General features: G+C 75.8%; 30 protein-coding genes. 13 read left to right on the top strand and 17 right to left on the bottom strand.

Annotation, left to right across the window (positions count from 1 at the left end; translation table 11 throughout):
• Positions 1 to 48 precede the first annotated feature (48 nt).
• The gene (locus ACFXPX_RS27610; protein ID WP_380530506.1) at positions 49 to 1,092 is read right to left on the bottom strand and encodes a GDP-mannose 4,6-dehydratase; all 1,044 of its coding nucleotides are present in this window, start codon (positions 1,090 to 1,092) and stop codon (positions 49 to 51) included.
• On the bottom strand, positions 1,089 to 2,297 hold the full coding sequence (gene murG / locus ACFXPX_RS27605; RefSeq protein ID WP_380643864.1) for an undecaprenyldiphospho-muramoylpentapeptide beta-N-acetylglucosaminyltransferase: 1,209 nt from the start codon (positions 2,295 to 2,297) through the stop codon (positions 1,089 to 1,091). Before murG ends, ACFXPX_RS27610 begins: the two co-directional genes overlap by 4 nt.
• Before the next feature lie 72 nt (positions 2,298 to 2,369).
• On the opposite strand from murG, the gene ACFXPX_RS27600 reads away from it, so the two are divergent.
• On the top strand, positions 2,370 to 3,104 hold the full coding sequence (locus ACFXPX_RS27600; RefSeq protein ID WP_380530500.1) for a response regulator transcription factor: 735 nt from the start codon (positions 2,370 to 2,372) through the stop codon (positions 3,102 to 3,104).
• Positions 3,101 to 4,489 carry a sensor histidine kinase gene (locus ACFXPX_RS27595; RefSeq protein WP_380591905.1) on the top strand — a complete coding sequence of 463 codons (1,389 nt, stop codon included), beginning with the start codon at positions 3,101 to 3,103 and terminating at the stop codon, positions 4,487 to 4,489. Before ACFXPX_RS27600 ends, ACFXPX_RS27595 begins: the two co-directional genes overlap by 4 nt.
• Positions 4,490 to 4,504: 15 nt before the next feature.
• On the opposite strand, the gene ACFXPX_RS27590 is transcribed toward ACFXPX_RS27595, so the two are convergent.
• Positions 4,505 to 5,071, bottom strand: a complete 567-nt coding sequence (locus tag ACFXPX_RS27590; RefSeq protein WP_380530494.1) for a Uma2 family endonuclease — start codon at positions 5,069 to 5,071, stop codon at positions 4,505 to 4,507.
• Between the two features lie 201 nt (positions 5,072 to 5,272).
• On the opposite strand from ACFXPX_RS27590, the gene ACFXPX_RS27585 reads away from it, so the two are divergent.
• On the top strand, positions 5,273 to 6,280 hold the full coding sequence (locus ACFXPX_RS27585; RefSeq protein ID WP_380591903.1) for an NADP-dependent oxidoreductase: 1,008 nt from the start codon (positions 5,273 to 5,275) through the stop codon (positions 6,278 to 6,280).
• A gap of 30 nt (positions 6,281 to 6,310) precedes the next feature.
• Here the strand turns inward: ACFXPX_RS27585 and ACFXPX_RS27580 are convergent, their stop codons facing one another.
• Both ACFXPX_RS27580 and ACFXPX_RS27575 read right to left on the bottom strand, forming a co-directional pair.
• A complete protein-coding gene (locus ACFXPX_RS27580; protein WP_380643862.1) occupies positions 6,311 to 7,081 on the bottom strand; it encodes a phosphotransferase in 771 nt (256 codons plus the stop codon).
• Between the two features lie 76 nt (positions 7,082 to 7,157).
• Positions 7,158 to 7,976: a LysR family transcriptional regulator gene (locus ACFXPX_RS27575; RefSeq protein WP_380530485.1), complete on the bottom strand. Its 819-nt coding sequence runs from the start codon at positions 7,974 to 7,976 to the stop codon at positions 7,158 to 7,160.
• 68 nt (positions 7,977 to 8,044) lie between these two features.
• Between ACFXPX_RS27575 and ACFXPX_RS27570 the strand changes: the two genes are divergently transcribed.
• The 3 genes from ACFXPX_RS27570 (at position 8,045) to ACFXPX_RS27560 (ending at position 10,337) form a co-directional block, all read left to right on the top strand.
• The gene (locus ACFXPX_RS27570) at positions 8,045 to 8,941 is read left to right on the top strand and encodes an NAD(P)H-binding protein (protein WP_380643860.1); all 897 of its coding nucleotides are present in this window, start codon (positions 8,045 to 8,047) and stop codon (positions 8,939 to 8,941) included.
• 183 nt (positions 8,942 to 9,124) lie between these two features.
• On the top strand, positions 9,125 to 9,457 hold the full coding sequence (locus tag ACFXPX_RS27565; RefSeq protein ID WP_380530509.1) for a putative quinol monooxygenase: 333 nt from the start codon (positions 9,125 to 9,127) through the stop codon (positions 9,455 to 9,457).
• A 121-nt stretch (positions 9,458 to 9,578) separates the two neighbouring features.
• Positions 9,579 to 10,337 (top strand): IclR family transcriptional regulator, encoded by a 759-nt coding sequence (locus tag ACFXPX_RS27560; RefSeq protein ID WP_380643858.1) that lies wholly within the window; start codon positions 9,579 to 9,581, stop codon positions 10,335 to 10,337.
• A gap of 18 nt (positions 10,338 to 10,355) precedes the next feature.
• Here the strand turns inward: ACFXPX_RS27560 and ACFXPX_RS27555 are convergent, their stop codons facing one another.
• The gene (locus ACFXPX_RS27555) at positions 10,356 to 11,162 is read right to left on the bottom strand and encodes a DUF4389 domain-containing protein (protein ID WP_380530479.1); all 807 of its coding nucleotides are present in this window, start codon (positions 11,160 to 11,162) and stop codon (positions 10,356 to 10,358) included.
• Positions 11,163 to 11,405: 243 nt separating this feature from the next.
• Between ACFXPX_RS27555 and ACFXPX_RS27550 the strand changes: the two genes are divergently transcribed.
• Complete coding sequence (locus ACFXPX_RS27550; RefSeq protein WP_380530476.1) at positions 11,406 to 12,227, top strand: S1 family peptidase; 822 nt, start codon at positions 11,406 to 11,408, stop codon at positions 12,225 to 12,227.
• Positions 12,228 to 12,297: 70 nt separating this feature from the next.
• Here ACFXPX_RS27550 and ACFXPX_RS27545 read toward each other — a convergent pair whose 3' ends face one another.
• From ACFXPX_RS27545 to ACFXPX_RS27520, 6 genes are all read right to left on the bottom strand, one after another.
• The gene (locus ACFXPX_RS27545) at positions 12,298 to 12,702 is read right to left on the bottom strand and encodes a hypothetical protein (protein ID WP_380530473.1); all 405 of its coding nucleotides are present in this window, start codon (positions 12,700 to 12,702) and stop codon (positions 12,298 to 12,300) included.
• Positions 12,703 to 12,814: 112 nt separating this feature from the next.
• A complete protein-coding gene (locus ACFXPX_RS27540) occupies positions 12,815 to 15,853 on the bottom strand; it encodes a BTAD domain-containing putative transcriptional regulator (protein WP_380643856.1) in 3,039 nt (1,012 codons plus the stop codon).
• A complete protein-coding gene (locus tag ACFXPX_RS27535; RefSeq protein ID WP_380643866.1) occupies positions 15,850 to 17,238 on the bottom strand; it encodes a BTAD domain-containing putative transcriptional regulator in 1,389 nt (462 codons plus the stop codon). Before ACFXPX_RS27535 ends, ACFXPX_RS27540 begins: the two co-directional genes overlap by 4 nt.
• A gap of 173 nt (positions 17,239 to 17,411) precedes the next feature.
• On the bottom strand, positions 17,412 to 18,890 hold the full coding sequence (locus ACFXPX_RS27530; protein ID WP_380643854.1) for a condensation domain-containing protein: 1,479 nt from the start codon (positions 18,888 to 18,890) through the stop codon (positions 17,412 to 17,414).
• Positions 18,887 to 32,248 (bottom strand): MupA/Atu3671 family FMN-dependent luciferase-like monooxygenase, encoded by a 13,362-nt coding sequence (locus tag ACFXPX_RS27525; protein WP_380643852.1) that lies wholly within the window; start codon positions 32,246 to 32,248, stop codon positions 18,887 to 18,889. The genes ACFXPX_RS27530 and ACFXPX_RS27525 overlap by 4 nt, the downstream gene beginning before the upstream one ends.
• Positions 32,249 to 32,475: 227 nt before the next feature.
• Positions 32,476 to 33,786, bottom strand: coding sequence for an MFS transporter (locus tag ACFXPX_RS27520; protein ID WP_380527099.1), 1,311 nt, complete (start codon positions 33,784 to 33,786; stop codon positions 32,476 to 32,478).
• A 308-nt stretch (positions 33,787 to 34,094) separates the two neighbouring features.
• On the opposite strand from ACFXPX_RS27520, the gene ACFXPX_RS27515 reads away from it, so the two are divergent.
• Positions 34,095 to 35,471 carry a histidine-type phosphatase gene (locus tag ACFXPX_RS27515; RefSeq protein ID WP_380643850.1) on the top strand — a complete coding sequence of 459 codons (1,377 nt, stop codon included), beginning with the start codon at positions 34,095 to 34,097 and terminating at the stop codon, positions 35,469 to 35,471.
• A 72-nt stretch (positions 35,472 to 35,543) separates the two neighbouring features.
• Here the strand turns inward: ACFXPX_RS27515 and ACFXPX_RS27510 are convergent, their stop codons facing one another.
• Positions 35,544 to 36,986 (bottom strand): DUF4190 domain-containing protein, encoded by a 1,443-nt coding sequence (locus ACFXPX_RS27510; protein ID WP_380643848.1) that lies wholly within the window; start codon positions 36,984 to 36,986, stop codon positions 35,544 to 35,546.
• 431 nt (positions 36,987 to 37,417) lie between these two features.
• Here ACFXPX_RS27510 and ACFXPX_RS27505 point away from each other — a divergent pair, with 431 nt between their 5' ends.
• Positions 37,418 to 38,530 carry an ABC transporter substrate-binding protein gene (locus ACFXPX_RS27505; protein WP_380643846.1) on the top strand — a complete coding sequence of 371 codons (1,113 nt, stop codon included), beginning with the start codon at positions 37,418 to 37,420 and terminating at the stop codon, positions 38,528 to 38,530.
• 78 nt (positions 38,531 to 38,608) lie between these two features.
• On the opposite strand, the gene ACFXPX_RS27500 is transcribed toward ACFXPX_RS27505, so the two are convergent.
• Entirely contained in the window at positions 38,609 to 39,886 is a 1,278-nt protein-coding gene (locus ACFXPX_RS27500) for a lipase (protein WP_380643844.1), read from the bottom strand.
• A 255-nt stretch (positions 39,887 to 40,141) separates the two neighbouring features.
• Between ACFXPX_RS27500 and ACFXPX_RS27495 the strand changes: the two genes are divergently transcribed.
• On the top strand, positions 40,142 to 40,585 hold the full coding sequence (locus ACFXPX_RS27495) for a hypothetical protein (protein WP_380408260.1): 444 nt from the start codon (positions 40,142 to 40,144) through the stop codon (positions 40,583 to 40,585).
• A 94-nt stretch (positions 40,586 to 40,679) separates the two neighbouring features.
• Here ACFXPX_RS27495 and ACFXPX_RS27490 read toward each other — a convergent pair whose 3' ends face one another.
• On the bottom strand, positions 40,680 to 41,120 hold the full coding sequence (locus ACFXPX_RS27490) for a VOC family protein (protein ID WP_380527091.1): 441 nt from the start codon (positions 41,118 to 41,120) through the stop codon (positions 40,680 to 40,682).
• Between the two features lie 161 nt (positions 41,121 to 41,281).
• Here ACFXPX_RS27490 and ACFXPX_RS27485 point away from each other — a divergent pair, with 161 nt between their 5' ends.
• The 3 genes from ACFXPX_RS27485 to ACFXPX_RS27475 all read left to right on the top strand — a co-directional run bounded on the left by ACFXPX_RS27485 (position 41,282) and on the right by ACFXPX_RS27475 (position 44,956).
• Positions 41,282 to 42,859, top strand: coding sequence for an alpha/beta fold hydrolase (locus ACFXPX_RS27485; protein ID WP_380643842.1), 1,578 nt, complete (start codon positions 41,282 to 41,284; stop codon positions 42,857 to 42,859).
• Between the two features lie 82 nt (positions 42,860 to 42,941).
• A complete protein-coding gene (locus ACFXPX_RS27480; RefSeq protein WP_380408237.1) occupies positions 42,942 to 43,643 on the top strand; it encodes a response regulator transcription factor in 702 nt (233 codons plus the stop codon).
• Positions 43,643 to 44,956 carry an ATP-binding protein gene (locus tag ACFXPX_RS27475; protein ID WP_380527087.1) on the top strand — a complete coding sequence of 438 codons (1,314 nt, stop codon included), beginning with the start codon at positions 43,643 to 43,645 and terminating at the stop codon, positions 44,954 to 44,956. The genes ACFXPX_RS27480 and ACFXPX_RS27475 overlap by 1 nt, the downstream gene beginning before the upstream one ends.
• 25 nt (positions 44,957 to 44,981) lie before the next feature.
• On the opposite strand, the gene ACFXPX_RS27470 is transcribed toward ACFXPX_RS27475, so the two are convergent.
• Positions 44,982 to 45,590, bottom strand: a complete 609-nt coding sequence (locus tag ACFXPX_RS27470; RefSeq protein ID WP_380527085.1) for a response regulator — start codon at positions 45,588 to 45,590, stop codon at positions 44,982 to 44,984.
• Positions 45,587 to 46,282 carry a sensor histidine kinase gene (locus ACFXPX_RS27465; protein ID WP_380643840.1) on the bottom strand — a complete coding sequence of 232 codons (696 nt, stop codon included), beginning with the start codon at positions 46,280 to 46,282 and terminating at the stop codon, positions 45,587 to 45,589. The genes ACFXPX_RS27470 and ACFXPX_RS27465 overlap by 4 nt, the downstream gene beginning before the upstream one ends.
• Positions 46,283 to 46,366 lie beyond the last annotated feature (84 nt).

Raw genomic sequence — 46,366 nt, 5'->3', positions numbered from 1 at the left:
GCGCACCCCTCACCGGGGGTGCGCCGCTCGGGCCGTCGGCGTCGGTCCTCAGACCGCGTAGCGCTTCGGGTCGAACAGGTGGAGGTGCTCGGCCACCCAGGCCGAGGTCTTGGCCAGCCCCTCCTCCAGCGGGACCTCCGGCCGCCAGCCCGACCAGGTACGGGCCCGGGAGTTGTCGGACAGCAGCCGGTGCACTTCGCTGCCGGCCGGGCGCAGCCGGGCCGGGTCGACCGTGATCTCGACGTCGGTACGGCCGGAGGCGGCGATCAGCGCACCCGCCAGGTCGCCGATCGAGACCTCGTGCCCGGTCCCGAGGTTCACCGCCTCGCCGACCGCGCGGTCGCAGTCGGCCAGGGCGAGGAAGCCCTCGGCGGTGTCCGTGACGTAGGTGAAGTCCCGGGTCGGGGTCAGCGAGCCCATCCGCAGCTCCCGTACCCCGGAGTGGAGTTGGGCGAGGATCGCGGGGATCACGGCGCGGGCGGACTGGCGCGGGCCGTAGGTGTTGAACGGCCGGACCACGGTGACCGGCAGGTCGAAGGCGTGGTGGAAGCTCAGCGCCATCATGTCGGCCCCGATCTTCGAGGCGGAGTACGGGGACTGGGGCTGCAACGGGTGGTCCTCGCCGATCGGCGCGCGCAGCGCCGTTCCGTAGACCTCGCTGGTCGAGGTGTGCAGGACGCGCCGCACGCCGTGCCGCCGCGCCGCCTCCAGGACGTTCTGGGTGCCGACGACGTTGGTGTGCACGTAGGCGCCCGGGGAGTCGTAGCTGTACGGGATCCCGATCAGCGCCGCCAGGTGGAACACCGTGTCGCAGCCCGCCACGGCGTCCGAGACCCGGCCCGCGTCGCGGACGTCGCCGGCCAGCATCTCGACCCGGTCGCTGCCCAAGTGGGCGGCGAGGTAGCCGCGTTCGGCGTACGGCTTGTAGTGGACCAGGGCGCGGACCCGGGCGCCGCGGGCGACGAGCAGGTCGACCAGGGTCGAGCCGATGAAGCCTTCGCCGCCGGTGACCAGGACGGTGCGGTCGGCCCAGGCGGTGGTGGTGTCGGTGGTGGCGCCGACGGTGGTCATGCCGGTGGTGGTGGCGGTCATTCGGCGAGCTCCGTTTCGATGGTGCGGATCGGGGTCGGGTTCGGGATCGGGGCCGGCGTCGCGGCCGGGCCGCCGGAGCGGCCGGCCAGGCGGCGGACCCAGTCGGCCAGCAGGTCGGCGGCCCGCGCGTGGGTCCCCCCGGTGGCGGCGGCGCCCATGGCGGCCAGCCGGGAGGGGTCGGCCAGCAGCGGGTCGAGCACGGCGGCCAGGGAGTCCGCGTCGGTGGACTCGTCGCGCAGGATCCGCGCCGCCCCCGCGTCGGCGAGCACCTTGGCGTTGTGGAACTGGTGGTCGCCGGGCGCGTGCGGGTACGGCACCAGCACGGCGGGCACCCGGACGGTGGCGAGCTCGGCCACGGTCGCCGCCCCGGCCCGGCAGACCACGACGTCACTGGCGGCGTAGGCGAGGTCCATCCGGTCCAGGTACGGCACCGCCTCGGCGACGGCGTCCCCGCCGACGGCGGCGAGCCGCAGCCGGGTGTCGTCCAGGGCCTGCGGGCCGGTCTTGATCAGCAGCCGGACGTCCGTCCGGCCGCGCCAGCGTTCGGCCAGGCCGAGCGCGGCCTCGGTCAGCCGGCGCGCGCCGAGGCTGCCGCCGTTGAACAGCACCAGCCGCGCGCCGGGCGGAACACCCAGCCGGTGGCGGGCCTCGGCACGCTCGGCCTGCCGGTCCAGCCGGGCGACCGCACCGGTGAGCGGCATGCCGACGGTGACCGCCCGGTGTCGGCGCGCCTTCGGCAGGTGCTCCCTGGTCTCGTCGAAGGCGAGCGCGATCTGCGGGGTGAGCCGCGCGGCGAAGGCGTTGGCCCGCCCCGGCACGGCGTTCGACTCGTGGATCAGACTGGGCAGTCCGGCCATCCGGGCGGCCAGCACGGCCGGCGCGGAGGCGTACCCGCCCATCCCCACCACGACCTGCGCCCGCTGCTCCTCGACCGCCCGCTGCGCCTGCTTGGCGGCGCGGACCAGGTCCGCCGGCAGCAGGAAGCGCCGGGCACCGAGCGAGGGGTCGAACGGGATCATGTCGACGGTGTGCAGCCGGTAGCCCGCCTCGGGGACCAGCCGGGTCTCCAGGCCCCGCGTGGTGCCCACGAACGAGATCACGGCGTCGGGGTCGGTCTTCCGCAGGGCCTCCGCCAAGGCCAGGCCCGGGTAGATGTGGCCGCCGGTGCCGCCGGCACCGATCACGACCGAGAGTGGTGTGTCCATGGCTCACCACCGTGGCGGGCCGGCCTAAGAGGCCTTTAAGAGAATGCGCGCCTTCGCCCGCTATCTTTCGGTATGCCCCGAACGGGCAGGGGTCGTACGAGGAGCGGAGGGTCGGCGGTGCGGATTCTGGTGGCGGACGATGACCAGGAGGTGCGGGAGGCCGTGGCCGACGGACTGACCGTCGAGGGCTACGAGGTGGTCACCGCGGTCGACGGGCACGACGCCCTGGCAAAGATCGCCTCCCACGAGCCCGACGCGGTCGTCCTCGACGTGATGATGCCGGTCCTCGACGGCCTCGCCGTCTGCCGCCAGCTGCGGGCCCTGCACGACCGCACCCCGGTCCTGGTGCTGACCGCGCGGGACAACATCGACGACCGCGTCGACGGGCTGGACGCCGGCGCCGACGACTACCTCGTCAAGCCCTTCGCGCTGGCGGAGCTCACCGCCCGGCTGCGCGCACTGCTGCGCCGCGCCGCCCTCGACGCGCCCGGCGCCGAGGCCGACGCCGAACTGCGCTACGCCGACCTCGTCCTGGACCCGCGGACCCGCACCGGGCACCGCGGCTCCCGCCGGCTGGAGTTCAGCCGCACCGAGGCGACCCTGCTGGAACTGCTGCTGCGGCACGCCGGGCAGGTGCTCACCCGCGAGACCCTGCTGGAGCGGGTCTGGGGGCAGGACTTCGGCCCCGAGTCCAACTCCCTCGCCGTGTACGTCGGTTACCTGCGCCGCAAGCTGGAGGCGGGCGGCGAACCGCGCCTGGTGCACACCGTGCACGGCGTCGGCTACCGACTGGCCGCGGGCTCGTGACCCTCCGCGTCCGGCTCGCGGTGGCGACCGCCCTGGCCGTCGCCACCGTCGCCCTCGGCCTCAGCTGGGCCGCCTTCGCGGTGATCCGCTACGAACTGACCCACCAGCTGGAGCTGGAGCTCACCCAGGCCGCCACCGTCGCCGTCCAGCAGCAGGGCAACGAACCGCCGGGCGTGCTCTCCGGGCAGTGCCGCTACCTGGCCGCCCCGGCCTGCACCCAGGTCGTCCCGGCCGACCCGGCCCGCGACCCCCGCACGGCCGTCGCCCCGTACCTGTTCCCGGTCACCCCGGCCGTGCGCGAGGTCGCCGCCGGGCGGCGCTCCGCCTATTTCAGCACCGCCACCGTCGCCGGCTTCCCGGCCCGGATGCTGGTCACGCCGTTCCGGGGCGGCACCGCGCTCCAGGTCGTACTGCGCTCGGACGGCGTGGACCGCGCCGTACGGCAGTCCGCGGCCGCGTTCGCCGGGCTCGGCGGCGCCGGGGTGCTGGCGGCCGGGTTCCTCGGCTGGTGGGCCTCCCGGACCGGCCTGCGCCCGGTGACCCGGCTCACCGCCACGGTCGAACGGATCACCGCCACCGGCGACCCCCACCACCGGATCACCTCCCACGCGGCCACCGGCCGCCGCCGGGACGAGGTCACCCGGCTCGGCGAGAGCTTCGACACCATGCTCGACGCGCTGGAACGCTCGGTCACCGCCCAGCGCCGACTGGTCTCCGACGCCTCGCACGAGCTGCGCACCCCACTCACGGCGCTGCGCACCAACGCCGAACTGCTGGCCCGCGGCGACCGCCTCACCGACGCCCAGCGCGAACGGGCCGCCACCGCGCTGGGGCGGCAGCTGCGCGAGGTCACCGGCATGGTCAACGACCTGGTCGAACTCGCCCGGGACGAGGAGCCCCAGGCCCTGGTCGAGCGGTTCCGCCTGCTGCCGCTGGTCGAACACGCCGTCACCTCGGCGCGCGGGCACTGGCCGGGCCAGGAGTTCACCCTCACCGTCGGACCGGGCGCCGACGGGGCGGTCGTGCCGGGCGTCCCCGCCCGGCTGGTGCGGCTGCTGGGGAACCTGCTCGACAACGCCGCCAAGTTCGGCGCCGGACGCGGGCCGGTGGAGGTCCGGGTGGCCCTGGCCGGCGACGGCGCCGACACCCTGGAGGTGTCCGTCCGCGACCACGGCCCGGGCATCGCCGCCGAGGACCTCCCGTACGTCTTCGACCGCTTCTACCGCTCCGACACCGCCCGCCGCCTCCCCGGCTCCGGCCTCGGCCTCGCCATGGCCCGCCAGATCGCCCGCGCCCACGGCGCCGACCTCATCGCCCGCGAGGTCCCGCCGCACCACGGCACCGGCGCCTGCTTCGTCCTCACCGGCCTGCCGGTCGGCCCCTGAGGCGGGCAGGCCGGGTCAGAACCTGCTGGTGTCGAGGTCCACCTCGAAGGGCTCAGGAAGCCTCACCGGCACACCGAACGGGTGCGGGCCCTCCACCCGGGTGTAGCCCAACTCCCCTGGCTGGGAGAACAGCGTGCAGGCTCCCTCCTGACGGTCCACCAACAGATAGAGCGGAGCACCAAACTGCGCGTAACGACGGCGCTTCACAGTCCGGTCGGTGTCAGCGTTCGACGGCGAGGTCACCTCGACAACCAGCAGCGTCTGGTCCGGCAGCAGGGCACCCTCCGACTCGAAGAGCTCCTCCGGCAGGACGGCCATGTCAGGCAGGTAGAAATTCTGCGTGCCCGGCAGATCGAGATTGCCTGAACCCGCCAACAAGCCCAACTCATCCATTCGGCGGCCGAGCTGCTTGCCGATCAGGGCGGTGGCGCGCTCATGCGCCCAGGACGGCGACACGGGGGTGATGACTCCCTCGATGATCTCGACGCGTTCACCCGCAATGTGCTGAATCGCGTACTTCAGAGCCTGCTCCGGGTTCGGCACATGGCTGTAGTCGCCAGGACCGATCTGCGCTGTGCTCACTTGCTGTTCTCCTCTCCGGCGCTGGTTTCCGCGCTCGGGGGCTGCCCAGCGGAAACACTACAGAGCGTTCCGGCCTTCACCCCGCCGCGTCACCAGTTCGAGTGAACCGGTTTCGGACGATCCCTGGCCAGATGACTAAGCGCTTGCTTAGAATCGGCACCTGTCCTCTTCCGCCGTGCGAGTACGCCCCCAGGAGTCGTCATGACCGACGTCAACCGTCAGATCCGCCTTGCCCGTCGACCGGTCGGGGAGGTGCGGCCGGAGGACTGGGCGTACGGGGAGGAGCCGGTGGGGGTGCCCGGGGACGGGGAGTTCCTGGGGCGGGCGCGGTACGTGTCGCTGGACCCGGCGATGCGCGGGTGGCTGGACGACCGGCCGTCGTACCTGCCGCCGGTGGGGCTGGGCGAGGTGATGCGGGCCGGGGCGGTGGCCGAGGTGGTCGCGTCCAACCACCCGAAGTTCCGGGTCGGCGACCACGTGGTGGGGTCCTTCGGGGTCCAGGACTACGCGGTGTCGGACGGCAAGGGGGTGGTCAAGGTCGATCCCGCGCTGGCCCCGCTGTCCACCTACCTCGGGGCGCTCGGGATGCCCGGGATGACCGCCTACTTCGGGCTGCTGGAGGTCGGCGCGCTCAAGGAGGGCGAGACCGTGGTGGTCTCGGGCGCGGCGGGGGCGGTCGGCACGATGGTCGGGCAGATCGCCAAGGTGAAGGGCTGCCGGGTGGTCGGGATCGCCGGCGGGCCGGAGAAGTGCGCGCTGCTGACCGAGGAGCTCGGCTTCGACGCGGCCGTCGACTACCGCGCCGAGGACGTCCGCAAGGCCCTGCGCACCCACGCCCCGGACGGCATCGACGTCTACTTCGACAACGTCGGCGGCCCGATCCTGGACGCCGCGCTGACCAGGCTGGCGATGCACGCCCGGGTGGTGGTCTGCGGCGCGATCAGCCAGTACAACAACGAGGACTCGGTGCAGGGCCCGTCCAACTACCTGTCGCTGCTGGTGCGGCGGGCCCGGATGGAGGGCTTCGTGGTGTTCGACTACGCCCGCCGGTACGCGGAGGCGGCGGCCGAGATCGCGGGCTGGATCGGCGAGGGCCGGATCAAGGTGCAGGAGCACCTGGTCGAGGGCACGGTCGCGGACTTCCCGGCGACCCTCGGGATGCTCTTCCGCGGGGAGAACACCGGCAAGCTGGTGCTGGGCCTGTCCTGAACCGCGGACGCCGGAGGCGCCCCGGCTGCCTCAGCCGCCGAGCAGGGCCGCCCGCTCGGCGCGGAGCCAGCGGCGCTCGGCCGCCATCTCGGCCGCGTCGCCGCGGGCGAGGAAGGCCGCCCACGGCTGCTCGCCGCGCCCGCCGAGCCGCTCGATCCGCGCGGCCTCCCGGGCCTGGAGCGCGTCCAGGGCGTCGAGCACCGCCTCCGGCCGCTCGCCGTAGGCGGTGCACAGCGCGGCCAGGCGTTCCCGCAGCACCCCCGGCCCGCTGACGGCGGCCCGCCGCTGCTGTTCGGCTGAGCGCAACGGCACCGCGTACCAGGCGAGTTGGGCGAGGTCGTCGACGGCGTGGCCGGGCGCCGCGAAGTCCCAGTCGATGAAGCCGGCCAGGTGGTCGCCGTCCCAGACGGCGTTCCACGGGCCGAGGTCGCCGTGCCGGATGACCAGGCCTGGCCGCCATTCCTGTTCCGCGCCCTGCCAACGTGCGCCGGCGGGCGGCCGGAAGTCCCGGACGGCGTCGTGGTAGGCGCGCAGCCAGCGCCCGAGGGCGTGGACGCCCGTGGTGGACCGCAGGACGGCAGGCCAGGGTGCGAAGGCGGGTTCGCCGTGCAGCAGCGAGAGCACCTCCTCGCCGCCCTCGACGGCGATCGGCCGTGGGGCCCGCGTGAAGCCCGCCGCCTCCAGGTGGGCCAGCAGCGCGTGCACCGCGGGCGTCCACGCGCCGACCGGCCGGCGGATGGTGTCCCCGATCCGCCGCACCGTGGTCACGCTGCCCCGGTCCGTTGCTCCGTCCTCGATCACCGGGGCAGCGTAGCCGTCCCCGCAGGTCGGCGTCGCGCGGGTTTCCCGCCGGGGAGGCGTCCGGGCGGCCGAGCACTCAGGCCGACCGCAGCGTGGCGGTGGCGATCTCCAGGAAGTCGCGCAGCGGCGTGCCCCGCCGGTCGGCCGGGTCGGCCGGGACGGCCAGGCAGGTCTCGACTCCGGGGACGTCGGTGACGGTCCGGTGGACGAGGTCGGGGCGGGCGTAGGAGCGCACCACGCTGAGCGGCAGCAGGCCGATGCCGTGCCCGGAGGCGATCAGTTCGAACTTCTCCTCCAGCGTGGCCGTCCGCCGGAGCGGTGCGTCGAGCATCCGCTCGCCGGCGAGGTCGGCGGTGGTGAGTTCGGCGCGGGCGGCCAGCGGGTGCGTCGCGGGCAGGCAGGCGACCCGGGGCTCGTGGCCGATCGGGATGGTGCGCAGCCCCGAGTCGTCGAACGGCCGCCGCAGGTAGGCCACTTGGCAGCGGCCGTCGCGCAGCGGCGCGTCCGGCTCCCACCAGCGCGCCGGGACGAGGTCGGTCTCGACGTCCGGGTGCCGCAGCGCGAACGCGCGGATCGCCTCCGACACGTGGAGGCCGGGCGAGAAGGCGACGACGAGCCGCCGGGTGCCCCGGTCGGCGTCGTGGACGCGCTGCACCGCCGCGGCGACGGCCGCGAGGATCCCCCGTGCCTCCTCCTGGAGCTGTCGGCCAGCCGGGGTCAGTTCCACGCTGCGCGTGGTCCGGACCAGCAGGGTGCACTCCAACTCCTGCTCGATGGCCCGGATCTGACGACTGAGGACGGGTTGGGTGATGTAGAGCTGTTCCGCCGCCCGGCCGAAGTGCCGGTGTTCGGCGACCGCCGCGAAGTAGCGGAGCTTGCGCAGGTCGAGATCCATGCCTGGAAGGTATCAATGCCCCAGGAAGGGTATTGGACGCCGCAGTTGACCGGCCCGAGACTCGACACATGATCGTCATCACCACTCCCACCGGCCAGATCGGCGGCCGGCTCCTCGACCTCCTGCTCGACGGGCCGCACGCCTTCACCGAGGAACTGCGCGTCGTCGTGCGCGACCCGGCGCGGCTCCCGGAGGCCGTCCGGGCCCGCGTCGACGTCGTCGCCGGCTCCCACGACGACCCCGAGGTCGTCGACCGCGCCTTCACCGGCGCGCACGCCGTCTTCTGGGTCGTCCCGCCCACCCCGCAGGCACCGAGCCTGGACGCCGTCTACTCCGGGTTCACCCGGGCCGCCGCCGAGGCCCTCACCGCCCACGGCGTCCGGCACGTCGTCGGCGTCTCCGCGCTCGGCCGCGGCACCCCCGTCGCCCACCGCGCCGGGCACGTCACGGCCTCGCTGGCCATGGACGACCTCCTCGCGGGCACCGGCGCGGCCTACCGGGCGCTCGCCAACCCCTCCTTCATGGACAACCTGCTGGAGCAGACCGCCTCGATCCGGGACCGCGGCGTGTACACCTCCACCGTCGCCGCCGACCGCCCGGCGCCGCTGGCGGCCACCCGGGACATCGCCGCGGCCGCCGCCGACCTGCTGCTCGACCGCTCCTGGACGGGCACCGGCGAAGTCCCGGTGCTGGGCCCCGAGGACCTCTCCGCGAACGACATGGCGCGCATCATGTCCGAGGTCCTCGGCCGCCCCGTCCGCTACGAGCGCCAGTCGCTGGACGACTTCCGCGCCTCGCTCCCCGGGCACGGGTTCAGCCCGGCCCTCGTGGAGGGGTACGTCGACATGATGCGGGCCAAGGACGACGGCCTGGACGCCGGGGTCGAGCGCACCCCGCGGAGCGCGAGCCCGACGACCTTCCGCCAGTGGTGCGAGGAGGTGCTCAAGCCGGCCGTACCGGCCTGACCGTCAGGCCCCGGGCGGGCGACACGCCCGGGGCCCGGGCGTCGCCCGCCCGGAGGCCGCGGATTCCGGCAGGGACGGAATCGCGGCGGCGCGGGTTTCCCGGGCCGGGCGGCGGTCGGGCAGGGTGGGGGTCCGACCGTCCCCCGATGGGGGTTCGACCGCCCCCCGACCCGAGAGAGCGTCATGATCTTCATCACCGTGAAGTTCCCCGTCCGCCCCGAGCTCAGCGCCCAGTGGCTCGACATCGTCGCCGAGTTCACCGAGGCCACCCGGGCCGAGCCGGGGAACCTGTTCTTCGACTGGTCCCGCAGCGTGGACGACCCGGACGAGTACGTGCTCGTGGAGGGGTTCCGGGACGGCGAGGCCGGGCGGGCGCACGTCGAGTCGGCGCACTTCCGCAAGGCCATGGGGACGCTGTCCGGTGCGGTCGCCGCCAAGCCCCGGATCATCAGCGTCGACCTCCCCGACCGCGAGGGCTGGGACCTCATGGGCGAGATCACCCCGCGCGAGGCCTGAGCCCGGACGCCGAGCGGGGGCCGGACCGGGGGCCGGTGGCCTCCCCCGGCCCGGCCCCCGGCACACTGGACGGGTCACGCCGCACCAGCAGGAGCGGCACCAGCACGAGGAGCACCCCGTCATGGCCGGGCAGACCGGGCCGCGCGCCGCCGACCGCACCCTGGAGGTGCTGGAACTCGTCGCGGGGTCACCCTCGCCCGTCCCGGCCAAGGCCCTCGCCCGCAGCCTCGGCTGCGCCCTGTCGACGGCCTACGCCCTCCTCGCCCCGCTCACCGAGCGCGGCTACCTGGTGCGCACCGACGGCGGCTACGCCCTCGGCTACCAGGTCTCCGCCCTGCACCGCGCGTTCCAGCGGCAGATGGGCCTGACCGACGGCATCGACGACCTGCTCGCCCGGATGCGGCAGGCCACCCGCGCGTCCGCGAACTACGTCGCCTACCAGGGCGACGGGCTGGTGATCGCCGACGTGCGCACCGTCGCCGCCGACGGTGACCAGCGGCCCGAGCTCACCGTCGGCGTCGACCCGCGCTTTCACGCCTACGCCCACGGCAAGATCGCCCTGGCCGCCGCCGGCCCGGCCGCCCGCCGCCGCTACCTGGAGCAGCCCGGCCTGCGCCGGTTCACCCCGCGCACCATCGCCTCGGTCGACCGGCTCGACGAGGAGCTGCGCCGGATCCGCCGCACCGGCGTCGCCCTGGACGTCGAGGAGGCCCGTACCGGCCTGGCCTGCCTGGCCGCGCCCGTGCTCGGCGCGGACGGCGCCGTGATCGGGAGCGTCTCGCTGGCCGTCCGCCCCGAGGACCTGCGCGCCCGCCGCCACCAGCTGATCGCCGCCGTCAAGCAGGCCGCCCGGGAGGCGTCCCCGGCGCACCCGTCCTGACGCCCGGGGGCCCCGCCGTCAGGAGGGACCGGGCACCAGCGGGGCGATGACGTGCTGGGTCGGGTTCGTCCCGTTGTCGTCGTCGTTGTCGTCGGTGTTGACCGAGGCGGTGACGGAGCTGGTCGCCCAGGAGACCACGCCGAGGATCAGGAAGAGCACCACCAGGCCGCGCCCGCCGCCGCTCAGCACCAGCGGGCGGGTGGCCGAGACCCGCTCGGGCTCGCTGCCCGGCTCCTCGCCGAACAGGCGCTTGGGGTAGGCGGAGGTGAGCATCACCAGGTAGGCGGTGTAGCGCAGCTGGTAGCGCAGGATCGCGGTCGTCGCCTCGTAGAGCGGCTGCGGCATCCGGCCGAGGACCAGCACCACCAGCCAGATGATGAACGAGACCATCCACCAGCCCGCGTGCAGCAGGCCCTGCACGATGGAGGCGGGGATGACCAGGATGATCCGGAACAGCACGGCCAGCCGGTTCAGTTCACCGGGCCGCAGGCCGACCTGCACCGGGTACTCGGGGGCGCTGAACCGGAACGGCGGGTAGCGGTCCACGGTGAGCATCAGATAGGCGGTGACCCTCGCCTCGTACGGGACGAAGGAGCTGAGGTAGGTCGCCGCGAAGTCGGGCAGCCGGCCGAGGACCAGCGCGCAGAACCAGCCGACCACGGTGACCACGAACGCCACCAGGGACAGCACCCACAGCACCACGAACTGAGGGATCAGCAGCAGCAGGCGCAGCAGCACCGTCCAGCGGTTCTGCTCGGCGGGCGCCGGCATGTCCAGGACGGGAAGCCACTCACGGCTGACGGGGGCGGGGGGAGCCTGCCACATCCGGGCCTCCACGGTCTCGGAACGACGGGGACCCGGCAGTCGTGCACCGCCGGGTCCCTCCGAAGATCGCAGTCCGCCGCCCGCCCCGCGCGCCACGCTGCGCCGGACGGGTCACGCCGCACCCCGGCGCCGTACGGGGGCAATCCCCACCGTTCGTACACCTGGTGTCCGGATGGTCCAGTGGATCTTGGAAAGGAGAGGCTGAGGGGCAGACGGAAAGTCCTACCTCCGAGGAGAGCCCCGATGTTCAACGGGAAGTCCAGCAAGCGTCGTACGGCCCGCGCCGCGACCGTGGCCGCGGTCGCCCTCGGCTGCGCGGTCGCGACGGCCGGCAGTGCCGGGGCGATCGTCAACGGGACGGCCGCCCCGCAGCGCTACCCGTTCATGGCCTCCGTCCCGGTGTCGGCACCGGGCCTGGACGACGGGGTCTGCGGCGCCTCGCTGATCGACCGCCAGTGGGTGCTGACGGCCGCCCACTGCGTCGACCCGAACCTGGTGAAGCCTGCGGGCACCGTGCGCATCGGCAGCGCGGAGCGCAGGTCCGGCGGCACCGTCCGCGCGATCGCCGGCACGGTCACCCACCCCGGGTACCGGCAGGGAGGCAACGCCGGACCCAACCAGAACGACGTCGCGCTGATCCGGCTGGACCGCCCCGTCAAGGAACGGCCGATCCCGATCGCCGGGCGGCCCGGCGACCCCGGCACCCCGACCCGGCTGCTCGGCTTCGGCACCGTCGTCGACACCGGCGACCTCGGCGGCCTGCGCTTCCCCGACCGCCTCCAGCAGTTGGAGACCCGCCGGGCGGGCGAGGCCGAGTGCGACCCGGGCTACGCGGGCCCCACCCGGCTGTGCACCGTCAGCCTGGTCCCCCGGGCGATGGCCTGCTTCGGCGACTCCGGCGGGCCGCAGCTCCAGCGCGGCCGGGGCGGGCGCTGGGAGCTCGTCGGCGTCACCTCCGGCCCCGGCGTCGGCGGGCACGTGCCGTGCTCCGCCGGCCCCGGCCTCTACAGCAGCGCGCCCGCCTACGCGGAGTGGATCCGCGCGACGATCCGCGCGAACGGCTGAACGCCCGCCCGGTGACGAGGTGACCGGCCCGGGGCGGACCCGGGCCGGTGACCCCGTCACACGGCGCCGGTCAGTAGAACAGGTCCGGGCTGAGCTGGTAGTCGTAGTTGGAGCCGCCGTTCCAGTAGAGGCGCACCTCGGCCTTGTAGTCGTGGCCCGGGCTCGGGTTGCTCAGGGTGTAGCTGAAGCTGTACGGGCCGGTGTGGCAGCCGAAGCTGGTGTCCAGCGCCCTGCCGCCGGTGGTGTAGTCCCAGAGGATCACCTCCTCGGTGCAGTTGCCGTTGCCGAAGTTGGTGTTGGCCGTCGCCGTGACCTGGCCGTTCCCCGCGCTCACACACGCCTGTTCCCAGTCGGGGCCGCCGCAGCCGCCACCGCTGGACGCCGCGGCGGTCCCGGTGCCCGCCAGCGCGAGGCCGGCGGCCAAGGCCGTGCCGACCAGGGCGATCGCCGTCTTCCTGACTCCGTTGCCGAACATGACGGTCCTGCCTCTCAGTAGCGGCCCGGTCCGGTGACCGGGCGCAACAGAAGGTTCGGGTACGGCGATGGACGTTTGATGAGCAAGCGCGTCGGACGCGTGCGCGAGTCCGTCAGGCGAGGCCGTGCAGCGTCCGTTCGATGTCGGCCGCGTCCCGGAGGTGGCCCAGTTGCCGGAACCGTCCCAGTGCCTCGCTCAGGCAGCTCCTGGCCCGGTCGGTGCGGCGCAGCGCGGCGAACGCCTCGCCGAGGATCCCGAGCGCGTGCCCCTCCAGGGTGCCCGAGGCCTGCCGGGCCAGCGGGAGCGTCTCCTGCGCCGCCCGGACGGCGGCCCCGGCCCGCCCGGCCGCCAGGTGGACCCGGGCGATCAGCACGCTCGCGGCGACGTGGTAGTCGGTCTGGCCGAAGCGGCGCATCCGCCGGCGGGCGTGCTCGGCCTCGACGAGGGCGGGTCCGAGGTCGCCACCGAGGTGCAGCACCCGGGCGAGGTAGAAGTGGCTGAGGGCCTCCGCGCAGCAGCTGTGCCGCCCGGTGAGCTCGGCGCCCCGGGTGGCGGTGGCCCGGGCCTGGGGGAACCGGCCGGTCTGCGCCTGGTTGACGGCGAGTTCGCCGAGGGCCAGGCCTTCGGCGCCCTCGTCCCCGAGCTCGTGGAAGAGTGCGACGGCGCGGCGCAGCGCGACGATGGCGTCCTCGTAGCGCCGCTCCAATCGCGCGGTGGAGCCGAGGAGGTGCAGGGCCCTCGCCCGCAGTGGGCGCAGCTCGCGGGCCCGGCAGAGCGGCAGGGCGCGCTCGAGTTCGGCGCGCGCCTCGGGGAAGCGGCCGGTGTGCCAGAGCATGCTCGCGCGCACCGAGCGGGCCAGTGCCTCGGCCGCGTGCTCGCCGCGGCCCCGGGCCGTGTCGGCGAGCCGGCCGGCGAGCTCGGCCACCGACCCGGCGTACCCCCGGCCGAAGAGGGAGGATCCCATGGTGTCCAGCAGGTCGGCGGCCCGGGCCGCCGGCAGGTCGGGGTCCCGGCAGACCCGGTGGATCACCGCGTGGTGCAGGGCGCTCTGGGCCAGCATCCAGACGTTGGCCTCGTCGACGCCGCGGAAGGTCAGCCCCGGCACGGTCGTCGTGGCCCCGGTCAGCTGCTTCCCGGCCCGGTCGACGTGGCGGGCGCTCCCTTCACCGTTGCGGGCGCTGGCGAGGCAGAAGTCGAGCAGCCGGGCGAAGGCGGCGGTGAGCGCCTCCGGGGCGTCCTGCCGCTCGCTCCGGCCGCGGGCGAACGCCCGCACCAGGTCGTGGAGCCCGTAGCGGTCGGCGGCGGGCGACTGGAGCAGGTTGAGGTCGACCAGCGTCTCCAGCAGTTCCCGGGTCTCCTCGGGGGCGCGGTCGAGCAGGGCGCCGGCGGCGGCGAGCGGGAGTTCGGGCGTGTCCGGCAGCGCGACCAGCCGCAGGGCGCGGGCCTGGGCGGCGCCGAGCCGGGCGTAGGAGAGGGCCAGCACGGGTTCCACCGCACTGTGGTCGAAGGCAAGTTCGGCGAGCCGGGTGCCTTCGTCGGCCAGGCTCGCGGCGAGCGCCGCGAGCGGCTGCCCCGGGTCGGCGGCCAGCCGAGAGCCGGCCACCCGTACCGCCAGCGGCAGCAGGCCGCAGGCCGCGACGATCGCGGTGGCCGCCCGGGGCTCGGCCGCGATCCGGGCCCGTCCGGCGACGGCGGCGAGCAGGTCGACCGCCTCGGACGGCGGCATGGCGTCCAGGTGGAGGTGGTGGGCGCCGGGCAGGGGGCCCAGCCAGTGGCGGCTGGTGAGCAGCACCGCGCAGTTCCGGGTGCCCGGCAGCAGCGGGAGCACCTGGGCGGCGTCGGCGGCGTTGTCGAGCAGCAGCAGCACCCGGCGTCCGGCCAGCGTGGTGCGGTAGAGCGCGGCGCGTTCGGCGGGGTCGGTGGGCACCGCACGGTCCGGCACGCCGAGGGCGGTGAGCAGGTCGGCGAGCGCCTCGGCCGGGTCGAGCGGGTCGCTCAGGGTGCCGCGCAGGTCCAGCCGGAGCTGACCGTCGGGGAAGCGGTCGCGCAGGGCGTGCGCGACGTGCAGGGCCAGCGTGCTCTTGCCGACCCCGCCGAGGCCGTTGACCGCCACGACGGCCACGGCGGTCGGGTCCGGCGGGGCGAGCAGGGCGGTCAGCCTCGCCACCGCGCTCTGCCGGCCGGTGAAGTCCGCGATGCCGAAGGGCAGGTGCCGGGGCGCCGGGAGCAGGGACGGAGGCGGAGGCGGGGACTGGGCCGGGGACTGGGCCGGTACGGCGCGCGGGCGGTGGGCCGGGCCGCTCGGGCCCGCCGGTGCCGGGGCCGGGGCCGGGGCGGTACGGCGGATCCGGTCCAGTACGGCGTCCAGCTCGGCGCAGTCCAGACCCTGGTCGTGGTAGAAGCGCCGGGCTTCGGCGTGCACGGCCCGGGCCTCGTCGGGCCGACCCGCCCGGTGCAGCCCCAGCACCAGCAGGGCCCGGAAGCGCTCCTGGAACGGATGGGCGAAGACCGCCCGGCCGAGGTCGACGAGGCAGGACGGGCTGTCCCCGAGTTCCACGTCGAGGCCGAGCTTGGTCTCCAGTGCCGCGATCCGGCGCAGGGTCAGGTGTTCGCGCAGTTCGGCCGCGTGCCGCCCCGGCAGGCCGGCCAGCGGCTCGCCCCGGTGCAGGGCGAGCGCCCGGGCCAGCAGGTCGCGGGCCTGCGGCGGCCGGCCGGCGGCCAGCGCCCGGTCGGCCTGCCCGACCAGGAGGTCGAACACCCCGAGGTCGACGGCCCGGGCCGGCACGTCGAACCGGTAGCCGTCGTCGACCGTGACCAGCAGGTGCCCGGCGGCGTGCCCGCGCAGTTCCTTGCGCAGCCGGTAGGCGTGGGTGGCCAGTACGGCGGCGGGGCGGTTCGGGAGGGCCCCCTCCTCGAAGACCCCGTCGGCGAGCGCGGCGGCCGTCAGCACCCGGCCGGGGCGGGCCAGCAGCATCGCCAGGAACGCCCGCTGCTGGCGGCGGCCCAGGTCGAGCGGCTGTCCGTCGTACCAGCCGGCCGGCGGGCCCAGCAGGGCGAAGCGCGGTCCGGCCGCGCCGCCTGCCGGGGCCCCGGGGTGGGCCCACACCCCGTCCGGCGCGTCCGCGCACTCGGTGGGTTCGCGGCGGCTCATCGGCCACCGCCCGACCCGCAGCCCACGGCCGTGACCGAGGCCGTGACCGGCGCGACCGGTTCGGCCCGGGGGTCCTCGGGCCGGGGCAGCAGAGCGGAGATCGGCCAGGCCGGGCGGCGGACCAGCCGGTCGGCCGCGCGGCGCAGCGGGCCCGGCAGGTGGTCGCAGGCGGCCGCCAGGGCCCGGGCGGCCTCCGGCTCGCGGGCCGGCCGCTCCGGGCCGAGGATCCGGCCGAGCAGGAGCAGTGCCTCCGGTGGGCTGAGCCGGCCGAGACCGACGGGGTGTCCGCCGCCCTCGATCCCGGCCGCCCCGGCCGAACCGCCCGGGCCGTCCGAACCGCCCGGGCCGCCTGGGCCGCCTGGGCCGTCGAGCGTGACGAGGGCGGCGCAGCCCGGCGCCGTGGGCAGCAGGGGGCGGACGGCTGCCACGGCGGCGGCGCCGTCGAGCACGACCAGCAGGCGCCGTCCGGCCAGCAGCCGGTGGAACAGGTCCCGGCGCTCGGCCGGACCCGGCGGTACGGCCCCGTCCTCGACGCCCAGCGCGCGGACGAACGCCGCCAGGGTGTCGGACACGGCGTCGGGGCCCGTGGTGTGCAGGTCCGCGTACAGCTGGCCGTCGGGGTAGCCGGTGGCGGCCAGGTGGGCGGCGTGCACCGCCAGGGCGCTCTTGCCCGCGCCGCGCGGGCCGGTCACGGTGGCCAGCGGCGCCGTGCGGCCGGCCGGACCGGCCAGCAGCGCCGCGACGGCGGCCAGTTGGGCCCGGCGTCCGGTGAAGTCGGGTAGATCGGGGGGCAGGTGGAAGGGCCGTCGAACCGCCCGGGTGGGTGGCGTCGGCACCGGCGCCGGGTGGCCGGAGAGCTCCAGGTCGAGCTCCCGGCAGTGCCGCAGTGCCTCCTCCCGGCGGCCCGCCAGCAGGCGGCGTTCGTGGGCCGCGAACGGCCCCGGCACGTCGTCCAGGGCCGGGCCGGACCAGAGCGCGAGTGCGCCGGAGAGCAGGGTGCGGGCGCGTTCGGGCTGCCAGTTGCGGCGGGCGGTGGCGGCGTCGGCGAGCCCGGCCAGGAAGGCCGTCCGGTCGACGGCGCCCGGGTCGACGTCCAGCCGGTAGCCCTTGCCCTGGTGCCGCAGCACGCTCGGGCCGGTCCGGTCCGGCGCCGCGCCGTCCAGCACCTTGCGGAGCCGGTAGACGTGGCCGGGCAGGGCGGCGGGCCGGTCCGGCGCGCCGTCCGCCTCCTCGCCCCACACCCCGTCGACGATCTCGCCCACCGGGACGGTCCGGCCCTGGGCGGCGAGGAGCACCGCGAGCACCGCCCGGTCCCTGGCCCGGTTGATCCGCATCTCCCGGTCGGCGGACCAGGCCCGCAGCGGCCCCAGGACGGTGAAGCGCATCTCTCGCACGGCCCTCTCCGACAGGTCCTGCCCGGCCCGCTCCGAACGGACCGGACCCAACTCTGCGTCATCTTACGTGTACAGAACGAGAGTTGGTCCGATCTTCCGGAGTTCCGGCCGGATTGCCGGGGGGCGCGGGCCGGTTCCGCACGCCGGGCGGGCGGCCGGAACGGTCAGTCCGTCAGCTCCCGGGCCAGGTCCGCCACCATCCGTTCCAGCCAGGACCGGACCGTCCCCGCGTCGAACAGGTCGGCGTCGTACTCGGCCAGGCCCGCGTAGCCGTCCGCGTCCGGGGTGAGGAGCACGGAGAGGTCGGCGCGGGTGGAGGGGCCCGGCACGTCCTCGACCTCGACGGCCAGGCCGGGGAGGTCGAGGGCGATCGCCGGGGTGCTCTGCACCGCGAGCAGGACCTGCGGGTACCCGGCCGGCAGCCGGACGCCGCGCTCGCGCAGCGGCTCGACCAGCTGGCCGAAGGGCACCGTGGCGTGGTCCAGGGCGGTGGCCACCGCCCTGGCCGCCGTGTCCACCGAGGCCCCGAACCCGCCGGGCGGGCGGGTGGGCAGCCGGATCGGCAGGCCGGTGGTGAGCAGGCCGACGACCTGCTCGTCCACCGGCCGGGTGCGGTTGGCGTACGAGAGCACCACCAGGGTCTCCGCCGCCCCGGTCAGCTCGCCGAGCAGCCGGGCGTAGGCGGCGAGCAGCACCGCCGAGGCGGTGGTGGAGCGCCCGGCGGCGCAGCGGCGCACCGCCTCGGCCGACCCGGCCGGGACGCGGAAGGCGAGGGTGCCGCCGCGCCCGGAGCGCTGCTTGGGGCGCGGCCGGTCGGTGGGCAGGTCCACCGCCGGCGGGGTGTCCCCCAGGACGTGGGCCCAGTGGTCGAGGGCCTCGGTGACGGCGGCCGGGGTGACCACGGTCCGCTCCCAGCAGGCGTGGTCGGTCATCCGGCCGGGGTCCGGCAGCGCGGCGCCGTCCCCGCGGTACAGCGCGCCCAGGTCGGCCAGCAGGGTGGCCAGGGACCAGCCGTCGACCACGATGTGGTGGAGCGACAGCAGCAGCACCGCGACGTCCTCGGCCGTGCGCAGCAGCCGAGCGCGCAGCAGTCGGTCGCCGTCCAGGTCGAACGGCAGGGCGCCCTCGGCCCGGGTGGCCCCGGCGAGCGCCGCGTCCCGGGCGGCCGGGTCGAGCGTGCGCAGGTCCTCGACCGGCAGCTCCACCGGGGTGTTCGGCCGCACCTGCTGGAGCAGGCCCAGGTCGGTGTGCCGGTAGCCGGTCCGCAGGCTCTCGTGGCGCTCGCTCAGCGCCGTGAGGGCGGCGGCCAGCCGCTCGGGGTCGAGCGGGCCGCGCAGGGTGATGCGCTGGGTGATGTTCCACACCGCCGGGTCGGCGGAGCGGCCGTGCATCCCGTACAGCCGGCGCTGGGCCAGCCCGGCCGGCGCGGCGGCGAGCGCCGCGCCGGAGCCGGTCAGGACGGCCAGCAGCCGGTCCCGGTGCGCCCGGACGAGCCCGGCGGCCTCCTCGTCCAGCGCGCCGGCCGGGGCGAGGTAGCCGAGCCGCTCGCCGGTGGTGCGCAGCACGATCCCGCGCTCGTCGAGCAGCCGGACCAGGCGGTCCCAGCCCTGGTCGGCGGTGGATACGGGGGCGGGGGCGGTCACAGCTCGCCCTCCTCGTAGGCCGGGGCCGGGCGGTCCTGGACGGCCGGGCGGTGGGCGGCCATCGCCCGGATGGTGGGGCGGCGGAAGAACTCCAGCACGCCGATCCGCAGCCCGGTGGCCTCGCGGACCCGGTTCAGCAGCCGGGTGGCGGCCAGCGAGTGGCCGCCGAGGTCGAAGAAGGAGGTCTCCACCCCTGTGGGGCGGCCGAGTTCCTCCTCCCACAGCCGTTGCACGGTGCGCTCCAGTTCGGTGGCCGGGGCGACGGCGGCCAGTCCGGCGCCCAGCGGCAGCGGCTCCGGCAGGGCGGTGGTGTCGAGCTTGCCGTTGACGCTGAACGGCAGTTCGGCGACCGCGGCCCAGAGCCCCGGCACCATGTGCTCGGGCAGCAGGTCGGCCAGCCGGTCGCGCACCCGGGGCAGGTCGGCGGCCGCGCACTGGACGTACCCGGCCAGCGCGGTGCCCGTCGCCGTCCGGCGTCCCGTCACGGCGGCGCCGCGCACGCCCGGCACGGTCCGCAGCACGGTCTCGACCTCGCCCGGTTCGATCCGGTAGCCGCGTACCTTGACCTGGCGGTCGGCCCGGCCGAGGTACTCCAGGGTGCCGTCCGGCCGCCACCGGCCGAGGTCGCCGGTGCGGTAGCGGCGGCCCTCCGGGGTGTCGGTGAAGACGGCGGCGCTCTCCTGCGCCCGGCCGGGGTAGCCGAGCCCGACCTGGACGCCGAGCACGTGGATCTCGCCGACGGCCCCGGCCGGGACGGGGCGTCCGGCGGCGTCCAGCAGCACGATCCGGGTTCCCGGCACCGGGCGGCCGATCGAGGCGTGGTCCGGTCCGTCCGGGGTGGCCTCGCCGGCCGTGACCCCGTGGGTCTCGGTGGGGCCGTAGTGGTTCAGCAGCCGGCAGCCGGGGTTACGGGCCAGGAACGCCCGCAGGGCGGGGGTGAGCAGCAACTGCTCGCCGCCCTGGATCAGTTCGCGCAGGTGGGGCGCCGGTTCGTCACCGAGCGCCGCGACCAGCGCGGCCAGCGGGGTGTACGGCAGGTGCAGCCGCTCGGCCCGGGTGGCGCGGACCACGGCGGCCAGCGCGGTGATGTCGTAGCGGGTCTCCTCCTCGATCAGCAGCAGGGTGCCGCCGCCGGCCAGTGTGGTCAGCATCTCCTGGACGCTGACGTCGAACCCGCAGGAGGCGTACTGCAGGGTGCGGGCGGCCGGGTGCTCGGCGACGTTCCAGTCGATCAGCGAGGCCAGGCCGAGGGTGTGCATCAGCACGCCCTTGGGGCGGCCGGTGGAGCCGGAGGTGTACAGCAGGTAGGCGGCGGACTGCGCCGACGGGACGGGCAGCGGCGGCAGTTCCGCCCCGCCCGCGGGCCCGGTGTCGGTGTCGGTGTCGGTGTCGGTGTGGACGGTCGGCAGCGAGATGCCCATCAGGTCGGTGCCCCGGGCGGTGAGCAGCACGGTCGGGGCACTGTCCGCGGCGATCAGCCGGCAGCGCTCCGCGCCCTGCACCGGGTCGATCGGCACCAGGACGGCGCCCAGCCGCAGCACGGCCAGCAGCGCGGCCACCTGGTCCGCCGAGCGCGGCAGCAGCACGGCCACCCGGTCGCCCTCCCGTACCCCGGCGGCGAGCAGCCGGCGGGCCAGGCCCTCGGCCCTGGCGTGCAGCGTCCGGTAGTCGGTCGCGGTGCCGTCGGCCGCGACCACCGCGACGGCCTCCGGCCGGTCGGCCACCGTGGCCGCCACCCGGGCCAGCGGGTGCGCGGGCGCCGGCGCCGCCTCCGGTCCGCACTCCAGGGCGGGGTCGGCGGGGGCCGCCGTCAGCTCGGTGAGCGGTCGCGCCGGGTCGGCGACGGCGGCGGCCAGCAGCCGCTCGAAGGCGTCGAACAGCCGGTCCACCGTGGCCCGGTCGAACAGGGTCTCGGCGTACTCCACGTGGCAGCGGATGCCGTCGGGGAGGTTGGTGAGGAAGAGCGCCAGGTCGAAGGCGGAGCGGTCGACCACGTGGTCCAGCGGGCGGGCCGTCACCCCGGGCAGGTCCAGCTCGAAGACCGCGTGGTTCTCGAACTCGACCATGACCTGGAAGAGCGGGTTGCGGCTGGTGTCCCGCTGCGGGTTCAGTTCCTGGACGAGGACCTCGAAGGGCAGCTGCTGGTGCTCGTAGCCGTCCAGCGCGGTGGAGCGGACCCGGTCCAGCGCCTCGGCGAAGTCCGGCTCGCCGGTGAGGTCCAGCCGCAGCGCCAGGGTGTTGACGAAAAAGCCGACCAGGTCCTCGGTGCCGTCCGCCCGGTTGGCCAGCGGAGTGCCCAGCACCACCTCGTCCTGGCCGCTGTAGCGCTGGAGCACCCCGGCGAAGGCGGTGAGCAGCACCATGAACAGGGTCGAGCGCCGCTCGCGGGCCAACTCCCGGATGCCCGAGGAGAGTTCGGCGGGAAGGTGGCGGACGTACGAACGGCCGCGACCGTCCGGTACGGCGGGGCGGGACCGGTCGGTGGGCAGGGTCAGCACCGGCAGCTCGCCGCCCAGCACCTTGCGCCAGTGGTCGAGGCTCTCCTCGTAGGCCCCGGCGGCCACCGCGGCCCGCTCCCGGGCGGCTTCGGCGGCCGGGGTGGTGGTGAGCGCGGGCAGCCGGTGCGGCCGCTGCTCCCGGGCCGCCCGGTACAGCTCCCCCAGCTCCCGGGTGATCACCACGGTGGACAGGGTGTCGATCACGATGTGGTGCATGGACAGCACCAGGACGTGCCGGTCCGGCCCGGTCGCCAGCAGCCCGGCGCGGAACAGCGGGCCCTCGGCCAGGTCGAAGCGGCGGGCGCCCTCGGCGGCGACCAGCGCGGCCACCGCCTCCTCGGCCGGCCCGTGCACCGGGACCCGCTCCAGCACCGGGCCGTCCGGCGCCGGGATCACCTGCTGGAACGGTTCGCCGTCCTGCTCCCGGAAGACGGTGCGCAGCCCGACGTGCCGCTCCACCAGCGCGCGCAGCGCGGTGTCGAGCGCCTCCGGGTCCAGCGGGCCGTCCAGTTCGACGGCCTTGACCTCGTTGTACTGGGCGGCGTCGGGCAGCATCCGGTGCAGGAACCACATCCGCTGCTGCGCGTAGGACAGCGCGGCGCCCCGCTCGGTGGAGCGGCGCAGCGCGTCGATCTGCGGCAGGCCGGCGGCCACCAGGTCGGGGGCGAGCCCGAAGTCGACGAAGCAGGCGATCTCGTCCGCGCCGGCCGCCCGCAGCTCGGCGAGCACGGACCCGACGCTCTCCGGGGTGCCGATCAGGGCGCGCGAGGCGCAGTAGCGCTCGTAGGCGCGCTCCAGCACGAACTCGAGGTCCTCCTCGCGGGTGTTCTCGAAGTCCAGGGTCAGGCCGAGGCTGTTGGCCATCTGCCCGAACAGCGAGAGCGAGGAGCGCAGGTAGTGGCAGAACGGGCGGTAGGCCTGCGCGCGGGCGGTGGCGAGGTCGGCGCCCAGGTAGGTGTGGACCAGCACCACCACCCGGCCGGCCTCCGGGTCCAGCCCGTGCTCGGCCCGGGTGCGCCGGTAGAGGGCGACGTTCTCGGCGAGTTGGGCGATGTCCTGGGTCATCAGGTTGGTGATCACGCCGAGGTCGTGCCGGGCGGCCTCGCGGAAGCTGTCCGGGTTGCCGACGATCGCGGTGAACATCGGCGGCTGCTCCTGCAAGGGGCGCGGGTGCAGGGTCACCTCGATCGGCTCCCCGTTGCCGTTGCGGCCGCGGTAGGGCTCGCCGCGCCACAGCGCCCGGACGGTGTCGACCTGGCGGTGCATCAGCTCCTTGTGGCCGCCGTAGTTCTCCGGGAAGAACAGGAAGTCGTTGGGGTGCCAGCCGCTGGCGCAGCCCAGCCCGACCCGGCCGCCGGACAGGTTGTCCACCACCGACCACTCCTCCGCCACCCGGACGGGGTGGTGCAGCGGCAGCACCGCGCAGCCCGCGTTGAGCCGGATCCGGCTGGTCTCCCGGGCCAGCGCGGCCGCCAGCACCGAGGGGTTGGGGAAGATCCCGCCGAAGGAGTGGAAGTGGCGCTCCGGCAGCCAGACGGCGTGGAAGTCGTGCCGGTCGGCGAAGCGGGCGCTCTCCAGGACGATGCGGTACTTCTCGTCCTCCGGGGAGTCCTGGGGGTAGTCGCCGAAGAAGTACAGGCTGAAATCGACCGGGCGCTGCGGGTCGCTCACCGGGTGGTACGGAACGGGCTCGGCCCCGGTACCGGTGCGGGATTCCGTGGTGAGTGCGGGCAGTTCGGGCAGGTCGGCCGCCGGGCGCGGGGTCGGGGCCGGGAGCCGCACCCCGGGCGAGGCCGGGAAGAAGCCGCCGCGCCGCAGGCCGCGCAGCGACTCCCGGACGGCGTCGACCACGAACTCCAGGTCGCCGTCGGTGTGGGCGGTGGAGAGGAAGAAGTTGCGCCACTCCCAGACGTAGACCCCGCGGGTCAGCAGCTCCGGGAAGAACAGCTCCACGTCGGCCCGCGGCTCGAACCGGAACAGCGAGCCGAAGTGGGCCAGCCGGAGCGGGAACTCCTCCTCCTCGAAGAACCCGTTGAGGGTCGCGGCCAGTTCGTCGGTGCGGGCGTTCAGCCGCTCCTGGAGGCCGGGGCCGGCCTCCTTGAGGTGGCGCAGCACGGCACCGGCCGCGGTCATCGCCAGCGGGTGCTGGATGTAGGTGCCGCCGAAGAAGGTGGTGTCCTTCGGCGGGTAGCTGTCGTCCCCGTAGTCCCAGTGGCCGCCGTCGATCCCGTCCAGGATGTCGGCCCGCCCGGCGATCGCGCCGATCGGGTAGCCGCCGCCGAGCACCTTGCCGTAGGTGGAGAGGTCCGGGGTCACGCCCCAGAAGCCCTCGGCGCCGCGCAGGTGGGGCCGGAAGCCGGTGAGCATCTGGTCGAAGAGCAGCACGATGCCGCGGCGGGCGGTCAGTTCGCGCAGCGAGCGGACGAACTCGGCCGGCTGGCGGCCCGGGTGGCGGCTCTGCACCGGTTCGACCAGTACGGCGGCGATCCGGTCGCCGAGCTCCTCGATGACCTGGAGGCTCTGCGGATCGCCGTACCGCAGCACGATCAGGTCGGCGACGGCGCTGCCGGGGATGCCGCTCGACACCGGGACGGTCTCCCGGTCGGCGCCGTGGCCCACCGTCCGGCCCAGGGTGTGGTCGAAGTGGCCGTGGTAGGAGCCCTCGAACATGACGATCTTGTCCCGGCCGGTGAAGGCGCGGGCGAGCCGGATCGCCCCGGCGTTCGCCTCGGTGCCGGAGTTGGCGAAGGCGACCCGCTCGGTGCCGGTCAGCTCGGCCAGCAGCTCGGCGGCCTCCCCGGTCTCCGGGCCGCGCGGGCCCAGCCGCAGCCCGCCGGCCAGGTGCTCGCGGACGGCCTCGGCGACGAACTCCGGGTCGTGGCCGAAGAGCAGGACGCCGAAGCCCATGGTGATGTCGACGTAGGTGTTGCCGTCGAGGTCCTCCAGCCGGGAGCCCCGGGCCCGGCGGGCCGCGAGCGGGTAGAGCATCTCCTTGGTCGAGGAGCGGAAGCCCACCACGGCGCGGCTGTCCGCGAGGGTGCGGCGGTGGCGGCGGGTGACCGCCTTGGAGGCGGCGGTACGGGCGGTGAAGCGGGCGACCAGCCCGTCCACGTGGGCGCGCTGCTGCTCGGTCAGGCCGCCGGCGGCCATGCCGGACTCGCGGGAGACGGTCACCCGGGGGCCGTGCACCTGCGGGGCGGCCGGCGCGGGGGCGGCGGCGGGAAGCGGGGCCTCGACGGCCGGGACGACGACCGGGGCGACGGACGGGGGCAGGGCGGCGGGGGCCGCCACCGGGAGGGGCGCGGGCGGTACCGCCCCGGTCGCGGGCGCCGGCCCGGTCCCGGCCAGCAGGCCGAGCTGGTCGCGCATCAGGTCGGAGAACTGGCCGAGCAGCGCGAGCTGGCGCTCGATCAGGCCGGTGCCGTCGGTCACCGGGGCGGAGGCGAGCGGGACCGGGACCGGGGGTGCGGACGGAAGTGCCGGGACGGGCGCGGCAGGAGCGGGCGCGGACGGAACGGTCGCGGCGGGTACGACGGGTGCGGCGGGCGCGGCCGGTACGGGGAGGGCGGGCGTTGCGGCCAGGGGCGCCGGGGCCGCGACCGGCTCCGGCGCGGCCGCCGGGAGCAGCCCGTCCCGGACGTCGGGCTCCAGCCGGTCGGCGATCAGCCCGGCCAGCCGGGCCGGGGTGTCCGCCGCCTCGAACAGTTCGCGCATCGAGATCCGCACCCGGAAGGCGCGCTCCAGGTCCCGGATCATGTTGATCATCCCGAGCGAGTCGGCGCCCAGGTCGAAGAAGGGGTCGTCGGCGCCGACCGCCCCCTCGTCGTGGCCCAGCTGGCGGGCCGTCTGCTCCAGCACCCGGCGCAGCACCGCCTCCTCGGCGAGCTGCTCGGGGCTTGCTGCGGCGGCGGGGACGGCGGCCGGGACAGCGGACGCTGGGACGGCGGCCGCCGGGGCGGTCGGCTGGGGCGGCGGTGCCTGGTGCATGGCGGGGTCCTCGGTGGTCGTCGGCCGGTCGGGGGCGGTGAACCAGTGGCGGCGGCGTTGGTAGACGGTGGTCGGCAGGGGCACCCGGCGGGCCGGGCCGTCCGGCCAGTCACGGGCGGCGGCGAACCGCGCCCAGTCGATCGGGACGCCGTGGGACCACAGCGCTCCGGCCGCGGCGTCGAACTGCGGCTCCTGCGGGGCGCCGCGGCGGGCACCGGCCACGAAGTGGCGGTGCGGCAGCTCCCGGCGGCCCATGCCGGTGAGCGTCGGGTGCGGGCCGAGCTCCAGGAACAGTTCGTGGCCCTGCCCGTCCAGGGCGGCGAGCACCTGGTCGAAGCGCGCGCACTCCCTCGTCTGCCGGACGAAGTAGTCGGGCGTGGGCACGGTGCCGGGGGCCAGCACCTCGCCGCCCAGGTTGCTCACCAGCGGTACGGTCAGCGGGCGCAGCCGCAGCCGGGCGAGCTGTTCGCGGAACGGTGCGAGCACCGGGTCGAGCAGCCGGGAGTGGAACGCCCGGTCGGTGGCGAGTCGTTCGGTGGTCACGCCCTCGGCGGCCAGCACGGCCTGGGCGGCCGCGATGTCCCGCGGCGGGCCGGACAGCACGCACTGGCCGGCGCCGTTGACCACGGCGAGCTCCACCCCGGGCAGCCAGTCGGCGAGTTCGGCGAGCCGCTGCGGACCGGCCATCACCGCCGTCATCGCGCCGGGAGCGGTCGCCCGGTGCATCAGCCGGCCGCGCAGCGCGGTGAGGAACATCCCGTCGGCGAGGTCGAGGGCGCCGGCCGCGTGGAAGGCCGCGTACTCGCCGGCGCTGTGCCCGGCGACGGCGGCCGGGCGCAGCCCGAGCTCCTGCCAGAGCCGCAGCTGGGCCGCTTGCAGGGCGAACAGCGCGGGCTGCGCGGCCTCGGTGGTCCAGTCGTCGGCGGCGCCCTCGGGCACGGGGTCGAGCAGCAGCGGCAGCAGCGGTTCGTCCCAGGCCTCGCGGTGCAGCCGGTCGCACTCCTCCAGGACGGCCCGGAAGACCGGGAAGGCGCGGTGGAGTTCGGCGGCCATGCCCCGGTACTGGCCGCCCTGGCCGGTGAAGAGCAGCACCGGCCGGACGTCACCGCGCGGGGCCTCGCGGCGTACCGGTGCGGTGGCCGAGCCGCGGCCCGCCAGGTGGGCCTCCAGGCCGCGGAGCAGGTCCGCCGGACCGGCGCCGGTGACGGCGAGCCGGTGGCGCAGGGCGCGGCGCCCGCCGCCCAGGGTGAGCGGCAGGTCGCCGGGGGCGGGCGCCGGTCCGGCGGCCAGGCGGTCGCGCAGCAGCCCGGCCAGGGCGGTCAGGCCCTGTTCCGTACGGGCGGAGAGCGGCAGGACGGTCGGCGCCTCCTGCCGGGGGCCGTCGGCGGCACCGGGCGCGGACGACGCCGGGGCCTCCTCCAGCACCAGGTGGGCATTGGTGCCGCCGACGCCCAGTGCGCTGACCCCGGCCCGGCGCGGGGTGGCGCCGGCCGGCCAGTCGCGGCGCTCGGCGGCGAGCCGGAACGGGCTTCCGGCGAGCTCCAGCGCCGGGTTGGGGCGGTCGAAGTTGACCAGCGGCGGGACGGTGCCGTGCCGCAGCACCAGCAGGGCCTTGATCAGCCCGGCCATTCCGGCGCAGGTGTCCAGGTGGCCGATGTTGGGCTTGACCGAGCCGAGCGAGCAGAAGTCCGCGGCCCGCGTCCGGGCCCGGAACGCCTGGGCCAGGGCCCGGAACTCGATCGGGTCGCCCAGCGGGGTGCCGGTGCCGTGCGCCTCGACGTAGCCGACGCTCTCGGCCGGCACCCCGGCCAGGTCGAGGGCCCGGCCGATCACGGCCGCCTGCCCGTCCACGCTGGGCGCGGTGTAGCCGACCTTGAGCCCGCCGTCGTTGTTGACGGCGGAGGCGAGGATCACGCCGTGCACGGTGTCGCCGTCCGCCAGTGCCCGGTCCAGGCGCTTGAGCAGGACGGCCGCGACCCCGTTGCCGCCGACGGTGCCGGCGGCCGCCGCGTCGAAGGCCCGGCACTCGCCGTCGGGCGAGAGGATCGACCCCTCCTCGTAGCGGTATCCGGCGGCCTGCGGGATGTGCAGGGCGGCGGCTCCGGCCAGGGCCAGGTCGCAGTCACCGGCGAGCAGCGACTGTGCCGCCAGGTGCACCGCGACCAGCGAGGTGGAGCAGGCGGTCTGCACGCCGATCGCCGGGCCGGTCAGGCCCAGCCGGTAGGCGACCCGGGTGGCGGCGAAGTCGGCCTGGTTGCCGATCGCGGTCTGCAGCGCGGACACCGGCTGGGCCGGGTCGGCCGTGCCGGCCAGGGTGTGCTGGTAGTAGGTGCGCAGCGCGTACAGGGTCATCCCGGTGCCGGCGAAGACGCCGACCCGGCGGTGCGGGTCGGGGGCGTCGTAGCCGCCGTCCTCCAGGGCCTGGCGACAGATCTCCAGCAGCAGGCGCTGCTGGGGGTCCATCAGGGCGGCCTCGGTGCCGCTGATGCCGAAGGCCTCGGCGTCGAAGCGGTCGGTGTCGGGCAGTGCCCCGGTCACCGGGACGAAGTCGGGGTGCCGGTACTCCTCGGGGCGCAGTCCGGCAGCCGCCAGCTCCTCCTCGGTGAACCGGGTGGTGCTGCGGACGCCGTCGACGATGTTGCGCCAGTACTGCTCGGGGGTGTCGGCGCCGGGGAAGCGCAGGGCCAGGCCGACGACGGCGATCCGGCGGTCGTCGCCCGCCGGGGCCCCGGGGGCGGTGCCGCTCGCGGTGCCGGTCGCGGTGGCGGTCGCGGTGGCGGTCGCGGTGGCCTGGGCCGGCGCGGGGGCCTCGGTCAGGTGGGCGATCAGGGCGTCCACGGTGGGGTGCCGGAAGAGTTCGGTGGGCGCCGGGGGCGTCGGCAGGGCCGCGCTGAGGGCGCCGTGCACCCGCATCAACTGGAGCGAACCGATGCCGAGTTCGGCCAGCGGGCGGGCCGGGTCGAGCGGGGCGTCGAGGACCGTCTCGAAGGCGTCCAGGACGGTCCGGCGCAGCTCGGTGGAGACCGGCGAGGCGGCGGCAGGGGTGGGCTCGGCAGGGGCGGCCGCGGCGGGGGCGGGCTCGGAAACCCGCTGCGGGGGCCGGTCCTCGTCCGTACGGCCGGCGGGCGCCTCCGGGACCGGCCGAGGCGCGGTCGCCAGCAGGTGGCGGCGCGCGGCGGGGGCGCTCGGGTCCGGCCCGGCGTACCAGCGGCCCGGGGCGCCGGCCAACAGCAGCGTGGCCAGCCGGCGGCCCTGCGCGGCGCTCAGCACGGCGATGCCCCGGGCGGCGGAGGCCTGCTCGTGGTCGGTGGCGCGGTTCATGCCGACCCGGCTCCACAGGCCCCAGGAGATCGTCCAGGCCGGGGTGCCGGTCTTCCGGTGCAGCCGTTCGACCGCGCTCTCCAGGTAGCGGTTGGCGGCGGCGTACGCGGTGGAGCCGACGGCCTCCTGGAAGCCGACCATCGAGGAGAAGCCGACGAACTGGGCGCCGGGGCGCTGCCGGACCAGCTCGACGAGGTGGTCCGTGCCGGTCGTCTTGGCACGCACCGCCTCCCGCCAGTCGTCCGGGCCGGTGCCGGAGAGCAGGGCGATCCGGTAGGCGCCGGCCAGGTGGAGCACGCCGTCCAGCGGTGCTCCCCAGTCCCGTTCGGCCTCGGCGACCACGGCGGCCAGCTGCTCGCGGTCCGTCACGTCGGCGCGGCGGTAGTCGACCCGGCCGCCGTAACCGGACAGCCGGTGCAGCGCGGCGCGGCGTTCGGCCGCCTCGGCGGTGGGCGCGTCCAGGTCGGTGCGGCCGATCAGCAGCAGTCGGGAGCCGTGGTCGCGCAGCAGGCCGGGCAGCAGCTCGGCGGCGATCCCGCCGAGGCCGCCGGTGACCAGGTAGCGGGCGCCGGGCGAGAGCAGCGAGCAGCCCTCGTCGGCGGGGGCGTCGGTGGCGGTGCCGGGTTCAACCGGTCCGAGCCTGGGCACCCACGGACGGCCCCGGCGCCAGGCGCTCTCCGGCTCCGGCCGGGGTTCGGCCAGCAGGGTGAGCAGGGCGGCGGCCTGCTCGGCGGGCGGCGGACCGGTCGGCAGGTCGATGTGCCGGGCGGCGGGCACCAGTTGCTCGGCTCTCGCCCCGGCGGTCAGTGCCGCCGTCAACGCCGCCGCCGGGTCGGGGAGTTCACCGGGCAGTACGGCGTGCAGTCCGGCGCTGACGGTGACCAGCTCGCCGGTCGGCGGCCGCTCGGCGAGGGCCCGCAGCAGGGCGAGCAGGGCTACGTCCGGCGGTACGCCGTCCGACGACGCGGCGGGCCCGCCGTCCGCGCCCCAGAGGTGGACCACCCGCCCGGGGCGCTCGGCGCCGAGCGCCCGCCGCCACTGCGCGGGGTCGGCGGTCGGCGGCTGCTCCACCAGGACGGCCCCGGGCAGGGCGGCGGCCAGTGCCTCGGCGAGGGTCCCGGGACCGGCCGGGCCGAGCAGCAGGGTCGGCTCCGGAGGCTCGGAACTTTCAGGATCTTCGAAACCTTCGGAATCCGCGGGAGCCTCGGAATCCTCGGAATCCTCCGGAGCCTCAGGGGCGTCCGGCGCCGGGCGGGGTTCCCAGACGATCCGACGCACGCAGTCGGAAACGGTCCGGGCGTTGGCCTCCGCCAGGTCGATCGCCACGAGGTGCTCGTCGAGCCCGCCGTCGAGCAGGCGCCCGCGCAGTGCGGTGCGCTGGATCTTGCCACTGGTGGTGCGCGGGAAGTCGGCCGCCGGCACCGGCAGCACCAGGGCGGGGGCCGGCTGCCGCCGGGCGGCCAGCACCCGGCGGACCTCGGCGGCCACCGGGGCTGCGGGGGCGTCCGGGTCGTTCGGCACATAGGCGATCACCAGCTGTTCGGTGCCGGTGCGTTCGTCCGGGACCCCGAAGGCGGCGACGTGCCCGGAGCGCACCCCCGCCACCGAGGCGACCACGTCCTCCAGTTCGTGGCAGAAGTGGTGCACCCCGTTGACGATGATGATCTCCTTGCGCCGGCCGGTGAGCACCACCTCACCGTCGGCCAGGAAGGCGAGGTCCCCGGTGTCGAACCAGCCGTCGCCGACGAAGGCCTCGCCGTCGGCGGCCGGGTTGTTCAGGTAACCCGGCGTCACCCGGCCGGAGTCGACCTGGAGCCGGCCGACCCGGTGCTCGGGCAGGGCCCGGCCGTCCTCGCCCGCCACCCGTATCCGGGCGCCGGGGGCGGGGCGCCCCATGCTGAGGAACGCGGTGCCGCGCTCCGGGGAGTCCGGGTCCGCGGGCTCCAGCCGGCCGGTCAGCGAGTCGGTGCGCACCAGCCGGCGGGCGCCGTCCTCGTGGTAGCGCTTGTAGGTGATGACGGTGCAGGTCTCGGCCATGCCCCAGCCGAGCAGCACGTGCTCCGCCCGTACGCCGAACGGGCCGGTGGCGGCCAGGAACTCGTCCAGCACCGCCTCGGTGCACTGCTCCCCCGCGTTGATCAGGGACTTGACCGAGGAGAGGTCCCAGCTCCGGCCGGGGCCGGCCGCCCGCACCGCCTCGGCGACCAGCCGGTAGCCGAAGTTGGGCGACCAGGAGTGTGCGCCCCGGTAGCGCTCCAGGGTGTCCAGCCAGACCAGCGGGTCGGCGAGCACCAGCTCGGTGGGCACCTGCACCTGGTCGGCGGCGAGCGCCACGTCACGCAGGTGGAACATCAGCAGCCCGGCGACGTGGTCCAGCGGCAGCCAGTTGACGGTGACGTCCTCGGGCAGGGTGCCCTGGGCGACCGCGCCGGCCACGTACTCCAGGATGCCGCGGTGGGTGATCTGCACCGCCTTGGAGCGGCCGGTACTGCCGGAGGAGAGCTGGAGGATGGCCACGTCGCCAGGGTCCGGGGCGTGCTCGGCGCCCGCGCCGACGGCTGCGGCGGCGCCGTCGGCGGGGCGGTCGACCGCGATGACCCGCAGGCCCGGCGCCGGGTAGAGCTCCTCGAGCCGGGCCAGGCCCGCCACGGCCGGACCGCCCGCGAGCACCGGCGGCTCCGCCAGCGTCTGCCAGGCGTGCCAGAGCTTCTCCAGGACCGGGTTGGGCTGGTCGTACGCGGGCGGACGAGCGACCGTGACCGGCTGCACCCCGCCCAGCAGGCAGGCCCACAGGGTGGTGAAGTAGCCCTCCTGGTCCGGGACCTGGAGGATCACCCGGTCGCCCGCCCGCAGCCCCGCGGCGCTCAGCAGGGCGAGGGTCTCCCGGGCCCGCTCCAGCAGCCGGCGGTAGGTCAGCCTGGTCGCCCCGCCGTCGGCCCGGACCAGGTGCAGGCCGCGGTCCGGGTGCCGTTCGGCGGCGCGCAGCAGGGCCTCGGGCAGGGTGCGCGGCGCGTCCGGAGCCGGGGCGGGCAGCGGGGCGCCGACCGCCTCGGTCCCGGGGTCCTCGCTCCCGGGCTCCTCGGGTACGGCCTCTTCGGGCGTAACCTCTTCGGACGAGGCCTCTTCGGGCGCGGCCGTCGAACCGGCCGTCGAACCGCCCGGGGTCGCACCGGCGGCCGTGCCGGCGGCGCCGAACGGCCGCCAGTGCGGGGTGAGTTCGCGCAGGTGGCGGAGCGCGGGCCCGGCGCCGGCCGGCGGCCGGGCCGCGGCGGCGGCGAGGGCGGCGCGGTCGGGTTCGCCCAGCGCGGTCCGCACGATGCCGTCCAGGAGGTGCACCTCGGTGCCCGGGTCGGCGTCCAGCAGGGCGGCGGTGGCCCGGCGGCGCAGCGCGACGGGGTCGGTGTCGGCGGCGGGCACCAGGTAGGCCAGCAGGCCGAGGCGGCCGTCGGCGCGCTCGACCGGCAGCACTGCGCAGTCGGCGACCTCGGGACGCAGCAGCAGCCGGGCCTCCAGGGCGCGCAGCCGGGCGCGCTCGGAACCGGTGGGGCTCATCGGCGACGGCACCTTTCGGATCGGTGCGGGGCGTGCGCGGGTAGGGCTGCCCCGGGTTGCGGAGGGTGGGCGGATCGGGGTCGCCTGCGGCCCGGTGGGGCGTCGGCGGATCCGGTGGCGCGGTACTTGCGGGTGCGGTGGCACGGTGCACGGTGGTCGCGGGTACGGTCGGGCGGTACGTGGTCCGGCGGTGCGTGGCCGGGTGGTGCGTGGCCGGGTGGTGCGGGTCAGCGCTTCCGGGCCCGGCCGACCAGGACCAGGAAGCCGAGCGCCAGCACGATCGGGACGGCGTGCGAGACGCCGACCACGGTCAGCGGGCTGAGCAGGGCCAGCAGCGATCCGCTCAGCAGCATCCCGGTGCCCATGCCGACGTTCTCGGCGGAGGCGAGCAACCCGAAGGCCTGGCCGCGCCGTTCGTCGGTGAGCGCCTGGATCCGGGTGGTGTACGAGATCTCGGTGAAGCCGTCGCCGAGCCCCGCGCCGATCGCCACCAGGAGGAACAGCGGGGTCGGCAGTCCGGTGAAGACCAGGATGAAGCAGCCGGACATCAGGCAGGTCCCCAGGGCGAAGGCGCGCTCGCCCGGTTCGATGCCCCGGCGCAGCATGAGCCGGGAGACCAGTTGTTGGGCACCGAGGTTGCCGACCGCCCAGGTGGCCCAGAACATGCCCAGCAGCGCGGCCGGGTTGCCGGGGTCGTGCTGGTTGGCGAAGACCGGCAGGCTGATGTTGTGCGCGGCGGAGCCGAAGGCGTCCAGCAGTCGGATCGCCGCCATCGCACCGACCACGGGGGCCGCGCGCAGCACCACCAGCGCCTGCCACCGGCTGCCGAATCGTTTCGCCTTGCCGCCGTCGGCAGCCCTGTCGGGCTCGGTGTCGGCGGTGGTACCGGTCGCGGCCGCGCCGGCGGCCTGTCCGGCCGCCTGCTCGGCGGGTTCGGCCCGGGTGCGCAACGGCAGCCTGAGCACCACGGCGGCGAACACCACGAAGCTCGACGCGTCGATCAGCAGTGCCGCACGGAACCCGGCCCACGCCACCACCACACCGGCGGAGGCGAAGCCGAGCACCATGGCGGCCGAACGGCAGCTCGCCATCAGGCTGTTGGCACGGGCCCGGCGCTCGGCGCCGACCATCTCCGGGATGCTGGTGCGCAGCGCGACGGCGCACACCGCGGCCGCGCCGCCGAAGACCAGCGCGAGCGGGTAGAGCACCGGGATCCGCGCGGACGCCGGGGCGAGGGCCACCACGACCAGCGCCACCGCCTGGGCGAGGGCGCAGCCCGTCATCAGCCGCCGCCGGTCGACCCGGGCGACGAGCCGCCCGCTGACCAGTCCACCGGCGAAACCGCCGGTCAGACGCAGGATGAGGTACCCGGCCGTGCCGAGCGCGTTCCCGGCCGCCTCGTAGGCGAACAGGCTCAGCGCCACCAGGTCGAGCTGGCTCCCGTAGGTGGAGAGCGCGTCGCCCAGCGCCAGCCGGTAGAACACCCGGGGCAGCTTCTCGGTGGTCTGGAGCGGTACTTGCTGTGCGGTGTCCGGCACCGGTCCCCCAGGAAGGCCGCGTCGGTCGGCTCAGTGTGACATTGCACCGCAATCTAGAAGCCGCCCGGCCGGAGATCAAGAGCTTGATCGTCCACTGTCCGAAAGATCGTGAGTTCGGCCGACTCGGGGTCATCATTCCGGCCAGGGTGGCGATTTGCCGTCGGTGACACGTCAACTCGCGTTCACATGCGCATGACAGCATGCACGCGGCCGAAGGCCCTGACCACCTGACCGGGGCTACTCGACCCGACCAGACCTGAGCCGACCTCACCTGAGCCGACCCGACCGCTCCGACCCGGAGGACCGCAGTGAAGCGCACCCCCGCCCTCTCCGCCGCCCTGGCCCTCACCCTGGCCCTCGGCGTCCTGTCCACCGCGGGCACGGCGTCCGCCCACGACCGCTCCGGCGCCGACGCCGACACCGCCCGGCACGGCCGCTACGGGACCAAGACCCCCTACCGGCCGCAGGGCGATCCGGACCGCTACCAGCAGCCCCCGCGCGGCTTCCGCCCGGTCTTCACCGAGAACGTCGCCCGCCACGGCTCCCGGGCCATGACCGGCAGCGAGGACGGCGACGCCGTGCTCGCCGTCCTCGCCGAGGCGGAGCGGCAGGACGCCCTCACCGACCTCGGGGCCCGACTCGCCCCGCAGGTAAGGTCGTTGCTGGCCTCCGCCGCCACCCTCGGCTACGGGAACCTCTCCGCCCTGGGAGCCCGGGAGCACCGGCAGACGGCGCTGCGCCTGGAGCAGCGGCTGCCGTCCCTGTTCCGGACGATCGTCGCCGACCGGGAGCCCGTCCTGGTGGAGACCTCCGGCGTCCCGCGCGCGGTGGCCAGCGCCGACGCCTTCACCGCGGGCCTGACCGCCGGCGACCCCGGCCTGACGGGCCTGATCGGGGCCCCGGTGACCGACAAGGACCTGCTGTACTTCCACAAGCAGCCGCAGAACGCCGACTACCGCGCGTACCTGGCGAACGACCCCGACCTCGCCGCGGTCCTCGCCCGGAACGAGGCCGATCCGCGCACCGCCGAAGCGGCCCGGCACGCCCTCTCCCGCCTGTTCCGGGCGGACTTCGTCACGGCGCTGCCCGTCGACGAGCAGGTCTCCTTCGCCCGCTCGCTGTACGAGCTGTACAGCGCGGCTCCCGATCTCGCCGTGGAGGCGCCCTCGGTCGACCTCTCCCGCTACCTCACCGCCCACGACGCCCGGTGGTTGGGCTACCTCGACGACGCGGAGGAGTTCTACCAGAAGGGCCCCGCGTTCAGCGGACGCACCATCACCTACCGGATGGCCGGCGTCCTCCTCGACGACCTCCTCGCCCAGGCCGGGGCCAGGGCCGACGGCCGCAACCACAACGGCGCGGTGCTGCGCTTCACCCACGCCGAGGAGATCGAGCCGCTCGCCGCCCTGATGGGCCTGCCCGGCAGCACCGAGGGCGCCGATCCCGAACAGCCCTACAGCTACCGGAACAACCCGTGGCGCGGCGCCGAGGTGGTGCCGATGGCCGCGAACATCCAGTGGGACCTCTACGAGAACGCGCCCTCCGACGGCGGCCCGGCCGACCACCTGGTCCGGATGCTCTACAACGAGGAGGAGATCGCCTTCAAGCCCTCCTGCCGGCCGATCGCCGAGGGCAGCCACTACTACCGGCTGGACGAGCTCCGGCGCTGCCTCGCACACGACTGACCCCCGGCCTCTGGAGGCCAGGGGTCGGGGGTCAGGGGTCGCGGTGTGCCGGAGCCGGAACCGGAACCCGGGTCAGTTCGGGGAGCCGGTCCAGGTCACGGACTTCATGCCCTGCCCGCTGCCGTAGTAGGTGAACTGGACGGAGAACGGGTCGGCCGCGGCGTTCGGCAGCGCGTACGCCGACACCCCCGTGGCCTCCGCGCCCGGAGCCAGCGAGTCGCCGATGAACTTCATCCGGCCGCTGCCGTCGATCAGCGCGGTCACCAGGCCCCCGTTGGCGTCCTTGACGGTGGGCAGCCCCGATCCGACGAGCGAGACGTCCTTGGAGCCGGTGTTGGTGACGGTGATCCGTATCTGGATGATCGTGCTGTTCTTCGGCGCGGGGAACACGGTCTCGTTCGGCACGTACGGCTGCGGCGCGGCCATCGTGACCTTCAACCCGTCGGCGTAGGTGTAGGACTGGCCGAAGCCCAGGTGCCGGGCCTTCTCGTCGGCGGCCCGCGCCTGCTGCTCCTCCTCGAACTTCTTCTTCGCGGCGTCGAGCCTCTCCTTGGCCTTCGCCGCCCGGTCGGCGGCGGCCCGGTCATCGGCCTCGGAGCGGAGCCGGGCGGCGTGCGCCTCGGCCTTCTCGTCCTCCTGCACGGAGTTCAGCGCCACCGCGAAGACCACCCCGCCGCCGACCGACAACAGCAGGCCGGTGACGCCCAGGATGACGCCCGCCAGGGCCACCCCCCGGTTGGTCGCCTCGCCCTTGCGCACGTACCCCAGGCCGATGATGCCGAAGATCAGCGCGAGCAGGGCCGGCAGCCAGGAGAGCCAGAACAGCACGACGACCAGGCCGAGGACGGTGCCGACGATCCCGAGCACCATGCCCGCGGTGCCCAGGCCGTTGCGCGGCTGGGGCGGGACCACCGGGTAGCCCTGCCAGTACGGCGCGCCCGGGTACGCACCGGGCGCACCGGCCGGGCCCTGGCCCGGGGCCGGATACGCGGCCGGGTACGCGGCCGGGTACGCGGCCGGGGCGGGGGGCGGGGTCGGGGCCGCCTCCGGAGGAGCGAACGGCGACGGGCCTCCTACGGCAGCGGGAGCACCGACCGGCACGGGCGCGACAGGCGCCGCAGGCGCCGCGTCGGCGGGCACGGGCGCGGAATCGGGCTCGGCGGCGGGGCCCTCCGCCTCGGCCTCGGCCTCAGCCTTGGCCTCAGCATCGGCGGGCGCGGGCTCAGCGGCCTTGGCGAGCGAGACGGCATCGGCGGGCGCAGGCGCGGCGGCCGCGGCGAGCGGGACGACGTCGACGGCGGCCTCGGCATCGGCGGGCGCGGGCTCAGCGGCGGGGCCCTTCGCCTCGCCCTGGGCGTCGACCTGAGCCTCACTCAGGGCCTCACTCAGGGCCTCGCTCTGAGTGTCTGCCTGCTCCGGAGCCTCGCCCTGCCCCGGGGTCAGCGGCGTCCCCGGGTCGGCGCCGGCGGGCGCCGCCCCCGGCTGCGGGCTGTCGGGCGGGACAGGAACGGTCATACGGGATCCTTCGGGAGCGTCGGGACGGTGAGCGGCTTTCCGCCCCGGGCCGAGGTCCCTCCGCAGTTCCCCCCGCACCGACGGCCCGACCTCCGCGATGCGCGTACCGGTCCGGGCCGGACCCGGGCGTCGGCATCCCGGTGGGGAGCGCGGCAGGGTCGGCGACTGATCAACATACAGGTGCCCGGTGACAGCCGCGACACCGCGGGTGCCGTCACCGCCCGGGACCGGCCGCCCTGCTTCGTCTGCGACTGACCACGGCCGGTTTCGCGCGGGTCACGCGCAGCACCTCGGCGAAAAACCGGTTGCCCGCCACCCCCCGGGCCGGGTGCAATGTCCGGCATGATCACACAGGTGCGCCTCCCGGCCCCGCCGGTCGGCGGTCCGGAGGAGCGCCTGTCACCGGACCGTCAGGCGGGAGACGCCGGCCCATGAGTACGCCATCTTCGTCGGCCGGCGCGGAGCGCGCCGACGGTCCGTCGGTGCCGATCGGCGCCCTCGTCCCGCTGAGCCGCCCGGGGTGGGTCGAGGCCGGCCGGCAGCTGCTCGCCGGGCTGGAGACCGCCGTCCGGGACGTCAACGACGCGGGCGGGATCGCCGGCCGGCCGCTGGACCTGCTGGTCCGGGACACGGCGGCCGATCCGCAGCGGGCCGCGGCGGCGGTGGAGGAGCTGGCGGGCCTGGGCGTGGTGGCCCTGACCGGGGAGTACCACAGCGTGGTCGCCCGGGCGGTGGCCGCGCGGGCGGAGGCGCTCGGTGTGCCGTACCTCTGCTCCTCGGCCGTCCTGGACGCGCTCACCGACGGGCCGACGGACGGGGTCGCCCGGCTCTGCCCGGCGCAGTCGCACGGCTGGCGGATCTACGCGGAGTTCCTCCTCGACGCGGGCCACCGCCGGATCGCCGTGGCGGCCCAGCAGAGCGTCTACTGGGCCGCCGGGGCCCGTGTCCTGCGCGAGCGCCTGGCTCCGCACGGCGGAACCGTCGTCGAGCTGGACGCCGCCGCGCTCTCCCCCGCCGAGCTGTGCGGGGAGCTCGCCCGGCACGGCGCGACGGCCCTGTTGCTGCTGGTCGGCCACCCCGAGCCGGCCGTGCCGATCGTCCGGGCCGTCCGCCGTGACCGGCGCCTCGCCGGGGTCCTGATCGGTGCCCCGGCGGGGCAGCCGGAGTTCCCGCAGTGGCGGGCGCTGCTGGGCGAGGAGGGCGCGGCCGTCCCGTTCCTGCGCTACCTGCCCGAGCGGCTGGGCGCCACCGGCGAGCGCGTCGCGGCGGCCGTCCGGGAGCGGCTGGGCGAGGCGCCGTCCTTCGTGGCCTTCGAGGGCTACGACGCCGTGACCGTCCTCGCCGAGGTGCTGCGTTCCGCCGGTGCGGACCGGGAGCGCGTCGCCGCGGCCTGGCCGCGGGTCGACGTCGCGGGCACCCGGGGGCGGATCCGGTTCACCCGGGTGCCCGGCAGCGGCGTGTGGCAGTGGGCGTGGCCGCCGGTCCAGGTGGTCGACCGGGATCCGGCGGCGCCCGACCGGTTCCGGGTCCTGCGCTCCGGCTGAGCGGGCGGGGGCCGTGCCAACGGCGGCCGCGCCACGATCAGCTGTGCGGCGATCAGCCGTGGCGCGGCCCGCACCCGCTCAGCCGAGGGCGCTGAACCAGCGCACGATGTCGGCCGTGGCGGCCACGTTGGAGCCCAGGTGGCGGGAGCCCGCGAAGTCCGGGGTGCCGAGGTCGATGACCTCCGGGTCCGCGCCGTGCGCGCGCAGCGCGGCCGCGCAGTGGTCGGTGTTGGCGTCGGCGGCCTGCTCGTCGGCCTCGGCCGCGTAGAGCCGCACGGGGGCTCGCGGCGCCCAGTCGCAGGTGCCGTCGGCCACCCGGAGCGCTGCGGCGAAGCGGCCGGCCGGGTGGCGCAGCATCGCGAGGGCGCGCGGGGTGAGCAGTTCGCCGATGGTGCCCGGCGTGCCCGCGAACAGCTCCGGGCCGGTGTGCGAGCCGTCGAACAGCGCCTCGACGGTACGGTCGTACGGCTCCTGGAACACCTCGCCCGGGGAGTCGTAGAGGTGGTGCAGCCGGTTCCAGGCGACGAGCAGGTACGCGGCGTACAGCGCGCTCGACTTGGGCTCCAGGGAGCCGTCGAGCAGGGCCGGCAGCTCGGCCTCCCGGAAGGCGTAGCCGCCGCTGACCGGGGCGAGGGCTCGGAGGCGGAACCAGCGGTCGTCGCCGTCCTGGAGGGCGCGGGCGAGGCTCGTCGCGGCCGAGGCGCCCTGGGAGAAGCCGGTGACCAGGACGTCGTGGCCGAGGGTGCGGCCGGTGCGCGGGGCGAAGGCGCGGGCCGCCCGGAGCATGTCCAGGGAAGCGGTGGTCTCGGACGGCACGTCCATCCAGGGGTGGGTGCCGGGGCCGGTGCCCAGGCCCAGGTAGTCCGGGGCGACGGCGGCGAACCCGGCGGAGGCGTAGGTGAGGGCGGGCGAGGTCACGAACCCGGGCTTGGCCGTGGTGGAGGGGGCGTCGCCGCGGTAACTGGCGGTGCCGTGGGTGAACGAGACCGTCCGCAGCTGGTGTTCGCCACCGCGCGGGAGCACCAGTAGGCCGCTGGCGGTGGTCGGCCGGCCCTGCGGGTCGACGGTCCGGTACTCCAGGCGGTAGGTGTCCACGCCGTAGCGGACGGCACCCGCGTTGTACGCGGCGGCGGTCAGGGCGGTGGCGACGGCGTCCTTGGTGTCGAGGGTGCCGGTCAGCCGGGCGGAGACCAGTCGGCCGCGCTCGCCGTGGTCCGACCGGTCCCACCGGTCCGTCGGGGCCGCCGATGCGACCCCCGCCGTCACGGTCGTGGTGGCCAGGGCTGCCAGCGCCAGCACGGTGCCGGCCCGGAGTCGGACGGAGCGTGATCTGCCCTTCGGGCGTAGGGAGTTCATGCCGCCGACGGTACGGTCGGTCGCCCTCGAACCGCAGTCCGGCCAGCGGGTGTGTCCGTCCTGGGGTTGTCCCCACCACGGCTCGGCGGAGGCAGGAGTCCCGACGGATCGTTTTCGGTCAGTTGTGAAGATCCTGCGATCCTGATCTTTCAGGGACCTGATCACCGCCGCTAGGGTGCGGCGCAGCCTCGCACTTCCCCCTCCCACGCCGCCCCCGACAGCGGCGCGGGGACGACCGATCGGACCGGTGACACCGTGACCAGGACCCTCCGCCAGCTGACCACCCGCCTGGGACGGGCGGCCGCAGCGATCGCCGTGCTCGCCGCCGCCTTCACCGGCACCGCGGCGGCCGGCACCGCCTCCGCCACGGGCGGCTGGAGCTGCTCCGGCGCGCCCGTGCCCAGCGGCTACGTCATCACCATGTACAACGCGAGCGGCTGCAACAACCACGGCGCGTGGTTCCAGCAGCCCGCCCAGAACCGCCTGTGGACCTGCTCGGGCTCGCCGATCGTCTCCGGCTACGTGCTGACCAACTACAACCCGCAGGGCTGCAGCGGCGTCGGCGCCTGGTTCCACGAGCAGGTCCGCAACGGCATCTGGACCTGCCCCTACTCGCCGATCCCGGCCGGCTACCGCAGCACCACCTACGACGCCCGCGGCTGCAACGGCCTCGGCGCCTGGCTCACCATCAAGGCCTGACCGGACCGGCGCGCGGGCCGGGCCGGGCCGACGACCACCGGCCCGGCCCGCGGCGCTCCCCCGTCGGACCGCACGCCCCGTGGCACGCCCCGGCTCAGCCCGTGGCCGGGCCCGCCGCCACGCAGAACTCGTTGCCCTCCGGGTCGGCCATCACCACGTGGTGCCCGTCGGCCTCCGCCAACACCCGCCCGCCCGCCGCCGCCAGCCGCGCGGCCTCCGCGGTGACCCGGGCCCAGCGCTCGGCCGGACCGCCGTGGCCCGGCACCCGGATGTCGATGTGCAGCCGGTTCTTCGCCCGCTTCGGCTCGGGCACTCGGAGGATGGACAGCCGGGGACCGACCCCCTGCGGGTCGCAGAGCCAGGCGCCGTCGTCCGCCGAGTCGTCCTCCGGCAGGTCGAACTGGGCGAGCCACTCCGCGCGCGTGCGGAACGGGGGCGGTGGCGGCTCGTCCACGTACCCCAGGGCCGTCCGCCAGAACGCGGCGAGGAGCTGCGCGTCCGCGCAGTCGAGGGTCAGATCGATCCGGGCTGCCATGACCAGGACCGTACCGCCCCGCTCCGACATCCGCGTCCGGGCCCGGTCGCCACGGCCGGTGAGAGTTCTTACACGCCTTTGTCATCGCTCTGCCGAACGCCTGACGCGCCCCAGGCAAGGTCGTTCCCACACCGACCGCAGGACGCCAGGAGGGCACCGCGATGACCGCGATCACGCACACCACCCCGACCACCCCGACCACCACCCCGAAGCGGGCCCGCCGGGGCGGCCTGGCCGCCGCCGCGCTGGCCGTCCTCGCCACGGCGCTCCCGATCGGCGCCCTCCCCTCCCCCGCCCAGGCGGCGCCCGCCGGCGCCGAGGGCCGGCCCGCCTGGTGCCCGACCGTCCCCGGGCACCGGGTCGACTGCACCACGATGCGCCGCCCGCTGGTCGCCGACGAGCCCGGCCTGGGCACCATCGGCGTCAGCCACGCCGTGGTGCGCCACAGCCGCCCTGGCCCGGCCCTGGGCACCATCGCGCTCAACCCGGGCGGCCCCGGCGAGACCATGATCGACCGCGCCGGGCAGGTGAGCACGGCACTCCAGGGAGTGCTGGACGACTACGACCTGCTCCTGCTGGACCCGCGCGGCACCGGCCGCTCCGGCCGGCTGCACTGCGACGTCACCGAGGCCGAGTACCGCTGGGCCCCGCGGGCCGACCAGCGCGAGCTGGTCGCCGACTGCGCCGAGGAGCTCGGCCCGCGCGCCCGCGGCTACACCAGCGCCGCCACCGCCGACGACCTCGACGCGGCCCGCGAGCGCCTGGGCGCCCCCAAGCTGGTCCTGTACGGCCTCTCGTACGGCACCTACCTGATGCCGGTCTACGCCGACCGCCACCCCGAGCGGGTCGACCGGATGGTGCTGTCCGGCGCCTACCCCCTCGCCTTCGACTCGCTGGCCCGCCCCGGCGCCCAGCAGGTGTCGCTGACGCTGCGCCGGATCTGCGAGCGCAGCGGCTCCTGCGACCCGGACACCGTGGTGCACGACCTCGCCGCCGTCACCGAGCGGCTGCGCACCCGCCCGCTCAAGGTGGCCGCCACGGTCGACGGCCGCAAGCGCACCGTGGCGTTCACCGAGGACAAGCTCGCCAACCTGATGTACGAGCCCGCCACCCGCGGCATCGGCCTGCACCCCGGCGAGCCCGGCCTGCTCGGCGCCCTGCCCGCCGCCCTGCACGCCCTCGCCGCCGGCGACGAGGCGCCGCTGGCCGCCGTGGTGCGCGGCAAGATCGAGGGCACCGGCACCGAGGACCAGGCCTCCTTCCTGGCCGTCACCTGCAACGACTACGCCCGTGCCTGGGACCAGGACGCCCCGGTCGCGGAGCGCCGCCGCCAGTACCGCGCCGCGCTGGCCGCCACCGACCCGGCCGACTTCGGGGCGTTCAGCGCCAAGGGCTGGGCCGAGGGCCAGACCGACGGCGGGGACAACTGCCTGAACTGGCCGCGCCGGGGCACCGCCCGCCCGCAGCCGACCGACCTGCGGAACGTGCCCGACGTCCCCGTCCTGGTGCTCTCCGGGGACCTCGACACCAACACCCCCGAGCTCAACTCCCGCCGTGCGGCCGCCCAGTTCAAGCACAGCGCGTTCGTCTCGGTGCCCAACAGCGGACACGTCCCGGAGATGGAGTCCACCGGCTGCACCCTGGAGATCGCCGGCCGCTTCATCCGCACCGGCGAGGTCGGCGACACCTCCTGCCTGGCGGGCGTCCCGCCGGTGCCGGTCGTCCCCGTCCCGCGCTGACCCGGCACCGAGCCGCCCACGGACCGCCCCCGACCGCCCCCCGACCGCCATGACCACGCCCGCCACCAGCGAAGATGACGCCATGACAGATCCCACCGCCGCCCGGCGCACCGTCCTGGTCGTCGAGGACGACCCCGGCGTCCGCAACACCCTCGACCACCTGCTCCGCTTCGAGGGCTACCGGGTGCTCACCACCGCCGACGGCCAGGAGGCCCTGGAGCTCCTGGAACACCGGCGCCCCGACCTCGCGGTGGTGGACGTGGTCATGCCCCGGCTCGACGGCCTCGCCCTGTGCCGGATGCTGCGCCGGCGCGGCGACCGGCTGCCCGTCCTGGTCCTCACCGCCCGCCACCAGCTCGGCGACCGGGTCGCCGGGCTGGACGCGGGCGCCGACGACTACCTCGCCAAGCCCTTCGCCACCGAGGAACTGCTGGCCCGGATACGCGCCCTGCTGCGCCGCACCGAGCCGGTCGGCGCCGAGAGCGCCGACCTCGGCCTGGACGACCTCGCCCTGGACCCGGCCGCCCGCCGGGCCCACCGCGGCGGCCGCCCGCTCGACCTCACCAAGACCGAGTTCGACCTGCTGGAGCTGCTGCTGCGCAACCAGGGCACCGTGCTGACCAGGTACCAGATCTACGAGCGGATCTGGGGCTACGACTTCGACACCGACTCCCGCTCGCTCGACGTCTACGTCGGCTACCTGCGCCGCAAGACCGAGGAGCACGGCGCACCCCGGCTGATCCACACCGTGCGCAACGTCGGCTACACCGCCCGGACCGCCTGATGCTGCGCGCCAGGATCGGCCTGGTCGTCCTCGCCTCCGTGCTGCTCGCGATCGCCGTGCCGGTCGTCGCCGCCTACCGCGGCGTCACCACCCTGGTCGCCGACCAGCTCGACCTGAGCCTGGCGGACCGGGCCGACACCGTGCTCGCCGCCGTGGACCTCGACCGTGTCCCGATCGCCCGGCCCGACACCGTCGAACAGCTGCTGGCCCCCGACGGCACCGCCCGCCCGCTCACCCCGGGCGCGGCGGCGCTGCCGGTCTCGGACCGGGCCCGCGAGGTGGCCCGCACCGGGCAGGGCTCCCACCAGGAGGACGTCGAGATCGACGGCACCCCGTACGGCCTGCTCACCAAGGCCCGCTCCGACGGGCGGGGCGCGGTGACGGTCGGCCAGACCTACGCCGGGGTGACGGCCGTCGACGAGGCCTTCCTGCTGCGGATCACCTGGACCAGTGTCGCCGCCGCGGTCGGCTCCGCACTGCTCAGCTGGCTCGTGCTGGGCCGCATCCTGCGCCCGGTGCGGCGGCTGGCCCACGCCGCCGAGCACATCACCACCACCCGCGACCTGACCACCCCGCTGCCCGCCGCCGGACGTGACGAGGTCGGCCGCCTCACCCGCGCCTTCGACGCGATGGTGGGCGCGCTGCGGCGCTCCCGGGAGCAGCAGCAGCGCCTGGTGCAGGACGCCAGCCACGAGCTGCGCACCCCGCTGACCTCGGTGCGCGGCTGCGCCGAACTCCTCCAGCGGGCCCGCGGCCGGCTCGCCCCCGCGGACGAGGAGCAGATCCTCGGCACCCTGGTCACCGAGACCGTCGCACTGGACGAACTCGTGCGCGAGCTGGTCGAGTTGGCCACCGACCAGTGGACGGCGGAGGACCCGGAGCCGGTCGACCTGCCGGCCGCCGCCGAGGACAGCGCCCGCCGCTTCCGCCGCCGCACCGGCCGGGAGATCACCGTCACCACCGACGGGCCGGTGCCGGTGCTGGCCCGCCCGCGCGCGCTCCAGCGCTGCGTGGACAACCTGGTCGGCAACGCCGTCAAGTTCAGTCCGGACGGCACCCCGGTGGAGATCCGGGTCACCGGCGGCCGGCTGGCCGTGCGCGACCAGGGGCCGGGCATCGCCCCGGGCGACCGGCAGGCCGTGTTCGAGCGCTTCTACCGCGCGGCGGGTACCCAGTCCACCCCGGGCTCGGGGCTGGGCCTGGCCATCGTCCACGACCTGGTCGCCGCCGACCACGGCTCGGTGTTCGCCACGGCCGCCCCCTCCGGCGGCGCCGAGGTCGGCTTCCGGCTGCCCCCGGCGCCCGGCGGGTGAGGGGCTACGCCCGGTGGGTGAGGGGCTACAGCCAGCCGCGTTCGTCGGCGGCGCGCAGCGCCTCGGTGCGGTTGCGGGTGCCGGTCTTGGCGATGGCCGAGGAGAAGTAGTTCCGGACGGTCCCCTCGGAGAGGTAGAGCTTCCCGGCGATCTCGGCGACTCCGGCGCCGGAGCGGGTGGCGTTCAGGACGTCGCGTTCGCGGGCGGTGAGCGGGGAGGTGCCGGCCGCGAGGGTGGCGGCGGCGAGTTCCGGGTCGACCACCCGCTCGCCCACCGCGACCCGGCGGACGGCGTCGGCCAGCACCTCGGCCGGGGCGTCCTTCACCACGAAGCCGAGCGCGCCCGCCTCCATCGCCCGGCGCAGGTAGCCGGCCCGGCCGAAGGTGGTGAGGATGACCACCCGGCAGCCGGGCACCTCCTGGGCGAGCACGGCGGCCGCCGCGAGGCCGTCCAGTCCGGGCATCTCGATGTCCAGCAGGGCGACGTCCGGCCGGTGCTCGCGGGCGGCCTCGACGACCTGGTCGCCGCGTCCGACGGCGGCGACCACCTCGAAGTCGTCCTCCAGGTCGAGCAGGGCGCGCAGCGCGGTGCGGACCAGCTCCTGGTCCTCGGCGAGCAGCAGGCGGATCGTCATGTCGTCCCTTCGGGGCGGGAGTCGGGCGGCCGGACGGTGACCAGCAGGCGCCACCCGCGCGGGTCGAGCGGGCCGGCCTCGACCGTACCGCCCGCCGCCGCGACGCGTTCGCGCAGCCCGGTCAGCCCCTTGCCGCCGCCGACCAGCCCGGCGCCGGGGCCGCCTGCCGCTCCCCGGCCGTCGTCGCGGATCTCCACCGAGGTCGCGGTCAGCAGCACCGAGCAGCGGGCGGCCCGGGCGTGCCGGACGACGTTGGTGAGGCCCTCCCGCAGCACCCAGCCGAAGAGTTCGCGCTGGTCCGGTCCGACCGCGTCGGCCGCCGAGGGCAGGTCGGCCACCACCCCGGCGGCGCGCAGCAGTTCGCGGCCGCGGGCGAGTTCGCCCGTCACGGTGACCTCCCGGTAGCCGGAGACCGCGGCCCGTACGTCGGCCAGGGCCTGGCGGGAGAGCGTCTCCACGGCGCTCATCTCCGCCACCGCCTGGTCCACGTCCTTGACCGCCAGCCGTTGGGCCAGGCGGGACTTGACGGTGATCGCGGTGAGCGAGTGGCCGAGCAGGTCGTGCAGGTCGCGGGCGATCCGGTTGCGTTCCGCCTCGGAGGCGAGCCGGGCGACCTCGGCCCGGGCGGCCACCAGGGCCTGGTTGGTGGCGGCGATCTCGGCGAAGGCGCCGCAGGTTGGATGGCGTCCCACTTGGCCGGGTCGAACTGCTGCGCGGTGAAGACGAGGATGCCGTCCTTCGGGTCGGGGTCGGGCATGTCCGGGTAGCCGTTCTTC

This window comes from Kitasatospora sp. NPDC059146, from assembly GCF_042786665.1.
In the GTDB taxonomy this organism is placed as follows: Bacteria; Actinomycetota; Actinomycetes; order Streptomycetales; family Streptomycetaceae; genus Kitasatospora.
This window is presented reverse-complemented; position numbering and strand designations above follow the sequence as displayed.

Bases quoted from the DNA above. Each gene is read 5' to 3' on its own strand.
- ACFXPX_RS27500 (WP_380643844.1), bottom strand. From the start codon at position 39,886: ATGAACTCCCTACGCCCGAAGGGCAGATCACGCTCCGTCCGACTCCGG.
- ACFXPX_RS27480 (WP_380408237.1), top strand. From the start codon at position 42,942: ATGACAGATCCCACCGCCGCCCGGCGCACCGTCCTGGTCGTCGAGGAC.
- ACFXPX_RS27585 (WP_380591903.1), top strand. From the start codon at position 5,273: ATGACCGACGTCAACCGTCAGATCCGCCTTGCCCGTCGACCGGTCGGG.
- ACFXPX_RS27610 (WP_380530506.1), bottom strand. From the start codon at position 1,092: ATGACCGCCACCACCACCGGCATGACCACCGTCGGCGCCACCACCGAC.
- ACFXPX_RS27505 (WP_380643846.1), top strand. From the start codon at position 37,418: ATGAGTACGCCATCTTCGTCGGCCGGCGCGGAGCGCGCCGACGGTCCG.
- ACFXPX_RS27565 (WP_380530509.1), top strand. From the start codon at position 9,125: ATGATCTTCATCACCGTGAAGTTCCCCGTCCGCCCCGAGCTCAGCGCC.
- ACFXPX_RS27490 (WP_380527091.1), bottom strand. From the start codon at position 41,120: ATGGCAGCCCGGATCGATCTGACCCTCGACTGCGCGGACGCGCAGCTC.
- ACFXPX_RS27550 (WP_380530476.1), top strand. From the start codon at position 11,406: ATGTTCAACGGGAAGTCCAGCAAGCGTCGTACGGCCCGCGCCGCGACC.
- ACFXPX_RS27545 (WP_380530473.1), bottom strand. From the start codon at position 12,702: ATGTTCGGCAACGGAGTCAGGAAGACGGCGATCGCCCTGGTCGGCACG.
- ACFXPX_RS27600 (WP_380530500.1), top strand. From the start codon at position 2,370: ATGCCCCGAACGGGCAGGGGTCGTACGAGGAGCGGAGGGTCGGCGGTG.
- ACFXPX_RS27555 (WP_380530479.1), bottom strand. From the start codon at position 11,162: ATGTGGCAGGCTCCCCCCGCCCCCGTCAGCCGTGAGTGGCTTCCCGTC.
- ACFXPX_RS27570 (WP_380643860.1), top strand. From the start codon at position 8,045: ATGATCGTCATCACCACTCCCACCGGCCAGATCGGCGGCCGGCTCCTC.
- ACFXPX_RS27485 (WP_380643842.1), top strand. From the start codon at position 41,282: ATGACCGCGATCACGCACACCACCCCGACCACCCCGACCACCACCCCG.
- ACFXPX_RS27535 (WP_380643866.1), bottom strand. From the start codon at position 17,238: ATGCGCTTCACCGTCCTGGGGCCGCTGCGGGCCTGGTCCGCCGACCGG.
- ACFXPX_RS27560 (WP_380643858.1), top strand. From the start codon at position 9,579: ATGGCCGGGCAGACCGGGCCGCGCGCCGCCGACCGCACCCTGGAGGTG.
- ACFXPX_RS27510 (WP_380643848.1), bottom strand. From the start codon at position 36,986: ATGACCGTTCCTGTCCCGCCCGACAGCCCGCAGCCGGGGGCGGCGCCC.
- ACFXPX_RS27575 (WP_380530485.1), bottom strand. From the start codon at position 7,976: ATGGATCTCGACCTGCGCAAGCTCCGCTACTTCGCGGCGGTCGCCGAA.
- ACFXPX_RS27470 (WP_380527085.1), bottom strand. From the start codon at position 45,590: ATGACGATCCGCCTGCTGCTCGCCGAGGACCAGGAGCTGGTCCGCACC.
- ACFXPX_RS27525 (WP_380643852.1), bottom strand. From the start codon at position 32,248: ATGAGCCCCACCGGTTCCGAGCGCGCCCGGCTGCGCGCCCTGGAGGCC.
- ACFXPX_RS27540 (WP_380643856.1), bottom strand. From the start codon at position 15,853: ATGAGCCGCCGCGAACCCACCGAGTGCGCGGACGCGCCGGACGGGGTG.
- ACFXPX_RS27475 (WP_380527087.1), top strand. From the start codon at position 43,643: ATGCTGCGCGCCAGGATCGGCCTGGTCGTCCTCGCCTCCGTGCTGCTC.
- murG (WP_380643864.1), bottom strand. From the start codon at position 2,297: ATGGACACACCACTCTCGGTCGTGATCGGTGCCGGCGGCACCGGCGGC.